43 protein-coding genes and 1 pseudogene are annotated in these 57,169 nt (G+C 70.7%); 13 read left to right on the top strand and 31 right to left on the bottom strand.

The annotated features are described in order from the left end of the window. The 5 genes from C3488_RS11370 to C3488_RS11350 all read left to right on the top strand — a co-directional run. Positions 1-443: LuxR C-terminal-related transcriptional regulator (locus C3488_RS11370; RefSeq protein WP_103839255.1), on the top strand; the 443-nt coding region annotated here is incomplete at its 5' end. Between the two features lie 304 nt (positions 444-747). Further along, entirely contained in the window at positions 748-2,034 is a 1,287-nt protein-coding gene (locus tag C3488_RS11365) for a ribonuclease D (protein WP_103839254.1), read from the top strand. 566 nt (positions 2,035-2,600) lie between these two features. Beyond that, positions 2,601-3,821, top strand: a complete 1,221-nt coding sequence (locus C3488_RS11360; RefSeq protein WP_103839253.1) for an acetyl-CoA C-acyltransferase — start codon at positions 2,601-2,603, stop codon at positions 3,819-3,821. Then, on the top strand, positions 3,818-5,947 hold the full coding sequence (locus tag C3488_RS11355) for a 3-hydroxyacyl-CoA dehydrogenase NAD-binding domain-containing protein (protein ID WP_103839252.1): 2,130 nt from the start codon (positions 3,818-3,820) through the stop codon (positions 5,945-5,947). The genes C3488_RS11360 and C3488_RS11355 overlap by 4 nt, the downstream gene beginning before the upstream one ends. Positions 5,948-6,153: 206 nt before the next feature. Beyond that, positions 6,154-6,525, top strand: coding sequence for an NTP pyrophosphohydrolase (locus C3488_RS11350; RefSeq protein WP_103839251.1), 372 nt, complete (start codon positions 6,154-6,156; stop codon positions 6,523-6,525). A 20-nt stretch (positions 6,526-6,545) separates the two neighbouring features. Here C3488_RS11350 and C3488_RS11345 read toward each other — a convergent pair whose 3' ends face one another. The 9 genes from C3488_RS11345 to ngcE form a co-directional block, all read right to left on the bottom strand. Beyond that, positions 6,546-8,069, bottom strand: a complete 1,524-nt coding sequence (locus C3488_RS11345; RefSeq protein WP_103839250.1) for an amino acid permease — start codon at positions 8,067-8,069, stop codon at positions 6,546-6,548. Positions 8,070-8,215: 146 nt separating this feature from the next. After that, a complete protein-coding gene (gene dxs / locus C3488_RS11340; protein ID WP_103839249.1) occupies positions 8,216-10,189 on the bottom strand; it encodes a 1-deoxy-D-xylulose-5-phosphate synthase in 1,974 nt (657 codons plus the stop codon). A 262-nt stretch (positions 10,190-10,451) separates the two neighbouring features. After that, complete coding sequence (locus C3488_RS11335; protein ID WP_103839248.1) at positions 10,452-11,786, bottom strand: sugar ABC transporter permease; 1,335 nt, start codon at positions 11,784-11,786, stop codon at positions 10,452-10,454. Further along, positions 11,783-12,574 (bottom strand): ATP-binding cassette domain-containing protein, encoded by a 792-nt coding sequence (locus C3488_RS11330; protein WP_103839247.1) that lies wholly within the window; start codon positions 12,572-12,574, stop codon positions 11,783-11,785. The genes C3488_RS11335 and C3488_RS11330 overlap by 4 nt, the downstream gene beginning before the upstream one ends. Before the next feature lie 211 nt (positions 12,575-12,785). Further along, a complete protein-coding gene (locus C3488_RS11325; RefSeq protein ID WP_103839246.1) occupies positions 12,786-13,880 on the bottom strand; it encodes a sugar ABC transporter substrate-binding protein in 1,095 nt (364 codons plus the stop codon). Positions 13,881-14,014: 134 nt separating this feature from the next. Continuing rightward, positions 14,015-15,214, bottom strand: coding sequence for an ROK family transcriptional regulator (locus C3488_RS11320; protein ID WP_103839245.1), 1,200 nt, complete (start codon positions 15,212-15,214; stop codon positions 14,015-14,017). 237 nt (positions 15,215-15,451) lie between these two features. Then, positions 15,452-16,375, bottom strand: coding sequence for a carbohydrate ABC transporter permease (locus C3488_RS11315; protein ID WP_103839244.1), 924 nt, complete (start codon positions 16,373-16,375; stop codon positions 15,452-15,454). Positions 16,376-16,377: 2 nt separating this feature from the next. After that, positions 16,378-17,304, bottom strand: a complete 927-nt coding sequence (locus C3488_RS11310; protein ID WP_103839243.1) for a carbohydrate ABC transporter permease — start codon at positions 17,302-17,304, stop codon at positions 16,378-16,380. Between the two features lie 103 nt (positions 17,305-17,407). Further along, a complete protein-coding gene (gene ngcE / locus C3488_RS11305) occupies positions 17,408-18,862 on the bottom strand; it encodes an N-acetylglucosamine/diacetylchitobiose ABC transporter substrate-binding protein (protein ID WP_103839242.1) in 1,455 nt (484 codons plus the stop codon). Between the two features lie 458 nt (positions 18,863-19,320). Here ngcE and C3488_RS11300 point away from each other — a divergent pair, with 458 nt between their 5' ends. Continuing rightward, a complete protein-coding gene (locus C3488_RS11300; RefSeq protein ID WP_181138970.1) occupies positions 19,321-23,124 on the top strand; it encodes a GH92 family glycosyl hydrolase in 3,804 nt (1,267 codons plus the stop codon). Between the two features lie 496 nt (positions 23,125-23,620). Then, complete coding sequence (locus C3488_RS11295; protein ID WP_103839241.1) at positions 23,621-23,986, top strand: hypothetical protein; 366 nt, start codon at positions 23,621-23,623, stop codon at positions 23,984-23,986. A gap of 93 nt (positions 23,987-24,079) precedes the next feature. On the opposite strand, the gene acnA is transcribed toward C3488_RS11295, so the two are convergent. Then, a complete protein-coding gene (gene acnA, locus C3488_RS11290) occupies positions 24,080-26,797 on the bottom strand; it encodes an aconitate hydratase AcnA (RefSeq protein WP_103839240.1) in 2,718 nt (905 codons plus the stop codon). 291 nt (positions 26,798-27,088) lie between these two features. On the opposite strand from acnA, the gene C3488_RS11285 reads away from it, so the two are divergent. Further along, on the top strand, positions 27,089-28,618 hold the full coding sequence (locus tag C3488_RS11285) for a UDP-N-acetylglucosamine 1-carboxyvinyltransferase (RefSeq protein WP_103839239.1): 1,530 nt from the start codon (positions 27,089-27,091) through the stop codon (positions 28,616-28,618). A 213-nt stretch (positions 28,619-28,831) separates the two neighbouring features. Here C3488_RS11285 and C3488_RS11275 read toward each other — a convergent pair. From C3488_RS11275 to C3488_RS11250, 6 genes and pseudogenes are all read right to left on the bottom strand, one after another. Beyond that, positions 28,832-29,319, bottom strand: a pseudogene (locus C3488_RS11275) (cation transporter); the annotation flags it as partial. A 52-nt stretch (positions 29,320-29,371) separates the two neighbouring features. Beyond that, positions 29,372-30,865, bottom strand: a complete 1,494-nt coding sequence (locus C3488_RS11270) for an HAD-IA family hydrolase (RefSeq protein ID WP_103839237.1) — start codon at positions 30,863-30,865, stop codon at positions 29,372-29,374. 14 nt (positions 30,866-30,879) lie between these two features. Then, a complete protein-coding gene (locus tag C3488_RS11265; RefSeq protein WP_103839236.1) occupies positions 30,880-31,962 on the bottom strand; it encodes an ABC transporter ATP-binding protein in 1,083 nt (360 codons plus the stop codon). A 3-nt stretch (positions 31,963-31,965) separates the two neighbouring features. After that, positions 31,966-32,784, bottom strand: a complete 819-nt coding sequence (locus C3488_RS11260; protein WP_103839235.1) for an ABC transporter permease — start codon at positions 32,782-32,784, stop codon at positions 31,966-31,968. Then, entirely contained in the window at positions 32,769-33,671 is a 903-nt protein-coding gene (locus C3488_RS11255) for an ABC transporter permease subunit (RefSeq protein WP_103839234.1), read from the bottom strand. Before C3488_RS11255 ends, C3488_RS11260 begins: the two co-directional genes overlap by 16 nt. Next, on the bottom strand, positions 33,668-34,822 hold the full coding sequence (locus C3488_RS11250) for an ABC transporter substrate-binding protein (protein WP_103839233.1): 1,155 nt from the start codon (positions 34,820-34,822) through the stop codon (positions 33,668-33,670). The genes C3488_RS11255 and C3488_RS11250 overlap by 4 nt, the downstream gene beginning before the upstream one ends. 221 nt (positions 34,823-35,043) lie before the next feature. On the opposite strand from C3488_RS11250, the gene C3488_RS11245 reads away from it, so the two are divergent. After that, complete coding sequence (locus C3488_RS11245; protein ID WP_103839232.1) at positions 35,044-35,784, top strand: GntR family transcriptional regulator; 741 nt, start codon at positions 35,044-35,046, stop codon at positions 35,782-35,784. A 55-nt stretch (positions 35,785-35,839) separates the two neighbouring features. On the opposite strand, the gene C3488_RS11240 is transcribed toward C3488_RS11245, so the two are convergent. The 3 genes from C3488_RS11240 to C3488_RS11230 form a co-directional block, all read right to left on the bottom strand. Beyond that, complete coding sequence (locus C3488_RS11240) at positions 35,840-36,268, bottom strand: DUF6299 family protein (RefSeq protein ID WP_103839231.1); 429 nt, start codon at positions 36,266-36,268, stop codon at positions 35,840-35,842. A gap of 125 nt (positions 36,269-36,393) precedes the next feature. Beyond that, positions 36,394-36,792, bottom strand: coding sequence for a RidA family protein (locus C3488_RS11235; RefSeq protein WP_103839230.1), 399 nt, complete (start codon positions 36,790-36,792; stop codon positions 36,394-36,396). After that, positions 36,789-37,916, bottom strand: a complete 1,128-nt coding sequence (locus C3488_RS11230; protein ID WP_103839229.1) for an acyl-CoA dehydrogenase family protein — start codon at positions 37,914-37,916, stop codon at positions 36,789-36,791. Before C3488_RS11230 ends, C3488_RS11235 begins: the two co-directional genes overlap by 4 nt. A gap of 99 nt (positions 37,917-38,015) precedes the next feature. On the opposite strand from C3488_RS11230, the gene C3488_RS11225 reads away from it, so the two are divergent. Together C3488_RS11225 and C3488_RS11220 are read left to right on the top strand one after the other, a co-directional pair. After that, positions 38,016-39,785 (top strand): AMP-binding protein, encoded by a 1,770-nt coding sequence (locus C3488_RS11225; protein ID WP_258053372.1) that lies wholly within the window; start codon positions 38,016-38,018, stop codon positions 39,783-39,785. 15 nt (positions 39,786-39,800) lie between these two features. Then, positions 39,801-40,634, top strand: a complete 834-nt coding sequence (locus C3488_RS11220; protein WP_103839227.1) for a PaaX family transcriptional regulator C-terminal domain-containing protein — start codon at positions 39,801-39,803, stop codon at positions 40,632-40,634. 22 nt (positions 40,635-40,656) lie between these two features. Here C3488_RS11220 and C3488_RS11215 read toward each other — a convergent pair whose 3' ends face one another. Both C3488_RS11215 and C3488_RS11210 read right to left on the bottom strand, forming a co-directional pair. Then, positions 40,657-43,002, bottom strand: coding sequence for a bifunctional salicylyl-CoA 5-hydroxylase/oxidoreductase (locus C3488_RS11215; protein ID WP_258053371.1), 2,346 nt, complete (start codon positions 43,000-43,002; stop codon positions 40,657-40,659). A 2-nt stretch (positions 43,003-43,004) separates the two neighbouring features. Further along, positions 43,005-43,832, bottom strand: a complete 828-nt coding sequence (locus tag C3488_RS11210; protein WP_103839225.1) for an enoyl-CoA hydratase family protein — start codon at positions 43,830-43,832, stop codon at positions 43,005-43,007. Positions 43,833-44,134: 302 nt separating this feature from the next. Here C3488_RS11210 and C3488_RS11205 point away from each other — a divergent pair, with 302 nt between their 5' ends. Next, on the top strand, positions 44,135-44,584 hold the full coding sequence (locus tag C3488_RS11205; protein WP_103839224.1) for an ATP-binding protein: 450 nt from the start codon (positions 44,135-44,137) through the stop codon (positions 44,582-44,584). On the opposite strand, the gene C3488_RS11200 is transcribed toward C3488_RS11205, so the two are convergent. The 6 genes from C3488_RS11200 to C3488_RS11175 all read right to left on the bottom strand — a co-directional run bounded on the left by C3488_RS11200 (position 44,544) and on the right by C3488_RS11175 (position 53,853). Beyond that, positions 44,544-45,998 (bottom strand): amino acid permease, encoded by a 1,455-nt coding sequence (locus tag C3488_RS11200; RefSeq protein ID WP_103839223.1) that lies wholly within the window; start codon positions 45,996-45,998, stop codon positions 44,544-44,546. The two genes, C3488_RS11205 and C3488_RS11200, sit on opposite strands and share 41 nt — an antisense overlap. A gap of 150 nt (positions 45,999-46,148) precedes the next feature. Further along, positions 46,149-47,156: an ornithine carbamoyltransferase gene (gene argF, locus C3488_RS11195; RefSeq protein ID WP_103839222.1), complete on the bottom strand. Its 1,008-nt coding sequence runs from the start codon at positions 47,154-47,156 to the stop codon at positions 46,149-46,151. 91 nt (positions 47,157-47,247) lie between these two features. After that, a complete protein-coding gene (locus C3488_RS11190) occupies positions 47,248-48,477 on the bottom strand; it encodes an arginine deiminase (protein WP_181138968.1) in 1,230 nt (409 codons plus the stop codon). Positions 48,478-48,729: 252 nt separating this feature from the next. Beyond that, positions 48,730-51,273 carry a polynucleotide kinase-phosphatase gene (locus C3488_RS11185; protein ID WP_103839220.1) on the bottom strand — a complete coding sequence of 848 codons (2,544 nt, stop codon included), beginning with the start codon at positions 51,271-51,273 and terminating at the stop codon, positions 48,730-48,732. Continuing rightward, positions 51,270-52,829, bottom strand: coding sequence for a 3' terminal RNA ribose 2'-O-methyltransferase Hen1 (locus C3488_RS11180; protein ID WP_103839219.1), 1,560 nt, complete (start codon positions 52,827-52,829; stop codon positions 51,270-51,272). The genes C3488_RS11185 and C3488_RS11180 overlap by 4 nt, the downstream gene beginning before the upstream one ends. A gap of 100 nt (positions 52,830-52,929) precedes the next feature. Beyond that, on the bottom strand, positions 52,930-53,853 hold the full coding sequence (locus C3488_RS11175) for an LLM class F420-dependent oxidoreductase (protein WP_103839218.1): 924 nt from the start codon (positions 53,851-53,853) through the stop codon (positions 52,930-52,932). A gap of 210 nt (positions 53,854-54,063) precedes the next feature. Here C3488_RS11175 and C3488_RS40085 point away from each other — a divergent pair, with 210 nt between their 5' ends. Next, entirely contained in the window at positions 54,064-54,246 is a 183-nt protein-coding gene (locus tag C3488_RS40085) for a hypothetical protein (protein WP_146067853.1), read from the top strand. A gap of 43 nt (positions 54,247-54,289) precedes the next feature. On the opposite strand, the gene C3488_RS11170 is transcribed toward C3488_RS40085, so the two are convergent. From C3488_RS11170 to C3488_RS11155, 4 genes are all read right to left on the bottom strand, one after another. Next, positions 54,290-54,766, bottom strand: a complete 477-nt coding sequence (locus tag C3488_RS11170) for a DUF6099 family protein (protein ID WP_103839217.1) — start codon at positions 54,764-54,766, stop codon at positions 54,290-54,292. 177 nt (positions 54,767-54,943) lie between these two features. Then, the gene (locus C3488_RS11165) at positions 54,944-55,297 is read right to left on the bottom strand and encodes a nucleotide pyrophosphohydrolase (protein ID WP_181138967.1); all 354 of its coding nucleotides are present in this window, start codon (positions 55,295-55,297) and stop codon (positions 54,944-54,946) included. Continuing rightward, positions 55,294-56,472 carry an AAA family ATPase gene (locus C3488_RS11160; RefSeq protein WP_103839216.1) on the bottom strand — a complete coding sequence of 393 codons (1,179 nt, stop codon included), beginning with the start codon at positions 56,470-56,472 and terminating at the stop codon, positions 55,294-55,296. The genes C3488_RS11165 and C3488_RS11160 overlap by 4 nt, the downstream gene beginning before the upstream one ends. Before the next feature lie 103 nt (positions 56,473-56,575). Then, positions 56,576-56,965, bottom strand: a complete 390-nt coding sequence (locus tag C3488_RS11155) for a cell division protein SepF (RefSeq protein WP_103839215.1) — start codon at positions 56,963-56,965, stop codon at positions 56,576-56,578. Between the last annotated feature and the right edge of the window lie 204 nt (positions 56,966-57,169).

The following is a 57,169-nucleotide window of genomic DNA, read 5'->3' as shown; positions in this document are numbered from 1 at the left end:
ACGGCTCCGGTCTCACGCTCCTGTCGGAGACCCGGGCGGCGGGCTGGCCCAACGGTCTGGCCCTGTCCGCCGCCGACGACATCGGAGCGGTCCGCAACGCCCTCGCGGGCGGAGTCAAGGGCTATGTCGTCACCGGCACCCGCACCAACATCGGGCTCCCCACCCGGCCGGGTGCCGCCCCCATCGGCGCCGCCGCCGCGCGCCTGCACCGCCGCCCCCCGGGTGCCCCGAGCCACCCGGGCGGCTACCGCGAGCTGTCCGGCCGCGAGGTGGAGGTGCTGCGTCTGGTCGCCGAGGGGCAGTCGAACAAGGCCATCGGCGTCTCGATGGGCCTGTCCGCCCTGACCGTGAAGAGCCACCTGGCCCGCATCGCCCGCAAGCTCGGCACCGGCGACCGTGCCGGGATGGTGGCGGTGGCCCTGCGGACCGGCATCATCCACTGACCCCCTACCTCCGACCGCCGGACTCCCTTACTCCCCGACTCCCCTCCCGCCCCTCCTCTACTCCCTGACTCCCGCCCCTCCTCCGACCGCCCCGGTCCGCGTCCGCACCGAGCCGCCGGCGAGCCGCGTCCGGGGACCTGACCGCACGCCGGGACGCCCGCCGTCCCGTGCCGCACACCGGCACCGCGCCCTCGTGCCGGACCCGAACGACCCATGTGACACATGACTGGTTTACGACCCCCCACCGCCCGTCGACGGAACGTTCCGTCGGCGGGCGTAGTCGACACACAGATACCCTTGACAGGTGACCGACGCCCAAGAGACCGCAGCAGACAGCCCACTGCGAACCACCGGAGGCGCCCCTCCGGACGACGTCGAAACGGCGCCGATCCCGTTGCTCGAGCCGCGAGACGGCATTCCGCCCGTGATCGCCGACGATGCCTCCCTCGCCGAGGTGATCGCCGCCTTCGCCGCCGGCACCGGCCCCGTCGCGGTCGATGCCGAGCGCGCGTCCGGCTACCGGTACGGCCAGCGCGCCTACCTCGTGCAGCTGCGCCGCGAGGGCGCGGGCACCGCACTGATCGACCCGGTGGCCTGCCCGGACCTGTCCGCCCTGAGCGAGGCGATCTCCGACGCCGAGTGGGTACTGCACGCCGCCACCCAGGACCTGCCCTGCCTGCGTGAGATAGGCATGGTGCCCACGCGTCTGTTCGACACCGAGCTGGCCGGGCGCCTCGCCGGGTTCCCGCGGGTCGGCCTCGGCGCCATGGTGGAGAGCGTCCTCAGCTTCATCCTGGAGAAGGGCCACTCCGCCGTCGACTGGTCGACACGGCCCCTGCCCGAGCCCTGGCTGCGCTACGCCGCCCTCGACGTCGAACTGCTCGTGGACCTGCGGGACGCCCTGGAGAAGGAGCTCGAGCGGCAGGGAAAGCTGGAGTGGGCCCGGCAGGAGTTCGACGCGATCGCCTCCGCGCCGCCGCCCGAGCCGCGCAAGGACCCCTGGCGCCGTACGTCCGGGATGCACAAGGTGCGCCGCCGCCGGCAGATGGCGGCCGTCCGGGAGCTGTGGCAGGCGCGGGACCGGATCGCGCAGCGCCGGGACGTCTCGCCGGGCAAGGTGCTCGGGGACGCCGCGATCGTCGAGGCGGCCCTCGCCCTGCCGCCGAACGTGCACGTCCTGGCCACGCTGAACGGCTTCGGGCACCGCATGGGGCGGCGCCAGCTGGAGCAGTGGCAGGCCGCGATCGACCGCGCCAAGGCGTTGCCGGAGGCGGAGCTGCCGCAGCCGGGGCAGCCGGTGACGGGTCCGCCGCCGCCGCGGGCCTGGGCCGACAAGGATCCGGCGGCGGCCGCCCGGCTGTCCGCCGCGCGCGCCGCGGTGTCGGCCCTGGCCGAGCAGCTCACCATGCCCCAGGAGAACCTGATCTCCCCGGACACCGTACGGCGCCTGTGCTGGGAGCCGCCGAAGCCGGTGGAGGAGGAGACCGTGGCCTCCGCTCTGGCCGGGTACGGGGCGAGGGCCTGGCAGGTCGAGCAGATCACCCCGGTGCTGGTGAAGGCCCTGTCCGTGAAGGGCGTCCAGTCGCCGTAGCGGCTTTGTCGTAAGCGGGTGGGGGGCGTCCCCGATGGGGGGGCGTCCCCGAGGGGGACGCCCGCGCGGCCGAGCCGCGTGCGAGATGGCGGGGTTGCAGGGCGACGCGACGCGGCCGTGTCGGCCGCGTCCAGCCGTGCCGGTCGGCCGCCGCGCGCACGGCGGCCGGGTCGGCCGCAGAGCCGACTACGGGGTGGAGCCATGCCGATTCGGCGGAGCCGCATGGCGGCACCCCCATCCGGTGCCGACGCGGCGCGGCCCGCAGCCGATGCCCACGCTTCGCAGCCGGGTGTCGACCAGGGGTCCCATGCCGTCGCGACCCCGAGCCCCCTCGTGGCGAGGCCGCCCTTTGCGGGGAGGCGGCTGCTCACGCGGATGCGGCCACTGCCTCCCGTTCCGAGCCCCTTGCCGACCCCGCGGGGAAATCCCTCCCTCCGCCGAAGGTGTGACCTTCGCCGCTTGGGCGTGCGGGACTGGGCAGCTTGGTTACCCACAAGTAGCATGGTGCTGAGCGCGTGCTCAGCGCGTCGCAGCAGTGCCATCCCGCACCCTGGAGGAGAGCCATCGTGCCTCGTACCGTCAGGGACGTCGTCTTCGTCGACGGCGTCCGCACCCCGTTCGGCAAGGCGGGCCCGAAGGGCATCTACCACGAGACCCGCGCCGACGACCTCGTCGTGAAGGCGATCCGGGAGCTGCTGCGCCGCAACCCGGGTCTCGACCCGAAGAAGATCGACGAGGTCGCCATCGCCGCGACCACGCAGATCGGTGACCAGGGCCTGACCCTCGGCCGCACCGCGGGCATCCTGGCCGGTCTCCCCCAGTCGGTCCCCGGCTACTCCATCGACCGCATGTGCGCGGGCGCGATGACGGCCGTGACGACCACGGCAGGCTCGATCGCGTTCGGCGCGTACGACGCCGTGATCGCCGGCGGTGTGGAGCACATGGGCCGCCACCCGATGGGCGAGGGCGTCGACCCGAACCCGCGGTTCGTGAGCGAGAAGCTGGTCGACGAGTCCGCGCTGTTCATGGGCATGACCGCGGAGAACCTCCACGACCGCTACCCGCACATCACCAAGCTGCGCGCCGACGAGTACGCGGTGCGCTCCCAGGAGAAGGCCGCGAAGGCGTACGCCAACGGCAAGATCCAGGCCGACCTGGTGCCGATCTCCGTACGCCGCACCAGCCCCGAGGGCGGCGAGACCGGCTGGGGCCTGGTCACCGCCGACGAGCCGATGCGCCCGGGCACCACGCTGGAGAACCTGGCGAACCTGAAGACGCCGTTCCGCGTCCACGGCCGGGTCACCGCGGGCAACGCGGCCGGTCTGAACGACGGCGCCACCGCCTCGATCATCGCGAGCGAGGACTTCGCCCGCGAGAACGGGCTGCCGGTGAAGATGCGCCTGGTCTCCTACGCCTTCGCGGGCGTCGAGCCGGAGGTCATGGGGTACGGCCCGATCCCGGCCACGGAGAAGGCTCTCGCCAAGGCGGGCCTGTCGATCTCCGACATCGGCCTGTTCGAGATCAACGAGGCCTTCGCCGTCCAGGTCCTGGCCTTCCTCGACCACTACGGCATCGCGGACGACGACGAGCGCGTCAACCAGTACGGCGGCGCCATCGCCTTCGGCCACCCGCTGGCCTCCTCCGGCGTCCGGCTGATGACGCAGCTCGCCCGCCAGTTCGAGGAGCAGCCGCAGGTCCGCTACGGCCTCACCACCATGTGCGTCGGCTTCGGCATGGGCGCGACGGTCATCTGGGAGAACCCGCACTTCGACGGAGGCGACAAGTGAGCACCACCGCTGAGCTGTTGAAGGGCGCGGCCGAGCTGTTCCCGGACGAGGTCGTCACGCAGGCGCACGTACGCCACTTCGACCTGCCGTTCGGTGTGGGCCGGTTCGCCCTGATCACCCTGGACAACGGCCACGACCACACCAAGCCGACCACCTTCGGCCCCGCCTCGCTCGCGAACCTGAACACCGCGATCGACCAGGTCGAGAAGGAGGCCGCGGACGGCGAGATCGTCGGCGTCGGCATCACCGGCAAGCCGTTCATCTTCGCGGTCGGCGCCGACCTCAAGGGTGTCGAGCTGCTGAAGCGGCACGAGGACGCGCTGGCCATCGGAAAGGGCGGCCACGAGGTCTTCAAGCGCCTGTCCAAGCTGGCCGTTCCGACGTTCGCGTACTACAACGGCGCGGCGATGGGCGGCGGCGTCGAGGTCGGCCTGCACTGCACCTACCGCACGGTGTCCGCGGCCCTGCCCGCGTTCTCCCTCCCCGAGGTCTTCCTGGGCCTCGTCCCCGGCTGGGGCGGATGCACCCTGCTGCCGAACCTGATCGGCGCCGACAAGGCCGTCTCGGTGATCATCGAGAACAGCCTCAACCAGAACAAGCAGCTCAAGGGCGTGCAGGTCTACGAGCTGGGGATCGCCGACGCGATCTTCGAGGGCGCCGACTTCCTCGAGCAGTCGCTGATCTGGACGGCGTCCGTCCTCAAGGGCGAGATCGTCGTCGACCGTCCGGTGATCGACCGCGGTGAGGCCTGGGACCAGGCCGTCGCGCGCGGCCGGTTCATCGCCGACGGCAAGGTGCACGGCGCCGCCCCTGCCGCCTACCGCGCCCTGGACATCATCGCCGCCGCGAAGAACGGTGACCTGCAGCAGGGCTACGACGCCGAGGACCAGGCTCTCGCGGACCTGATCATGGGCGGTGAACTGCGCGCCGGCATCTACGCGTTCAACCTCGTCCAGAAGCGCGGCAAGCGCCCGGCGGGCGCCCCCGACAAGAGCCTGGCGCGCCCGGTCACCAAGGTCGGTGTCGTCGGCGCCGGTCTGATGGCCTCGCAGCTCGCCCTGCTCTTCCTGCGCCGCCTGGAGGTTCCGGTCGTCCTGACGGACATCGACCAGGAGCGCATCGACAAGGGCGTGGGCTACGTGCATGCCGAGATCGACAAGCTGCTCGGCAAGGGCCGGATCAACCAGGACAAGGCCAACCGCCTCAAGGCGCTGGTCTCCGGTGTCCTGGACAAGGCCGAGGGCTTCGCGGACGCGGACTTCGTCATCGAGGCCGTGTTCGAGGAGATCGGTGTCAAGCAGCAGGTGTTCGCGGAGGTCGAGGCGGTGGCCCCGGCGCACGCGATCCTGGCGACGAACACCTCCTCCCTCTCGGTGACGGAGATGGCGTCGAAGCTGAAGCACCCCGAGCGGGTCGTCGGCTTCCACTTCTTCAACCCGGTGGCGGTCCTTCCGCTCCTGGAGATCGTCCGCGGCGAGAAGACGGACGACGCCTCGCTCGCGACCGCCTTCGCGGTGGCCAAGAAGCTGAAGAAGACCGCGGTGCTGGTCAAGGACGCCCCGGCGTTCGTCGTGAACCGCATCCTGACCCGCTTCATGGGCGAGATCCAGAACGTCATCGACGAGGGCACCCCGGTGGAGGTGGCGGAGAAGGCGGTGGAGCCGCTGGGCCTGCCGATGTCCCCGCTGGTCCTGCTGGAGCTGGTCGGCCCGGCGATCGGCCTGCACGTCTCGGAGACCCTCAACAGGGCGTTCCCGGACCGCTTCACGGTCTCCCCGAACCTCAAGGCGGTCGTCGAGGCGGGCAAGCGCGGCTTCTACGTCTACGACAGCGGCAAGCCGGAGCTGGACCCGGAGGTCGCCGCGCTGCTGAAGCAGGGCGACACCGTCCTGACGGAGGAGCAGGTCCGCGCCCGCGTCCTGGACGCCGTGGCGCAGGAGATCGGGCTGATGCTCGAGGAGGGCGTCGTCGCCGAGGCCCAGGACATCGACCTGTGCCTGATCACGGGTGCCGGCTGGCCCTTCCACCTGGGCGGCATCACGCCGTACCTGGACCGCGAGGGCGTCTCGGAGCGCGTGAACGGCAAGACGTTCCTCGAGCCGGGCGTGGCGTCGGTTCCGGCGTAACGGCCGTGGCACGGTGAAAGGGCCTCCGCCCTGTGCGGAGGCCCTTTCTCGTTGTGTGCGCGAGGCCGGTGGCGCCGGGCCCGCCGGAGCCGCCGTCCCGGCCGCGCCGCAGCCAGGAGCCGTTCAGCAGGGGGCCGTTGACACTCCCCCGGTCTCAATGAGGCGTCCCTCGCGCGGGCCGGACAGGCTCGTGGGACGCTGGGGGCATGAGTGTCCCGCTCCTGGTGATAGTCGATGGCGCGAACGTCGTCGGGTCGGTGCCCGACGGCTGGTGGCGGGACCGGCGGGGCGCCGCCGACCGGCTGCGGGACCGTCTCGTGCCGTTCGCCGCCGACGGGCTGCCCGGCTTTCCCGGGCCGCTGGAGCTGGTTCTGGTGGTGGAGGGTGCGGCGCGCGGTGTGGAGCCCGTTCCCGGCATCCGGGTGGACGCGGCCCCCGGCAGCGGGGACGACCGTATCGTCGAGCTGGTCGCCGAGGCCGGGGACCGCGCGGTTCTGGTCGTCACGGCGGACCGGGAGCTACGGCGCCGGGTGACGGATCTCGGCGCGGAGGTGACGGGACCGCGTACGGTGCGCTGACCCCTTGCGGAGCGCCGCGGTCACCGCGTGCCGCCTCCGGGCGGACCGCTCACCCCGCCCGCCGCGGACTTCTCGGCACGGCCCACACGGCTGTGCGAACGGCCGTAGAGGAAGTACACGACGAACCCGATGACCAGCCAGATCGCGAACCGCAGCCAGGTCTCGGCGGGCAGGTTCAGCATCAGCCACAGCGAGGCGCACACCGACAGGATCGGCACCAGCGGAACGAGCGGAGTGCGGAAGGCGCGTGGCAGGTCGGGGCGGGTGCGGCGGAGGATGACCACGCCGATCGCGACCACGATGAACGCGAACAGCGTGCCGATGTTGACCAGTTCGGCCAGTTCGCTGAGGCTGGTGAAGCCCGCGACGACGGCGATGACCACGCCGAGCAGGATGGTCGGCCGGTGCGGGGTCTTGAAGCGCGGGTGGACGCGGGAGAAGAAGCGGGGCAGCAGCCCGTCGCGGCTCATCGCGAAGAACACCCGGGTCTGCCCCAGCAGCAGGATCAGGCAGACGGTGGTCAGGCCGACGGCGGCACCGAAGCTGATCACACCCGCGAACCACGGGTGGCCGATGGCCTTGAACGCGTCGGCGAGCGGGGCGTCCACGGACAGCCTGCTGTAGTGCTCCATGCCGGTGACGACGATCGACACCGCCACGTACAGCGCCGTGCAGATGAACAGGGAACCGAGGATGCCGCGCGGCATGTCGCGCTGCGGGTTGCGGGTCTCCTCGGCGGTGGTCGCCACGATGTCGAAGCCGATGAAGGCGAAGAACACGACGGACGCGGCGGTGAAGATGCCCATCACGCCGAAGTTGGACGGTGCCCAGCCGACCATCAGCTGGATGAGCGGCGCCTTGAGGCTGCCGCCCGCCGGAACCGCCTGCGGCTCCGGGACGAACGGCTTGTAGTTGGCGCTGTTGACGAAGAAGGCGCCCCCGATGATCACGATCAGTACCACGGTCACCTTGATGGCCACGACGAGCTGGGTGACCCGGGCCGACAGCTTCATCCCGAGCACGAGGATCGCGGTGAGGAGGAGGACGAGCGCGGCGGCGAGGATGTCGAAGCCGAATCCGTGCGCGCCCTCCCGTCCGCCCAGATAGGCGGGCAGGTGCCAGCCCGCGTTGTCCATCAGGGAGCGGATGTACCCGGACCAGCCGACGGCGACCACCGCCGTGCCCAGCGCGAACTCCAGGACCAGATCCCAGCCGATGATCCACGCGGGCAGCTCGCCCAGTGTGGCGTAGGAGAACGTGTACGCGGATCCCGCGACCGGAACCGTGGAGGCGAACTCGGCGTAGCAGAGCGCGGCGAGTGCGCAGACGACGCCCGCCACGACGAAGGACAGGGAGACGGCGGGGCCGGCGTTCTGTTTGGCGACCTTGCCGGTGAGCACGAAGATGCCGGTGCCGATGATGACCCCGACGCCGAACACGGTCAGGTCGAGGGCGGACAGGGTCTTTCTGAGCGCGTGCTCCGGCTCCTCGGTGTCCTGGATCGACTGCTCGACGTTCTTCGTCCGGAAGAGTGTGCTGCTCATGGCGTACCTCCCGCGCTCGCCGTCCCCGACATGATCGGAAGGGGGCGTACTCCGTGTGCCCCGGCACGGGCAGATTCACGCAAACGGGCCGGTTTCGCCACCGTAAAGGATGGAGAAACCGGCCCGGGCGCGTGCGGCGGGTGGTCTCAGTCGCGGGCGGGCTCCACCGAGTCCACGGTCCGGGCGTCGCCCGTACGGTCGGTGGGGGACCCCCCGCTCGAGCGAAGCCGGGAGTGGGGGAGGCCGCCGTCCAGCTTGGAGACCAGCCCCGTGACCTGGCGGGCGATGTCCGGCGCGGTCAGGCCGATCTCCGCGAGGACCTCCTTGCGGGAGGCGTGGTCGAGGAAGCGCGGCGGGACTCCGAAGTCGCGAAGCGGCACGTCCACGCCCGCGTCGCGCAGCGCCTGCGCGATGGCCGAACCCACACCGCCGACGCGGGAGTTGTCCTCGACGGTGACGACCACCCGGTGCCGCTCGGCGAGCGGGGCCAGCGCCTCGTCGACGGGCTTGACCCAGCGGGGGTCGACGACGGTGGTGGAGATGCCCTGCTTGTCGAGGAGGTCGGCGATCTCCAGACACATGGGCGCGAGCGCGCCGACGGAGACCAGCAGGACGTCCGGCACGGGGGCCTCTGCCTTGCGCAGCACGTCCATGCCGCCGACCTTGCCGACGGCGGGGACGGCCGGGCCGACGACGCCCTTGGAGTAGCGCAGCACGGTCGGGGCGTCGTCCACGTCGACGGCCTCGCGCAGCTGGGCCCGCAACTGCTCGGCGTCGCGCGGGGCGGCGATCCTCAGGCCCGGCACCACCTGGAGCATCGACATGTCCCACATGCCGTTGTGGGAGGCGCCGTCGTCGCCCGTGATGCCCGCCCGGTCGAGCACGAACGTCACACCGCACTTGTGCAGGGCGACGTCCATGAGCACCTGGTCGAAGGCGCGGTTGAGGAAGGTCGCGTACACCGCGAAGACGGGGTGCAGACCGCCGGTGGCGAGGCCGGCCGCGGAGACCGCGCCGTGCTGCTCGGCGATGCCGACGTCGTAGATCCGGTTCGGGAAGGCGTCCGCGAACTTCTTCAGGCCCACCGGCTGGAGCATCGCGGCCGTGATGGCGACGATGTCGTCGCGCTCGCGGCCGAGCCTGACCATCTCGTCGCCGAAGACGGAGGTCCAGCTGGCGGCGCCGGCCTTGATGGGCAGGCCGGTGTCGGGGTGGATGGGGCCGATGCCGTGGAAGCGGTCGGCCTCGTCCTGCTCGGCCGGCCGGTAGCCGCGGCCCTTCTCGGTGAGGCAGTGCACGATGACCGGGCCGCCGAACCGCTTGGCGCGGGCCAGGGCGGACTCCAGGGCCTCGATGTCGTGGCCGTCGATCGGGCCGACGTACTTCAGGCCCAGGTCCTCGAACATCCCCTGCGGGGCGATGAAGTCCTTCAGGCCCTTCTTGGCCCCGTGCAGGGTCTCGTAGAGCGGCTTGCCGACGACGGGCGTGCGCTCCAGGACCTCCTTGGTGCGGGCCAGGAACTTCTCGTAGCCGTCGGTGGTGCGCAGGGTGGCCAGGTGGTTGGCGAGGCCGCCGATGGTGGGCGCGTAGGAGCGCTCGTTGTCGTTGACGACGATGACCAGCGGGCGGTCCTTGGCGTCGGCGATGTTGTTCAGCGCCTCCCAGGCCATGCCGCCGGTGAGGGCTCCGTCACCGATGACGGCCACGACGTGGCTGTCGCGCTTGAGCAGCTGGTTGGCCTTGGCCAGGCCGTCGGCCCAGCCCAGGACGGTGGAGGCGTGCGAGTTCTCGATGACGTCGTGGTCGGACTCGGCGCGCGAGGGGTAGCCGGACAGACCGCCCTTGCTGCGCAGCTTGGAGAAGTCCTGACGGCCGGTGAGCAGCTTGTGGACGTAGGCCTGGTGGCCGGTGTCCCACAGCACCTTGTCCTTGGGTGAGTCGAAGACGCGGTGCAGGGCGATGGTGAGCTCGACCACACCGAGGTTGGGACCGAGGTGGCCGCCGGTCTTGGAGACGGCGTCGACGAGGAAGGTCCGGATCTCCTCTGCCAGCTGGTCCAGCTCCTCCAGGCTGAGCCGGTCCAGATCGCGCGGTCCCCTGATGCGGGTCAGCAGCGGCACCCGTGCCTCCTTGCAGTAGAGCTGTGTCGAGCATTCGCCGGGCCTGTCGAGTCTAATGTTCCGCCTGTGAGGGATCACCGATGGCCCCACGGATCCCCCCGACGTGTCCGCCGAAACACGGTGCCGCACACAGGACTGTGCCCGGCACCGCCGTTGGCGCCGGGCACAGGGTCCTTGCGATGTCTGTCACGAAGTGCGGTACCGCAGCCCCGCGACAGGGGCGTGGAGGTGTGACACCCCCCACGGTGCTCTCGTGGAGCGTTTACGCGCGCCCCGCGGCCTTCTGGCTCTTGCGGGACACCGAGTCGATCACCACGGCGCCCAGGAGCACCGCGCCAGTGATCATGTACTGGATCGACGTGTTCATGTTGAGCAGGTCCAGACCGGTCTGGATGGACTGGATGACCAGCATGCCGAGCAGCGCGGACCACACGTTGCCCCGGCCGCCGAAGAGGCTGGTACCGCCGATGACCGCGGCCGCGATCGCCAGCATCAGCGTGTTGCCGCCACCGGCGTTCAGCGTCGCGCTCGCGGTCTGACCGGCGAAGAACATGCCGCCGAGCGCCGCGAACCCGCCGGAGATGGCGAACACGGTGATGCGGACCAGGGGCACGTTGATACCGGCCCTGCGGGCGGCCTCGATGCCGCCGCCGACCGCGAAGACCTTGCGGCCGTAGGTGGTGCGCCGCAGCACGAAGTCGACGATCACCAGTGCCGCGAGGAAGATCACCAGGGCGTTCGAGACACCCGCGGAGTTGTTCAGCACGGCCGCGGCGGTGAAGGAGGCCACGGCGAGCGCGCCGACCCGCAGCAGGATCTCGCTGGTGGGCCGGAAGGGCACCCCGGCCGCGCGGCGGCGCCGCTGGTCGTTGAACGATCCCACCAGCGTCAGGACGACACCGAGGCCGGCCAGGAGGTAGGCGCCGATGATCTGCTGGTCCATGAAGAAGGAGTTCTGGCCGAGCAGGTGCACCGGGCCCGAGTCCGCGGGGATGTTGATGGTGCCGCTGGAGCCCAGCAGCCACAGCATCAGACCGTTCCAGCCGAGGAAGCCGGCCAGGGTCACGACGAACGCGGGTACGCCGATCCGGGCGAAGAACCAGCCGTGCAGCGCGCCGATGGCGACGCCGGTCAGGACGGTCAGGAGCAGGGCCAGCCAGGCGTTCATGCCGTGGTTGGTCACGAAGACCGCGAACGCCGTGGACGCGAGGCCGCTGACCGAACCGACGGACAGGTCGATCTCGCCCAACAGCAGCACGAACACCAGGCCGATGGCGAGCATGCCGGTGGCCGAGAGGAAGTAGCTGATGTTGGAGAGGTTGTCGGCGCTGAGGAACCGGCTGTTCTGGAGCTGGAAGATCGTCCAGATGACGATCAGGCCGATGACGACCGGCAGGGAGCCCAGCTCACCGCCCTTCACCTTGCGCTTGAACTCGGTGATGTAGCCCTTGAAGCCTTCTTCACGGACCAGCAGGCGCGGGTCGACGACGGCGACCGGCGCGGCGGTCGGGTCGTCGGCCGGCGTCGTGGTGGACACGGAGTCCGACGCCTCGATCGTCGTCGAGTCGCTCTTCACGGTCTTGGACGTGTCGCTCACTTTGCCGCCTCCGCGGTGCGACGCCCCGCACGACGGGTGACGGCGTTGTCCGTCGCACCCGTGATCGCGGCGATGATCTCTTCGTGGCTGGTGTCCTTCACGGAGAAGGATCCGTTGTTCCTGCCCAGACGCAGGACGGCGACGGTGTCCGCGACCGCCTTCACGTCGGCCATGTTGTGGCTGATGAGGATGACGCCGAGGTTCCGGTCGCGCAGCCGCTCGACCAGGTCCAGGACCTGGGCGGTCTGCTCGACGCCGAGGGCGGCGGTGGGCTCGTCCAGTATGACGACCTTCGGGTCGCCGATCAGGGCGCGGGCGATGGCGACGACCTGGCGCTGACCGCCGGACAGGCTCGCGATCGGGATGCGCACGCTCGGGATGCGGATCGAGAGGGTGCTCAGCAGTTCCCGGGCGTTCTTCTCCATCGTCACCTCGTCGATGACGCCCCGGTGCAGGAGTTCCCGCCCGAGGTAGAGATTGCCGACCACGTCGAGGTTGTCGCACAGGGCGAGGTCCTGATAGACCGTCGCGACGCCGAGTCCCTGGGCGTCGTGCGGCTTGGTGATGCTGACCGGCTTGCCCTCCCACTCGATGACGCCGTCATCGATGGGGTGGACGCCCGCGATCGTCTTGACCAGGGTCGACTTTCCTGCGCCGTTGTCGCCCACCAGGGCGACCACTTCTCCGGCGTGGACCTCCAGGTCGACATCGGTGAGGGCCTGGACCGCACCGAATCGCTTGGAGACTCCGCGCAACGCCAGCACGGGCGTAGCGGACACGTGAACCATCTCCTTCGCCGCCTGACCGGCGGGGATGCCGCGCTTGGGGTAGGGCGCGGAGGGGCGTGCACAAGGCACGGTTTACAAGGTGAACATGCGCGAACCCGCTGCCTTTGGCAACGGTTGTTTCCGTCCGACGCCCGCCCGGCAGCGGGGTTGGAGAGCCGGGGCGGGCGTCGGCGGAGGCTTCGCGGGACCGCGGGGTCTTCGACCCGAGGGCTTACTCGAGGCCGGCGGCCTTGCAGGCCTTGGCGAACTCGGCGGTGCAGATGTCCTTGATGCTCCAGAGCCCGTCCTTGACCACCGTGTCCTTGATGTTGGCCTTGGTGACCGACACCGGGGTCAGCAGCGTCGAGGGCACCTTGTCGCCGGAGCCGCTGGTCAGCGTCGTGGTGGTCAGGGACTTGATGTCCTTGCCCTGCAGCAGGTCGACCGCGAGCTCGGCGGCGGTGTCGGCCTCGGGCTTGTAGGCCTTGTAGACGGTGGCCGACTGCGTGCCGGCGACGATGCGCTGGATGGCCGCGAGCTCCGCGTCCTGACCCGTCAGCGGGATGCCGCTGATGCCGGCGCCCTTGAGGGTGGTGGCGATACCGCCGGCCATGCCGTCGTTGGCGGAGTAGACGCCCGCGATGTTCTTGGCACCCAGCTGGGTGATGGCCGCCGACATCTTCTGCGCGGCGACGGTGTCCTTCCACAGGCCGGACTGCTCGTAGGCGATGTCGACCTTGCCGTCGAGGGCCTTGTGGGCGCCCTGCTTGAACTGCGCGGCGTTCGGGTCGGCGTCGTCACCGTTGATCATGACGACCTTCGACTGCTTGTTCGCCTTGGAGCCGAGCGCGTCGAGCAGCGCCTGGCCCTGGAGCTCGCCGACCTTGACGTTGTCGAAGGAGACGTACGCGGAGACCGGGCCCTGGGCGAGGCGGTCGTAGGCGACGACCTTGATGCCCTTGTTCACGGCGGTCTGGATGGAGGACTTGATGGCGGCAGAGTCCTGGGCGCTGATCGCGATGACCTTGACGCCCTTGGTGATCATGCTGCTGACCTGCTGGGCCTGCTTGGCAGCGTCGCCGGCCGCGTTCGCGTACTCGACGTTGCAGTCCGAGCACAGCTCCTTGACCTTGGCCTCGAAGAGCGGCTTGTCGAACTTCTCGTAGCGGGCGGTGACGCTGTCGGGGAGCAGCAGACCGATGGTCTTGCTGCCCGAGCCGCTACCGCTGCCGCTACCGGAGTCGCTCTTCTTGTCGCCGGCCTTGCCGCAGGCAGCCAGCGTCACGGCCATGGAGACCGCGGTGGCGCCGATCACGACTCTACGCATCGTTGCGTTCATTTGGGGGTGCCTCCCTGACAGGGCCGCAACGCTGCGGCCGAGGTGGCTGGAAGTCAACTCGTCCACACGTGCGACGTCAAGAAGTAAATACTTAACGAGATGGCAACGGCGTCATGCGTTTTCTAAATGAAGGCGGGCGCGGCCGCCGTCGTCGCGCCGTCCAACAGGGTCGAATCGCCCATCTCGCTCAGCGCGAGAGCGAGTGCCCCGAGCACCTCCGCCCGGCCTCCGAGGGCTCCCGGCAGCACCGACAGATGACGTGCCGCACTGGGGATGGCGTAGCGGCCGACGGACTCCCTGATGGGTCCGAGCACCAGCTCTCCGGCCTCGGCGAGATCGCCCCCGAGGACCACGCGGCTGGGATTCAGCAGATTGCACAGGTTGGCCACTCCGCTGCCGATGTGGCGGCCGACATCGGCGATCACCCGGCGGCAGCCCGGGTCGCCGTCCCGCGCCAGCCTCACCACGCCCTCCATGGTGAGGTCCGGGCCGTGGCTGGGCTGGAGCAGCGGGAGCACGTACCGTGCCGACGCGAAGGTCTCCAGACAGCCCCGGTTGCCGCAGCGGCAGACGGGACCGGATTCATCGAGAGTGATATGGCCGATTTCTCCCGCTGTGCCGCCAGGCCCGCGGTAGATCTTGCCGTCGATCACCAGTCCGGCGCCGACACCGCTCGCCACCTTGATGTACGCCAGGTCCTTGACCCCCCGGCCGCTGCCCCAGACCAGCTCGCCGAGGGCGCCGAGGTTGGCGTCGTTGTCCACGTGCACGGGCACGCCGAGCCGGCCCCGCAGCTCCTCGGCGGGTTTGGTGCCGGTCCAGCCCGGCAGGATGGCCGTGGAGCCGAGTGTGCCCGACTCGACGTCGATGGGGGCGGGCACGCCGACGCCCACCCCCGCGATCTTGGACCGGCTCACTCCGGTGGCGTCGATCAGCCTGCTGACCAGCTCTTCCGCCCGGTCGAAGCCCTGTGCGGCGGAGGCGTCCACATCCAGGGGCTCGGACTCCTCGGCGAGCACCTGATGGGCGAGGTTCCCGATCGCGACGCGCAAATGGGTGTGCCCGAAATCGACGCCGATGACGATGCCGGCGTCACCGCTGAGGGAGACGCTGCGGGCCCTGCGGCCACCCGCCGATGTCGGCGTGACCTCGACGGTTCCGCCGTCTTTCAGCTCCCGAACGATATTGGACACGGTCGCCGCGGACAGGCCGGTCGTCCTCGCGATCTCGGCCTGGGTCAACGACCCGGCGAGGCGCACCGCCCGGACGACGCGTTCCAGATTTGCCCGATGCAGCGACGACTGCGATCCCGGAGTCTCCATCGACTCATCCACTCCTGCCCTCAGCGCGGCGGCCTCGGCCCGCCCCTGTGACCCGGAGCCAGCAGCGGAATCCGGGTCACGTACAAGTTGTGAACTCCAAGCTCCGCTGAACGGGTTACCGCAGTCAAGTCCTTGACGGAAATCGTGAAAGATCAGAAAGCAGACGTCCGGACACACCGGCGCCTCCCCCGGTTCACGAAAAGGACGCCGATCGGTCTCGGCGGAAGAAGTCGATCGCTACTTCAGCGCACCGGCCGTCAGCCCCTGCACCACCTGTCTCTGGAAGACGATGTAGGCCGCGAGGACCGGCAGCATGGCCATCACCAGGCCGGCGAAGAGTCCGGACCAGTCGCCCTTGTACCCCTGGCTGGCCGCCAGCTGGACCAGGCCCTGGGTGAGGACGCGCTTGTCGGGGTCGGTGTTCAGGACCGTCGGGAGCATGTACTGGTTCCACTGGCCCAGGAAGTTGAAGATCCCCACGCTGATCAGGCCCGGCTTGGCCATCGGCAGCATGATCTGGAAGAACGTACGGGAGTGCGAGGCCCCGTCCACGAACGCGGCCTCGGCCACCGAGGTGGGCAGCGAGCGGAAGAACGCGGTGAGGAAGAACACCGTGAAGGGCAGCGAGTAGGCGATGTAGACGAGGATCAGCCCGTGGATCGTGTTCAGCAGCCCCATGTTGTTCACGACGTAGAACAGCGGGACCAGCGCCAGCATGATCGGAAAGCTCATGCCGCCGATGAACAGGTAGTAGATGAACCGGTTGCCCGGGAAGTCGAAGCGGGCGAGGACGTACGCCGCCATCGAGCCGAGCACCAGGGTGCCGATGAGCGAACCGCCCACCACCAGGACGGTGTTGAGGAAGTAGTCGCTCATGTTGGCGTCGGTCCAGGCCCGCGCCCAGTTCTCGAAGTGCAGCTTGTCCGGCAGCGACCAGGGCGAGTCGAAGATCGAGCGGTCGTCCTTGAAGGAGGTCGCCACCGCCCACAGCAGCGGCATGACGACCATGAACGCCCACAGGATCAGCATGCCGTGCGAGAAGACGTTGAGGACGGCGCCCTCCCGCTTCCCCCGGGGCGGCCCGCCGACCGGGGCGTCCGCCTTTCCGGCGGGGACGTGCGGCTCGGCCGGGATCGGGGCGGGGGTCTCGGTGGTCTCCATGATCAGTACTCCAGCCGCTCGCGCCGGCCCAGCCGCATCACGACCGCCGCGAACAGCAGCGTGACGACGAGCAGGGCGACACCGATCGTGGTTGCGTAGGCGGCCTGACCGTCGCGGAAGGCCTTCTGGTAGACGTACAGCACCAGGACGGTGGTCGAGTAGTCCGGCCCGCCCGGCCCGGTCGTCATGATCTGCACGACTGCGAACGACTCGGCGCCGAGCGCGAGGATGCCCATGTACACCCAGCCGGACTGCACGGTGTCCCACAACAGCGGCAGGGTGATCCTGAAGAAGGTGGTGGTGCGCTTCGCCCCGTCCAGGAGCGCAGCCTCGTACAGGTCCGCCGGGATGGAGGCCATGCCCGCGGAGAACAGGACCACGAAGAAACCGACCGTGGACCAGACGAGGACCGCCATCACACACCAAAGGGCGAGGCCCGGATCGCCCAGCCAGAGCGGCTGGACGCTCCCGAGCCCGATGCCGCGCAGCAGCGAGTTGATGGCGCCGCTGTCCGGGTTGTACGCGAAAGCGAACAGCAGGGCGACGATCGCGATGGAGAGCACCTGCGGGAAGAAGTAGACGATCTTGTAGAAGGACGAGCCGCGGACCCCGGAGATCACCGGCCCGCCCTTCCGCCGCCGCCCGCCCACATTGATCATGAAGGCCAGGAACAGCGCGAGACCGATCGTCACCGGCGGCAGCACCAGCGCGAACAGCAGGCTGTGCCACAGCGACTTCCAGAAGATGTCGTCGTGGACCAGCCGCGTGTAGTTGTCGTAGCCCACCATCTTGAACTCGGGGCTCAGGCCGGACCAGTCCGTGAACGAGTAGTAGATGGACTGGATGAACGGCCAGACGACGAAGAGCGCGTACAGGCCGAGGGGAACCGTCAGGAACCCCACGATGAACCGGTACTTGCCGTGATGCATGGCTACCGACCCCGATCCGGCCGTGCGGGCGGCCGTCTCCGCTGCCGCCGACGGACCTGCCGCTGACAGGCCCGCCTCTGGCAGACGTGCCCCTGACGGACCCTCACTGGTGCTTGTAGTGCTTGATCGACGTGTCCTTGGCGGTCTCGTCGGCGAAACCCTGGATCCGCTTGATGGCCTCGGCCGGGGTGATACGGCCCGCCATCATCTCGCCGAGACCGGAGACGCCGATCTTCTCCTTCTGCAACTGCACGTACCAGTCCTGCAGCCGCGGGTTCAGGACGTTGCTGCCTGCCTTCTCCAGCGCGGCCACACCCGACTTCAGGCCCGGGGTGAGGCTGATGCCCGTGGTACCGCCGTTGAACGCGGTCAGCGACTTGACCTTGGTGGTGAAGTTCTTCGAGGACGCCTCGCTGAGCATGATGCGCAGTTGCTCCATGCCGCCCTCGGGGTTCTGCGCCTTGGCGGGGACGATGAAGGGCTCACCGCCGGAGGCCCAGATGGTGCCGAAGGGCAGCTTGTCGGAGGAGTCGATACCGGAGGGGGCGGAGACGGCGAGGTCGAAGTCGGCGGGGATGACGTTGGCCGACTCGTTCTCCACCCAGGAGCCGTTCGGGATGAACAGCGCCTTGCCCTGGGCCCAGGCGGTCTGCGACTGGATGTGGTCGAGGCCCGGCGTGCCCTTGAGGATGTAGCCCTTCTTGTAGAGCTCGTAGTACGCCTCGAAGCATGCCTTGACGGCCGGGTGCTTCCAGGCGTTCGGCTCCAGGTTGTCGATGGCGTCGAGGACCTCGCGGCCGCCGACCTTGCCGATCATCGGGTACAGGGAGAAGGGGATGTAGTACGGGTACTTGCCGGCGTAGGTCCAGCCCGCGATGCCCTTCTTCTTGGCCTTCTCGCAGACCTTGAGCATCTCGTCCCAGGTCTCGGGGTACTTCTCGTCGAGCGAGTCGAGGAGCTTCTGCGAGTACCAGACGCCGTAGACCGTGTAGGCGTAGTACATGATCCACACGGGTTTGCCGTCGAACTGGCCCATCTCGACGATGCCGGGGCGCAGGGTGTCGCGGACCTTCTTCGACGGGTCGTCGTAGGAGGGGGCGTCCAGCAGCGGGGTCAGGTCGGCGAGCTGGTTGCGGCTGACGAGGACGCCCATGTCCATCTGCTCGGCGCCGGAGTTGTCGATGAGGTCCGGCGGATTGCCCTGGTTGAAGCGTGGCTGCAGGGTGGACTGGATCTTCTGGGTGGCGGAGAACTTCACCTTCGCCTTCGGGAAGTCCTTCTGGTAGATCTTGACCGCGTCCTGGGCGTACTCCTTGCCGAAGCCGCCGTCGAAGAGCACGAACTCCATCTGTGCCGTGTCGTTGACGCCGAGCGGGTTCTGCTTGGTCTTCTTGCCCGCCTTGGCCTTCTCCTGGCCGCCGCCCCCGCTGCTGGCGCAGGCGGACAGAAAGCTCATCGTGGGGACGGAGACCAGGCCCAGCGCGACGGAACGCTTGATCAGACTGCGGCGCCCGACGCCTTCGGGTGTGGTGGTGTGCTCGCCGGAAGTGGATCCCATGCTCAAGTCCTCGCCTTCTCCAGGACTCAGGCGGTGCACCGGCTCCTCCCCGGCACCGCGGTGATGGTGAAGCTGGGGTCGTGCATGAGCGATTCGGGGGGACGGTGCGGCGGTGGTTCGTTCTCGGGACGGTCCGCCGCCTCCCGCTTCCCCTCGGGCGTGCCTGTCCACAGCCGTCGTACGGCAAGGTGACGGCTGCCCGGACGCCGACAGGTATAGTCCACTCTCCGTCGCCCGAGCAATATCGCAAGCAAGGTTGGCCCGGCGCGTTTCCGAGTTGAGACCTCGTGGAAATACGGGCGCTCGCACGGCTCTCGAACGCGATACCCATTGCATTGAGCCCGAATGCCACAACCAACGCCCTTGACACTACTGACCACTTGACCACCTACTGGTCCTTGCGCAGACGAAGTGACAACGTTGTCCATTCTCAACAGGCGCAGGGAGGGTGCTCGCGCATGCAGCACAGATCTCGGCACAGATGGGCTCCTACGGCGGTCGTGGCAACGGCCGCCTTCGCGTTGCTGGTGGCGGCCCAGGGCGCGGCGGTGGCCCTGCCCGGTGAAGCGGCGGCCGCCAACCGCGAGTTCGCCTCCTCCTTCGAGCCGGGTGATCCGGCGCCGACGTGGCTGAGCACCGTGGACAGGACGGCGGACGGCACCAAGCGGGCGTCCGGTGTGGACGGAGGCTACACCGCGGGCATTCCGGGCAATGTGACCGATGAGGTGACCGATGTCCGGGCCGGCGCCGAGAACACGGACGCCGGTGAGGTCGCGGACAACCTGATCGACGGCGAGCCGGGCACCAAGTGGCTGACGTTCGCGCCGACGGGCTGGGTGGAGTTCGACCTGGACGAGCCGGCGAAGGTGGTGACGTACGCGCTGACCTCGGCCAACGACCACGCCGAGCGGGACCCGGCCGACTGGACGCTTCAGGGGTCCACCGACGGCAAGGACTGGAGGACACTGGACACCCGCACCGGAGAATCCTTCGACCAGCGCTTCCAGACCAAGTCGTACGATCTCGCCGAGCCGGCCGAGTACGCGCACTTCCGGCTGGACATCACCGGGAACCACAGCGGCGGCATACTGCAACTCGCCGATGTGCAGTTCTCCACCGGCAGCAGCACCGATCCCACGCCGAAGGACATGCGCACGCTCGTGGACCGCGGTCCGCTCGGCTCCCCCACCGCCAAGGCCGGCGTGGGCTTCACGGGCAGGAGGGCGCTGCGCTACGCGGGGACGCACACCGCCGGCGGGCGGGCGTACTCGTACAACAAGGTCTTCGACGTGAACGTACGCGTCGAGCGGGACACGCAGTTGTCGTACCGCCTCTTCCCGGCGATGGCGGACGGCGACCGGGACTACGACGCCACGAACGTCTCGGTCGACCTGGCCTTCACCGACGGCACCCATCTCAGTGACCTCGGCGCGCTCGACCAGCACGGCTTCCCGCTGAGCCCCACGGGACAGGGCACGGCCAAGGTGCTGTACGTCAACCAGTGGAACAACGTGGTCTCCCGGATCGGGTCGGTGGCGGCCGGCAAGACCGTGGACCGGATCCTGGTGGCGTACGACTCGCCGAAGGGGCCGGCTCGGTTCCGGGGTTGGCTGGACGACCTGGCGCTGAAGCCCGCACCGCCGGACAAGCCCGAATCTCACCTGTCCGACTACGCGGTGACCACTCGCGGCACCAACTCCAGCGGCTCCTTCTCCCGGGGCAACGACTTCCCGGCGACCGCGTTGCCGCACGGCTTCAACTTCTGGACGCCGGGGACCAACGCCGGCTCGCTGAGCTGGTTGTACGACTACGCCCGGGCCAACAACTCCGACAACCTGCCCACGATCCAGGCGTTCAGCGCGAGTCATGAGCCGAGCCCGTGGATGGGTGACCGGCAGACGTTCCAGGTGATGCCGTCGGCCGCGTCCGGTGCTCCGGACACCGGGCGTGCCGCGCGGGCGCTGCCGTTCCGGCACGAGAACGAGATCGCGCGCCCCTACTACTACGGCGTGACCTTCGAGGGCGGCCTGAAGGCGGAGATGACGCCGACGGACCACGCGGCGGTGCTGCGGTTCACCTATCCCGGCGACGACGCGAGCGTGATCTTCGACAATGTGACCGAGCAGGCCGGGCTCACCCTCGACAAGGCGGGCGGCGTGGTGACCGGCTTCTCGGACGTGAAGTCCGGGCTGTCGACGGGCGCGACGCGCCTGTTCGTGTACGGCGTGTTCGACGCGCCGGTGACGGACGGGGCGGCCTCGGGCGTGAAAGGCTATCTGCGCTTCACGCCGGGCGCCGACCACACGGTCACGCTCCGCCTCGCGACCTCCCTCATCAGCATCGACCAGGCGAAGGACAATCTGCGCCAGGAGATCCCGGACGGCACGTCGTTCGACGATGTCAGGGCGCGCGCCCAGGGGACGTGGGACAAGCTGCTCGGCACCGTCGAGGTCGAGGGCGCGACCACCGACCAGCTCACGACGCTGTACTCGTCGATGTACCGGCTGTACCTCTACCCCAACTCGGGCTTCGAGAAGGTGGGGTCGGCCTACCGGTACGCGTCCCCGTTCTCCCCGATGACGGGCCCGGATACGGCCACGCACACCGGGGCGAAGATCGTCGACGGCAAGGTGTACGTCAACAACGGCTTCTGGGACACCTACCGGACGACCTGGCCCGCGTACTCCTTCCTGACCCCCACTCAGGCGGGGGAGCTGGTCGACGGCTTCGTGCAGCAGTACAAGGACGGCGGCTGGACCTCCCGCTGGTCGTCCCCCGGTTACGCCGACCTGATGACGGGCACCTCGTCGGACGTGGCGTTCGCGGACGCCTATGTGAAGGGGGTGAAGTTCGACGCCGAGGCCGCCTACGACGCGGCGGTGAAGAACGCGACGGTCCTGCCGCCGTCGTCCGGCGTGGGCCGCAAGGGCATGGCCACCTCACCGTTCCTCGGCTACACCAGCACCGCCACCCGCGAGGGCCTGTCGTGGGCGATGGACGGTTACATCAACGACTACGGCATCGCCCGGATGGGCCAGGCGCTGTACAAGAAGACCGGCGAACAGCGCTACAAGGACGAGTCGGCCTACTTCCTCAACCGCGCCCGGGACTACGTCGGCCTCTTCGACTCCAGGGTGGGCTTCTTCCAGGGCCGCGACGCGCAGGGCAACTGGCGGCTGGATGCGTCGAAGTACGACCCGCGCGTCTGGGGCAACGACTACACGGAGACCAACGGCTGGGGCTTCGCGTTCACGGTCCCGCAGGACAGCCGGGGCCTTGCGAACCTGTACGGCGGCAGGGCGAAGCTGGCCGACAAGCTGGACGAGTACTTCACGACGCCGGAGACGGCCTCACCTCAGTTCGTGGGCTCCTACGGCAGCGTCATCCACGAGATGACGGAGGCCCGTGACGTGAGGATGGGCATGTACGGGCACTCCAACCAGCCCGCGCACCACGTGATCTACATGTACGACGCGGCGGGCCAGCCCTGGAAGGCGCAGGCGAAGGTCCGCGAGGTGCTCTCCCGCCTGTACACCGGCAGCGAGATCGGGCAGGGCTACCACGGCGACGAGGACAACGGCGAGCAGTCCGGCTGGTACGTCTTCTCGGCTCTGGGCTTCTACCCGCTGGTGATGGGCAGCGGCGAGTACGCCATCGGGTCCCCGCTGTTCACCAAGGCCACCGTGCACCTGGAGAACGGCAGGGACCTGGTCGTCAAGGCCCCGAGGAACAGCGCGCGGAACGTCTACGTACAGGGCCTGAGAGTCGACGGCAAGGAGTGGACGTCGACGGCGCTGCCGCATTCCCTGCTCTCCCGGGGCGGTGTGCTGGAGTTCGACATGGGTCCGCGGCCCTCGGACTGGGGCACCGGGAGGAACGCGGCACCGGTGTCCATCACCCGGGACGACAAGGTGCCCTCGCCGCGGGCGGACGCGCTCAGGGGTGACGGTCCGCTCTTCGACGACACCTCGGCGACGGAGGCCGCCGTGACGAGCGTGGACCTGCCGGTCACGGGCGGCACCAAGGCGGTGCAGTACACGTTGACGTCCCCGGCGGACCACACCAAGGCCCCCACGGGCTGGACCCTGGAGGCCTCCGAGGACGGCACGCAGTGGACGACCCTCGACCAGCGGTGGAGCGAGTCCTTCACCTGGGACCGGCAGACGAGGGTGTTCTCCGTCCCGCATCCGGGCACGTACGCGCACTACCGCCTGACCTTCACGACGGAGTCGACCCTGGCGGAGGTGGAGCTGCTGGCCTGACGCACACCGGCACGGAGGAGGGGCGGACCACCCGGGGCCGCCCCTCGTGCTGAACAGCGGTGATCGGCCAGAGGCGTGGGTGAACACGTGCACGCCTACCGGAACGTCGCTTCTTGAACGCCGCTCGGGGAAGCCGTCGTTCGGCCGGCGCGCCGGTATGTCCCCCTGGAGGGTGAACCCGCCTGGGAGACCCTTGACATCGTTGTCGCCCCCCGGGGTACAGTCATGTACAGACCATTCCGACAACGTTGTCGAACCGGTCGGACAAGCCGTCAGACCCCGGTCCGGCCTACTCCCCCCGGGCCGGGCCGGCTCGCGGACCGGGTGGCACGCACAGCGGCCACCCGGTCCGCCCTGAGGCCCGGACAACCCCGCCGACCCCCAACCGTCACTCGTGGGGGCGGTGTTCACCGCTCCGGGGCGCGCGCGGGGCAACCCCAGTGCTCTCGTGGTCATCTACCTGTACGAACGCGATGACCGGGGAGAAGGACGGGTTGTGCACGGTTCCGGTGCGGACGGTGGCCGCGAGAAGGCCACCGCCGGCTCCTGGTGGGCGGCCGCGGTGGCGAACCTTCTGATCGGCATGCTGGCGATCGTCCCCGGCGTGTGCGTCCGGTGGCTGCTGAACAGGTACGCGCTGTTCCACTGCATCACCGGGTTCGGATGCGGCGGCACCTCACCGGACCAGACCGTCGGTATGACGCTGGGCGCGGTGCTGGGCGGGGGGTTCGTCCTCGGGATGGTGCTGGTGGTGGACGTGCTCGTGCCGTGGCAGGAGGGCCGACCGCTGCACCTGTGGCTCGGCATGACGACTCTGGTGCCGGCGCCGTTCGCGGTGGCGCAGGCGGCGGGATGGATCTAGGGGGCGGTGTCCCCGTTCGGGCGGCGGTGGGGAGACGGCGGAGGGCCGCACCCCCGGGCGGGGATGCGGCCCTCGACTGCCGTGCCGGATCGGCTACTTGCGGATCAGGCTGCGCAGCACGTACTGCATGATGCCGCCGTTGCGGTAGTAGTCGGCCTCACCGGGGGTGTCGATGCGGACGACCGCGTCGAACTCGACACCGGTGTCGGTGGTGACCTTGACCGTGCGCGGCGTGGTGCCCTCGTTGAGCTCGGTGACGCCGGTGATGGAGAAGGTCTCCTCACCCGTCAGGCCGAGGCTCGCGGCGGACTGGCCCTCCGGGAACTGGAGCGGCAGCACGCCCATGCCGATGAGGTTCGAGCGGTGGATGCGCTCGTACGACTCGGCGATGACGGCCTTGACCCCGAGGAGCGCGGTGCCCTTGGCCGCCCAGTCGCGGGACGAGCCGGAGCCGTACTCCTTGCCGGCCAGGACGACCAGCGGGATGCCGGCGGCCTGGTAGTTCTGCGAGGCGTCGTAGATGAAGGAGACCGGGCCGCCCTCCTGCGTGAAGTCGCGGGTGTAGCCGCCCTCGGTGCCCGGCGCGATCTGGTTGCGCAGGCGGATGTTGGCGAACGTACCGCGGATCATCACCTCGTGGTTGCCGCGGCGGGAACCGTAGGAGTTGAAGTCGCGGCGCTCGACGCCGTGCTCGGTGAGGTACTTGCCGGCCGGGGTGTCGGCCTTGATCGCACCGGCCGGGGAGATGTGGTCGGTGGTGACCGAGTCGCCGAGCTTGGCCAGGACGCGGGCGCCGGTGATGTCCTCGACCGGGGCCGGCTCCATGCCCATGCCCTCGAAGTACGGGGGCTTGCGGACGTAGGTGGACTCCGGGTCCCACTCGAAGGTGTTGCCGGTCGGGACCGGGAGGGACTGCCACTGGGCGTCGCCCGCGAAGACGTCGCTGTAGGACTTGGAGAACATGTCCTCGCCGATGGCGTTGGCGACGACGTCGTTGACCTCGGCCTCGGAGGGCCAGATGTCCTTCAGGTAGACCGGGTTGCCGTCCTGGTCGGTGCCCAGCGCGTCCTTGGTGATGTCCACCTTCATGGAGCCCGCGATGGCGTACGCGACGACCAGCGGCGGGGACGCCAGGTAGTTCATCTTGACGTCGGGGTTGATACGGCCCTCGAAGTTCCGGTTGCCGGAGAGGACCGAGGTGACCGCGAGGTCGTGGTCGTTGACGGCCTTGGAGACCTCCTCCGGCAGCGGGCCGGAGTTGCCGATGCAGGTGGTGCAGCCGTAACCGACCAGGTTGAAGCCGACCTTGTCCAGGTACGGGGTCAGGCCCGCCTTGTCGAAGTAGTCGGTGACGACCTTGGAACCCGGGGCGAGGGTGGTCTTGACCCACGGCTTGCGGGTCAGGCCCTTCTCGACCGCCTTCTTGGCCACCAGGGCGGCGGCGACCATGACGTAGGGGTTCGAGGTGTTGGTGCAGGAGGTGATGGCGGCGACGGTGACGGCGCCGTGGTCCAGCTCGTAGGTGGTGCCGTCGGGGGCGGTCACCGGGACCGGGTTCGACGGGGCGCCGTTGGGGGCGACGGCCGGGGCGTCGGAGGCCGGGAAGGACTCCTGGCCCGCCTCGTCCACGATGTCGACGTAGTTGCGGACGTCCTGCTTGAACTGCTCGGCGGCGTTCGCGAGGACGATGCGGTCCTGCGGGCGCTTCGGGCCGGCGATCGAGGGAACGACCGTGGACAGGTCCAGCTCGAGCTTCTCGGAGAAGTCCGGCTCGGCCTTCGGGTCCAGCCAGAGGCCCTGCTCCTTGGCATAGGCCTCGACGAGCGCGACCTGCTGCTCGGAGCGGCCGGTCAGGCGCAGGTAGTTCAGGGTCTCGTCGTCCACGGGGAAGATCGCGGCGGTGGAGCCGAACTCCGGGGACATGTTGCCGATGGTGGCGCGGTTGGCGAGCGAGGTGGCGGCCACGCCCTCGCCGTAGAACTCGACGAACTTGCCGACCACACCGTGCTTGCGGAGCATCTCGGTGATGGTGAGCACGAGGTCGGTGGCGGTGGTGCCGGGCTGCAGCTCACCGGTGAGCTTGAAGCCGACGACACGCGGGATGAGCATGGAGACCGGCTGGCCGAGCATCGCGGCCTCGGCCTCGATGCCGCCGACGCCCCAGCCGAGGACGCCGAGGCCGTTGACCATCGTGGTGTGGGAGTCGGTGCCGACCAGGGTGTCCGGGTAGGCCTTGCCGTCACGGACCATCACCACGCGGGCGAGGTGCTCGATGTTGACCTGGTGGACGATGCCGGTGCCCGGGGGGACGACCTTGAACTCGTCGAAGGCGGTCTGGCCCCAGCGCAGGAACTGGTAGCGCTCCTTGTTGCGGCCGTACTCCAGCTCGACGTTGACCTTGAAGGCGTCGTTCGTGCCGAACTTGTCGGCGATGACGGAGTGGTCGATGACCAGCTCGGCCGGCGCCAGCGGGTTGATCTTCGCCGGGTCGCCGCCCAGCTCCTTGACGGCCTCACGCATGGTGGCGAGGTCCACGACACAGGGCACGCCGGTGAAGTCCTGCATGATCACGCGGGCCGGCGTGAACTGGATCTCCTGCGACGGCTGGGCCTGGGAGTCCCAGTCGCCGAGGGCGCGGATGTGGTCGGCGGTGATGTTCGCGCCGTCCTCGGTGCGGAGCAGGTTCTCCAGCAGGACCTTGAGGCTGTAGGGCAGGCGGGCCGAGCCCTCCACCTTGTCCAGCCGGAAGATCTCGTACGACTCGTCGCCCACCTGCAGCGTGCTGCGGGCGTCGAAGCTGTTCGCCGACACGACAGTCTCCTTCATTGATGTGCGCGTACCACCACGATCCTGCCGCCACGGCATCTCGGCCGATCCGCTAAGGTAAGGCTAAGTTAGGTAACCCTTACCGGAGCGGCTACTGCGGTACGCCTTCGGCAGATATCTCGATGTCGAGATAACTCTAGTACATGGGGCCGGGTAGGTCATGCGCGGCCGGAGGTCGACGCGACACACCAGCTGTCACCAGGCATCACTCTTTTCCCTTCACCCAAATGGACCCCACAAGATGCCCCATCTCATATCTGAGATAACCTCAGTCTCATGTCAGACGACTACCTCGTACGCATCGGCAAGCTCATCCGTGTCGCTCGCCAGCATCGTGGCATGACCCAGGCGCAGCTCGCCGAGGCACTCGGTACCAGTCAGAGCGCCGTGAACCGCATCGAGCGGGGCAACCAGAACCTCAGCCTTGAGATGATCGCCCGCATCGGGGAGGCCCTGGACAGCGAAATCGTGTCCCTGGGCTACGCGGGCCCCATGCATCTGCGCGTGGTCGGCGGCCGCCGGCTCTCCGGCGCGATCGACGTCAAGACGAGCAAGAACGCCTGCGTGGCGCTGCTGTGCGCCTCACTGCTCAACAAGGGGCGCACGGTGCTGCGGCGTGTCGCCCGCATCGAGGAGGTGTACCGCCTGCTGGAGGTGCTCACCTCGATCGGTGTGCGAACCCGTTGGATCAACGAGGGCGTCGACCTGGAGATCGTCCCGGCCGCGGACCTCGACCTGGACGCCATCGACGCCGAGGCCGCCCGCCGTACGCGGTCCATCATCATGTTCCTGGGTCCGCTGCTGCACCGCCTCGACCGCTTCAAGCTGCCGTACGCGGGCGGCTGCGACCTCGGGACGCGCACCATCGAGCCGCACATGATCGCTCTGCGCCGCTTCGGGCTCGAGGTCACCGCCACGGAGGGGCTGTACCACGCGACGGTGGACCGGTCCGTCTCCCCCGGCCGGGCGATCGTGCTGACCGAGCGGGGCGACACCGTGACCGAGAACGCGCTGCTGGCCGCCGCGCGGCACAACGGCGTCACGGTCATCCGCAACGCCTCCTCCAACTACATGGTCCAGGACCTGTGCTTCTTCCTCGAGGCGCTCGGCGTCGAGGTCGAGGGCATCGGCACCACCACGCTCACCGTCCACGGCGTGCCGAACATCGACGTCGACGTGGACTACTCCCCCTCCGAGGACCCGGTCGAGGCGATGAGCCTGCTGGCCGCCGCGGTGGTCACCGAGTCGGAACTGACGGTGCGCCGGGTGCCGATCGAGTTCCTGGAGATCGAGCTCGCGGTCCTGGAGGAGATGGGGCTCGACCACGACCGCACGCCCGAGTACTCCGCCGACAACGGCCGTACGCGGCTGGTGGACCTGACCGTGCGGCCCTCCAAGCTGGAGGCGCCGATCGACAAGATCCACCCGATGCCCTTCCCCGGCCTGAACATCGACAACGTGCCGTTCTTCGCGGCCATCGCGGCCTCCGCGCAGGGCAAGACGCTGATCCACGACTGGGTCTACGACAACCGGGCCATCTACCTGACCGACCTCAACCGACTGGGCGGGCGCCTGCAGTTGCTCGACCCGCACCGGGTGCTGGTCGAGGGCCCCACCCGCTGGCGCGCCGCCGAGATGATGTGCCCGCCCGCACTGCGCCCCGCCGTGGTCGTCCTGCTGGCGATGATGGCGGCCGAGGGCACGTCCGTGCTGCGCAACGTGTACGTCATCAATCGCGGCTACGAGGACCTGGCCGAGCGGCTGAACTCGGTGGGGGCGCAGATCGAGATCTTCCGGGACATCTGAACGGCGAGTGCCGCCGCACCCCGCTTGACCTGCCCGAATGCGGGTCAGGAGGGGGCGGCGGCACGGGGCGGGAAGTGCGCGCACTCCTCCAGGTTCGCGAACGTCCGGCACACGGTGGAGTCGTCCGGGGTGCGCCCGGACTGCGGCGGGCGGCGGGCGAACGCCCGTGAACACCGGCGCCGCTCCCCTTCCGGCGTGATCTCCGTAAGGGCGGCAAACGCATCCGTGTGCGCGGCCGCGGGCATCCGCCTCCCGTCCGGCCGCGCCCGGCGCGACGGTCGCGGGTGCCGCGCAGCACACCTGCGCACGCCACGCGTCGCGCCCCTCTTTCGCCGCGACCGCGGCGATGGCCGGGGACGCGACCGGATCGGCCCGCGACCAGCCGAGCAGGGCATGGGCGACCAGGCCGACCAGCAGCACCGCCGACAAACAGGTGTACAGCAGGGTCTGCTGGGAGTCGGCCACGGCGGATGCGGAGCCCAGTTCCCGTCCGGCGCGGCGCCGGGCCGCCGACGGGAACGGCATGACCATGAGCGAGCGTGCAGCCGGCCCGATACCGGGCACGGAGCGCGTGCCCTCACCCGTGCCGGTCAGGGCCGTACGGCGTCGACCGTGACGTAGGCGGCGAGCGCGAAGAACGACAACGCGATGATCCGCAACGCCCTCTTCTCCCCGGCCTCGCACACCGCGTACTCGCGGGCGGGTCCGGAGCCCCGACTCTCCCACCCTCGACCTGCGACTGCGCTGGACGGCCTACGCCGGTGTCCCGCACCCCGGGCGAACCTGAGCACGGCCCAGCGCGAACGTGGTCACCACCGCCGCGTGGTCCGACGGCCAGTCGTTGCCGGTGACGTCGGGCCAGGGTTGTGGGGTTCCGGTGACGACCGTGCGGGAGCCGATCACCGTCAGGCCGCGGTGGAGGATGTAGTCGATGCGGTCCTGGGGTTCGGGGCGTCGGCTGCCGTCCTCGTGCACGGGGTGGATCGGTGACCACGTGTGACCCGGATCGGCGGCCGGGTCCGGGTGGGCCTCGCGGTAGGAGTCGCGCAGGCCCGCCTCCTCGGCCGCCTTGGTGACCGGCCATTGCACGTCCGGCCAGTCGAGATGCGAGGGGCTGTTGAAGTCGCCGACGAGGACGACCGGCAGGGAGTCGTCGCCGGCCTCGGCGATCCGGCGCAGGGTGTCCCGCATCTGAGCCAGCCGCACTTCCTCGTGGGCGATCAGCCCGGCTCCGGACAGGCCGTCGAAGACGGCCTCGTAGGGTCCGTAGGGCGTGCAGTCGAGGTGGGCCGTCCAGACGTCGGTCTCCCGGTCCCCGACCGCGATCCGGACCCCGGTCGCCCCGTAGAAGCCGACACCCGGATCGCCGAAGCGGGCGGTGATGGGATGGCGGCTGATGATGCCGAGATTCTCGCCGGCGGCGTGGTGGTGCCAGCCGAGGGCTTCGGCCAGTTCCCGGGCCGCGGTACCGCCGGTCTCCTGCAGTCCGACCACATCCGCGCCCGTCTCCAGGATGGTCTTGAGCTGCTTGGCCCGGTGGTCGTCGACCTTGGTGCCGCCATGCCACAGGTTCCAGGTCATGACGCGCAGTTCGTAGGGAAGCAGAGCGGCGAGATGCTGCGTGGTGAGGCCGGACAGGCTCGAGCGTACGGTCCGGCCGGGTGCCGTGTCGATAGGGGCGAGTGAGGGCACCGCGAGAACCGCGCACCCGGCCGCCTCCGCCGATCGCACGCCGGTCTCGGTGTCCTCGACGGCGACGCAGGCCACCGGGTCGGCGCCGAGGGCGCGGCAGGCGGCGAGGTAGGGCTCGGGGGCGGGCTTGGTGTGCTCGGTGTCGTCGGCGGTGACGGAGACGGCGAAGCGGTCGGCGCCGAGGGCCTCCAGGACGGTGTCGGTGACGGCCCGGGGCGAGGCGGTGACCAGGGCGGCGGGGATGCCGTCGCGGGCGAGGGCGTCGAGGAGGTCGAGCGCGCCGGGACGGGGCTCGATGCCGGTGCGGACCCGGTCGGCGAACTCGCGGTGCAGTTCGGCGGCGAGGTCCGCGGCCGGCCTCCCCGTGGCCTCGCCCAGCCATGCGGCGGTGTACTCGACGGGGCGGCCGAGCACTTCCAACCGGTCCGCTTCGGTCAGGGGTCTCCCGGCGACGTGCTCCACCGCCTCCCACCAGAGGCGCTCGGTGTCGACGAGCGTGCCGTCCATGTCGAACAGGACGGCCTGGAGCGGGAGTCGGGGCTGGTGGGAGGTCACGTGTCTCTCTTCCACTATCGAGTCGTACGTGCAGCCACGAGCACCGGGCGCGCGGGCAGTGACACGCCGACGGCGGTTCCGGCGCCGATTCCGGCGGCCTCGTGCGCGGGCACGTCGGCCTTCACCTCGGTGCCGTCCGTGAGCCTGACGGTGAGGCGGACGACGGCGCCCAGGAACGCGGTGGCGATGACCCGTGCGTCACCCGTCTCGTCCGCCGTCACGCGCACCGCCTCGGGCCGCACCAGCACGTCCACGTCCGAGGCGTCCGGCGCGTCGCCGTCGACCGGGAGCCGCTGCCCGAGCACTTCCACGCCGTCGCCCCTGAGGACGCCGGGGATCCGGCTCATCGTGCCGACGAACTCGGCGACGAAAGCGGTCGCGGGCCGCCCGTACAATTCGGCCGGCTCGGCGCACTGTTCGAGCCGCCCGGCCCGCATCACGGCGACCCGGTCGGCGACCGACAGCGCCTCTTCCTGGTCGTGCGTCACGAACAGGGTGGTGATGCCGAGCTCCTGCTGGAGGCGGCGGATCTCCTCGCGCAGTGTCAGCCGCACCTTGGCGTCGAGCGCGGACAGCGGCTCGTCGAGGAGCAGGACGCGCGGCCGGAGGGCGAGCGCGCGGGCCAGGGCGATGCGCTGCTGCTGTCCGCCGGAGAGCTGGTGCGGGAACCGCTCGCCCTTGTCGGCGAGTCCGACCAGTTCCAGCAACTCTGCTGCGCGAGCGCGTCGTTCGGCGGTGCGCACCTTACGCATCCGCAGTCCGAAGGCGACGTTGTCGACGGCGTTCAGGTGCGGGAAGAGGCTGTAGGACTGGAAGACCATGCCGGCGTCGCGGCGGTGGGCCGGAACGCGGGTGATGTCCTCGCCGTCCACCAGCACGGCACCGGCGTCGGGGTGTTCGAATCCGGCGAGCATGCGCAGCGCGGTGGTCTTGCCGCAGCCGGACGGGCCGAGCAGGGCGAGGAACTCCCCCGGCCGCACGGTCAGGTCGAGCCCGTCCAGGGCGACGGTCGAGCCGAACTCCCGGCGCAGTCCCCGGAATTCGACGGTGGCGGCCTTTCCGCCGATGGCGGCTTTCTCAAGCGTGGTGGCGGTCATGGTTCATCCCCGGGAGGCAGTGGTACGGGAGCGTCCGCCGACACCGGCGAGCGCGAGGAGCAGGACCCATGTGACGAGCAGGCTGAGCACGGACACGGCGACGGAGAGCTGGGCGTTGGAGCCGCTGACGTTCACGATCCACACGGCGAACGGCTGGAAGCCGAGCAGCTGGGCCACAGTGAACTCGCCCAGTACCAATGCCAGTGTCAGGAAGGAGGCGTTGAGCAGCGCCCCGCGCAGATTCGGCAGCACCGCGCGGACCAGCGCCTGAGGCCGGCTCGCTCCGCAGCTGCGGGCTGCCTCGACGAGCGTGCGTACGTCGATGGCGCGCAGCCCCGCGTCCAGCGCGCGGTAGACGAACGGCAGCGCCATCACGACGTAGGCCAGGACGAGCACGACGGGGAAGCTCGGGTTCTGGATCGCCACGAACGTCTGGAACAGCGGAGTGCGGGAGAGGTGATCGGGTCCCCACTTCAGGACCGTGACGATCCCGGCGACGAACGCGATCGGGGGCACGACCAGGGGGAGCGAGCACACCACCTCCACGACCGGCCGCAACCGGGCCGCGCCGAGCCGCAGCGCGACCGTCGCGGGCACCATCAGCAGCAGTACGACGGCGATGGTGGCAGCGGCCAGCTCCAGGGAGAGCAGCAGGCTGGAGCCGAAGCCGGCGGTGGAGAAGATCTGCGTGTAGGCGTCGAAGGTGACGCCCTGCCCGGGCACGTCGACCGTGAAGACCACGGACGCCGCGAGCGGTACCAGGAAGTACAGCGCGGTGAGGCCGAGCACGGTCCACCGCCAGAGGTTCACGCTTCGAGCCATCGCGCGCTCCGTCGTTGCAGGGGCAGGTAGAGAGCCATCACCAAGCCCGCGACGAGGACCATGTCGAGGCTGAGGGCGAGCGCCACGTTCTCCTGGCCGACCAGCACGTTGCCGGAGAGGGCGTCGGATATCTGCAGGGTGACCAGCGGGATGGAGCTGCCCACCATGGCGGCGGCGGTTGCGTACGCGGCGAAGGCACTGCCGAAGAGCAGGACGAACCCGCCGAGCAGGGTGGGGGCGAGGACCGGCAGGGCGACGTGGAGCCAGTACTGCGCGGTGGTGGCGCCGTTGTTCTGCGCGGCCTCACGCCACTGCGTGCGCAGTCCCTCCAGGGCCGGGGTCACGGTGAGGACCATCAGGGGGATCAGGAAGTACAGGTAGACGATCACCAGGCCCCAGAAGCTGTAGAGGTCCCAGCCCTTCTTCTCCAGGCCGAGGTGCTGGGTCAGCACGCCGGCGTTGCCGAGCGTGGCGACGAACGCGAACGCCAGCGGGACGCCGCCGAAGTTGGCGAGCACGCCCGAGGCGGTGAGCACGCCTTCGCGCAGGCCGCGGAACCGGGAGGTCACCACCACCTGGGCGAGCGGCACTCCGAGCAGGGCGCCGAGGGCCGCGGAGACGGCGGACAGCCTGACGCTGCCGAGCAGGGCGGTCAGGTACGCGCCGTGCAGCGATGCGGTCAGGTTCTCGGCGCCGTACGAAGTGGCGCCTGTGCCCTGGTCCTTGATGCTGAAGGCGCCGTTGAGCATGGCAACGGCCGGCAGTCCGAAGGCGATCGCGGTGAAGGCCAGCAGCGGCACCAGCGCGAGCCAGGCGGGGGCGCGGCGCCGCCGCTTCACCGAAGCGACGGGCGGCGCCACGTCCGTCTCGATCACGGTGGCCGTCATCCGGAGACGGCCTTCCCCCAGCCCTGCGCGATGACCGTCTTGGCCTTGTCCTGCTGGGCCTCGGTCGGGAAGGAGGGCGTTCCTGAGACCTTCGGAAGCTTGGCCGCGGCCGTCTTGTCGAGCGTGCCGGCCTTCTCCATCCCGGCCATCAGGGCCGGGCGGGCGTAGCCCTCGAGCCACAGGTTCTGGCCCTCGGCGCTGTAGAGGTACTCCTCCCACAGGCGGGCGGCCGCCGGGTGCGGGGCGTCCTTGTTGATGGCCTGGGAGTAGTACTGGGCGAACTGGCCGTCGCTCGGCACGGCCACCTTCCAGTCCAGTCCCTTGGACTTGAACTCGTCGGCGTACCCGGCGTTGAGGTAGTCCCAGTCGATGCTGATCGGGGTCTCGCCCTTCTCGACGGTGGCCGGGGTCGACTCCACGGGCGTGTAGTTGCCGCTCTTCTTGAGCCTCGCGAAGAAGTCGAGGCCGGGCTGGATGTCGTCGAAGGAACCGCCGCTCGCGAGCGCGGCGGCCCATACGCCGGCGAAGGCGGAACCCGACTTGGTGGGGTTGCCGTTGAGCGCGACCTGGCCCTTGTACTGCGGCTTGAGCAGATCCTTGAAGGTGGTCGGGCAGGTCTTGACCCGCTTGGCGTCACAACCGATGGAGATGTAGCCGCCGTAGTCGTTGTACCAGCGGGCCTCCGGGTCCTTCTGTCCGGCGGGGACATCGGCGAACGAGGTCACCTTGTACGGCGCCAGCAGCCCCTGCTGGGCGGCGCTCAGCGCGAAGGAACTGCCCAGGTCCAGCACATCGGGAGCGCGGCCCTGGCCCTTGCGCGAGGTCACGGCGTTGATCTCGTCCTGGCTGGTGCCGTCCGGGTTCTCGACCTGGACCTTGATGCCGTACTTCTTCTGGAAGCCGTCGATGAGAGCGCCGTAGTTGGCCCAGTCTCGGGGCAGCGCGATGGCGTGCAGCGTGCCCTCCTTCTTCGCCGCGGCGACCAGCTTGTCCATGCCGCCGAAGCCCGCGGCGGAGGTGGCGGTCGCGGCGCTCTTGCCGCCGGCAGTGGTCGACACGTTGTCGGGGGCGGCGCCACAGGCACTCAGGGCGAGCGCGGCGACGGCGAGGGAACCGCTGAGCACGGCTGTTCTCGGCAGGGACACGGACACGGCTGCTCCAGGGGACGCACGAGGGCTGCGGAAAGACGCACAATGCGCATGACTTGTCTGAACAAGTTGAGCCTCAGTAGGCCCGCCTCAGGTGTCTTTTCCGTTAACTCCGCCGAAAAGATGTCCCTTTGTTTCCTGTGCAATCCTGCACGGAACAAAGGCCCGACGGATCTCGATTAGGCTGGTCACGCTGTGCACAGCAGTCGACTCAGAGGGGAAGCATGGCGGCGCGACACGAGGAGATCGCCGACGATCTGCGGCGGGCCATCGACCGCGAGGAGTACACGATCGGCAGCCGACTGCCCTCGGAGGCGGAGCTCGCCGCGCACTACGACGTCTCGCGCGGCACCGTCCGCCAGGCCATCGCCGCCCTCACCGCCGAGGGGCTCATCGGCTCCCGCCAGGGGGCCCGCCGCGTCGTGCTGGCCAGCCGCCGCAGCCAGAGTTTCGCCGAACTGCGCAGCTTCGCCCAGTGGGCGCGCGCCATGGGGCGCGAGGCGACGGGACACGTGGTCGCGCAGGAGTACCGCCGAGCGACCGAGGAGGACGCGGTACATCTGCAACTACGCGCAGGGACGCCCGTTCTGCATGTCCTCCGGGTGCGCGGCCTCGACGGCGAACCGGTACTGCTGGAGCGGACGGTCTACGCGGACTGGATCGCCCCGGCCGTCGAGGTCATCGAGCCCGACTGCCCGTCGGTCACCCAGCGCCTGTACGACGACACGGGCCTGGTCCTCGCCTACGGCGAGCACGTCATCGACGCGGTGACCGCCGGTGCCCAGGACGCCCGGCTGCTCGGCATCCGCCGCACGAGCCCCCTGTTGCGCATTCGCCGGGTCACCACCACACGCGAAGGGCGTCCCGTGGAATGGTCGGACGACCGCTACCGCTCGGACGCCGTGACCTTCAGCGTGCACAACTCCGTGGACAGCAACGCGCTGGCCCGCAAAACGGCCAAGTAAGAGCTGACGGACTCTCCGGTCCACCGTCTCGAACCGGCCGACGCACCGGCGGAGGTCAGCCCTTCGCCGTCAGGTTGACGTCCTGCTGCAGGACCGCGCGGAAGCGGGGCAGCGGGAGCCCGGAGCCGTTCAGTTCCGTCAGCGTGGCCTCGACCTGCGCCGGGCCCGGAGTGTACGCCCCCCGGCGGGTCTCGGAGTTGGTCCAGCGGTGCACGATGCCGTCGCACACGGCCAGGGTGCCGCCGACGCCGTGCTGGACGCGGTGGTCGCCCTGGGAGATCGAGGAGGACACGAAGACCGGGCCCCCGGTGCCGCCGGCGCAGCGGTAGGTGCCGGAGAGGGTGAGCGTGCCGTCGGGCGCCAGGTACCCGGTCGGGTCGACGGTCACCTCGTCGGACGAGCGGGACAGGGCACCCGCGGCGGGGGCGGAGGACAGGAGCAGAGCGGCACCGACGACCGGCACGGCGACCTGGCGCAGAGACATGGAAGCACCTCCTGGATTCGGGTGTTCCACAGGTACCGGGAGGCCGCGGTGCGGTCCGTGATCCTCACCCCTTCGGTGGCGAGTCCTCGGCGGCCGGGGCCGCACACGTCGTGCCCATGGCGTGGCTACGGGAGCACCGCGAAGCCGTCCAGTTCCACGAGCGCCTGCTCGTCCCACAGACGTGTGATCCCCACGACGGCCATCGCCGGGTAGTCACGGCCCGCCAGCCGCCGCCAGATGCGGCCCAGTTCCGGCGCGTGCGCGCGGTAGTCGGCCACATCGGTGGCGTAGACGGTGACGCGGGCGAGGTCGGCGGGGGCGCCGCCGGCGGCGCGCAGCGCGGTGAGCAGGTTGGCGAGGGCACGCTCGAACTGCTCGGGGAGCGTCTCGCCGACCACCTTGCCGTCGCCGTCGAGGGCGGTCTGGCCCGCCAGGAAGACCACGCGGGTGCCGGTGGCGACGACAGCGTGTGAGAAGCCCCTGGCCGGGGAGAGGCCGGGCGGGTTGACGCGCTCACTGGTCACGGGGCCTCCACGGTGGCGTACAACTCCTTGGCGATGATGCCGCGTTGCACCTCGCTCGCCCCCTCGTAGATCCGGGGTGCGCGCACCTCGCGGTAGAGGTGTTCGAGGAGGTGGCCGCGGCGCAGTGCGCGGGCGCCGTGCAGTTGGACGGCGGCGTCGACGACGTACTGCGCGGTCTCGGTGGCGAGCAGCTTCGCCATGGCGGCCCGCTTCGGGACGTCCGGGGCTCCTTCGTCGTACGCCGTCGCCGCCGCGTGGACCATGAGCCGGGCCGCCTCGGTGCGCAGGGCCATCTCGGCGACCTGGTGGGAGACCGCCTGGAGGTCCTTGAGCCGACCGCCGAAGGCGTCCCTTGCGGCGGTGTGGGCGATGGTCGCGTCGAGGGCGGCCTGCGCCATGCCGACCGCGAACGCGCCCACGCTGGGGCGGAAGAGGTTGAGGGTGCCCATCGCGACCCTGAAGCCGCGGTCGGCCTGGCCGAGCAGGTCGTCCCCGGTCACGGGCACCGCGTCGAAGGCCAGCGTGCCGATCGGGTGCGGGGAGAGCATGTCGAGGGGGGTGCCGGTCAGGCCGGGGCGGTCCGCGGGGACGAGGAACGCGGTCACACCGCGGGCGCCCGCGCCGGGGGTGGTGCGGGCGAAGACGGTGTAGAAGTCGGCTTCCGGGGCGTTGGAGATCCAGCACTTCTCGCCCGTGAGCCGCCACCCGGAGGGGCCGTCGGGCTCGGCCGCGAGGGAGAGCGCCGCCGCGTCCGACCCCGCGTCCGGCTCGGTCAGCGCGAAGGCGGCGACCGTGGTGCCGGCCCGGACGCCGGGCAGCCAGCGGGCGCGCTGGGCCGGTGTCCCGTAGGCGTGCACGGGGTGGGCGCCCAGCCCTTGCAGGGCGAGGGCCGTCTCCGCCTCGGTACAGGCGTACGCCAGGGACTCCCGCATCAGACACAGGTCCAGCGCCCCGGAGGTGAACAGCCGGTCGAGCAGACCGAGTCGGCCGAGTTCGGTGACGAGGGCGCGGTTGACGCGGCCGGGCTCCCCCTTCTCGGCGAGCGGACACAGCCGTTGCTCGGCCAGGGTGCGCAGTTCCGCACGCCAGGCCAGCTGGGCGGGGTCGAGCGAGAATGCGGTCATGGCCGGTCCCCTCTCCCTGACGGCCCCTCGGGGCCGGGTGGGCTGCTCACCCGAACGTATCGCGGACCGTTGACTGTCGTCACCAACACGATACGCTCGATGCGCGAGCCCACCACGACAAGGGGGCGAGACGTCATGGACCCGAGGGACGCCACCAGCGCCACGGACACCGAGAGCGCCGGCGAGACCGCGAGCGCCACCTTCACCGCCGGCGCCACCGACATCGCGAGCCGTGCGCCGGCCGTAGCTCCGCCTCCCGCCCCCACCGGCCACCGCGACACCTTCGCCCGTGACCATCTCCCGCCTCCCGAGCAGTGGCCCGAGCTCCGCTTCGACCTGCCCGAGCTGCGCTACCCCGAACGGCTGAACGCGGCGGTCGAGCTGCTCGACCGCACCGCCCCCGACCGCCCCGCGTTCCGCACGACGGACGGCGACGTGTGGACGTACGGACAGCTCCGCGCCCGTGTCGACCGCGTCGCGCACGCGCTCACCTCCCGTCTCGGTGTCGTCCCCGGCAACCGTGTCCTGCTGCGCGGCCCCACCACGCCCTGGCTCGCCGCCTGCTGGCTCGCGGTCCTGAAGGCGGGCGCGATCGCCGTCACCGTGCTCGCCCAGCAGCGCCCGCACGAGCTGCGCACCATGTGCGCCATCGCCCGGGTCGGCCACGCCCTGTGCGACGTCCGCGTGGTGGACGACCTGGTGAAGGCCGACGTTCCCGGGCTGCGCATCACCCCGTACGGAGGCGACGCCCCCGACGACCTGCTGCGTCTGCCGGTACCCGGTGAGCCGTACGCGCCGGTGGACACGGCGGCCGACGACGTCGCTCTGATCGCCTTCACCTCAGGCACGACGGGCCGCCCGAAGGGGTGCATGCACTTCCACCGCGACGTGCTCGCCATCGCGGACACCTTCTCGAGGCACATCCTGCGCCCGTGCCAGGACGACGTATTCGCGGGCAGTCCCCCGCTCGGCTTCACCTTCGGGCTCGGCGGACTCGTCGTCTTCCCGCTGCGGGCCGGCGCCAGCTCCTTACTGCTCGAACAGGCGGGTCCCAGGCAGCTGTTGCCCGCGATCGCCGAGCACCGGGTCTCGGTGCTGTTCACCGCGCCGACCGCCTACCGGGCGATGCTCGACGAGCTGGACGCCTACGACACGACCTCGCTGCGGCGCTGCGTGTCGGCCGGCGAGAACCTTCCCGAGGCCACCTGGCGGGCCTGGCACGAGCGCACCGGTCTGCGCATCGTCAACGGCATCGGCGCCACCGAGCTGCTGCACATCTTCATCTCGGCCGCGGACGACCGGATCCGGCCGGGAACAACGGGGCTTCCGGTGCCGGGGTGGCACGCGCGCGTGCAGGACGCCGACGGCGTGCCCGTACCGGACGGCGAGCCCGGACTGCTCGCGGTGCGTGGACCGGTCGGCTGCCGCTATCTCGCCGATCCACGGCAGCGGGAGTACGTCCGAGGCGGCTGGAACATCACCGGCGACACCTACGTCCGCGAGCCCGACGGCTACTTCCGCTATGTGGCCCGCGCCGACGACATGATCATCTCCGCCGGGTACAACATCGCCGGGCCCGAGGTCGAGGACGCCCTGCTGCGCCATCCGGACGTGGTCGAGACGGCGGTCGTCGGACGGCCCGACGAGGCGCGCGGGCAGATCGTGGTGGCGTACGCGGTCCTCAGGGAGGGCGCTCGACGCGACCCGGAGGCGCTGCGCGCCTTCCTGACGTCGGAGCTGGCGCCGTACAAGTGCCCGCGCGAGTTCGTCTTCCTGGACGCGCTGCCGCGCACGGCGACGGGCAAGCTCCAGCGGTTCCGGCTGCGCGCGGACGCCGACCCGGTGCCCGTGCGAGGTGATCATGAGTGACGCCGACGATCTAAAGTGATCAACGTGTCCGATCAGCACGCTCAGCACGCCCCGCGGTCCCTCATCGTCACGTTCTACGGCGCCTACGGCCGCTTCACCCCCGGCCCGGTCCCCGTGGCCGAGCTGATCCGGCTGCTCGCCGCGGTCGGCGTGGACGCGCCCTCCGTACGGTCGTCGGTGTCGCGGCTGAAACGGCGCGGGCTGCTCGTGCCGGAGCGCACGGCGACGGGCGCGGCCGGGTACGCGCTGTCGCCGGACGCACGGCAGCTGCTGGAGGACGGCGACCGCCGGGTGTACGCGACGGCGCCCACGAAGGACGAGGGCTGGGTCCTTGCCGTGTTCTCCGTGCCGGAGTCCGAGCGGCAGAAGCGGCACCTGCTGCGCTCCCGGCTGGCGGGGCTCGGTTTCGGCACCGCGGCGCCCGGGGTGTGGATCGCCCCCGCGCGCCTGTACGAGGAGAGCCGGCACACCCTGGAGCGGCTGCGCCTGGACGCGTACGTGGACTTCTTCCGCGGGGACCACCTCGGCTTCGCGCCCACCGCGGAGGCGGTGGGGCGCTGGTGGGACCTGGCCGCGATCGCCAAGCAGCACGAGGCGTTCCTCGACCGCCACGCGCGCGTGCTGCGCGACTGGGAGTCACGCGAGGACACGCCGCCCGAGGAGGCGTACCGCGACTATCTGCTCGCGCTGGACTCCTGGCGCCATCTGCCCTACGCCGACCCCGGGCTGCCGGCCGGCCTGCTGCCCGAGAACTGGCCGGGCGCCCGCTCGGCGGCGGTCTTCCGGGCGCTGCACGAGCGGCTGCGGGACGCGGGGGCGGTGTTCGCGGGCGTGGCGCATCTGCCATAGGCGACCTGGGCGCCTCGGGGCTTCAGCCCCCCAGTGTCAGGCGGGGTTTGGGGGCGTCGGTGCGGCCGGTGTTGGGGCGCCTGCTGCCCGCCCGGTAGGGCGCGGGCCATACCGCGCCCTGCCCGCCGTAGCCCTGTTCGGCCGCCGCGTGCAGGGTCCAGTGCGGGTCGTACAGGTGCGGCCGGGCGAGGGCGCACAGGTCGGTGCGCCCGGCCAGGATCAGCGAGTTGACGTCGTCCCAGGACGAGATGGCGCCCACCGCGATCACCGGTATGCCCGTCTCGTGGCGGATCCGGTCGGCGTACGGCGTCTGGTACGAGCGCCCGAACGCCGGCTTCTCCTCGGCCACCACCTGCCCGGTCGACACGTCGATCGCGTCGGCGCCGTGCGCGGCGAACGCGCGGGCGATCTCGACGGCCTCCTCGGCCGTGGTGCCGCCCTCGGCCCAGTCGGTCGCGGAGATCCGTACCGTCATGGGCCGCTCCCCGGGCCACACCGCCCGCACGGCGTCGAAGACCTCGAGCGGGAAGCGGAGCCGCCCCGCGAGCGAGCCGCCGTAGGCGTCGGTGCGGTGGTTGGTGAGCGGTGAGAGGAAGCCGGAGAGCAGGTAGCCGTGGGCGCAGTGGAGTTCGAGGAGGTCGAAGCCGGCGCGGGCGGCGCGGACGGCTGCGGAGGTGAACTGCTCGCGGATGTCGGTGAGTTGGGCGCGGGAAAGTTCGCGGGGCGTCTGGCCGCCCGGTTTGTACGGGATCGGCGAGGCGGCCACGAGCGGCCAGTTGCCCTCCTGAAGCGGCTCGTCCATGCCCTCCCACATCAGCTTGGTGGAGCCCTTGCGGCCGCTGTGCCCGAGCTGCACCCCGATCGCGGTGCCCGGCGCCTGGCTGTGCACGAAGTCGGTGACGCGCCGCCACGCCTCGGCCTGCCGCCCCGTGTAGAGGCCGGCGCAGCCCGGGGTGATGCGTCCCTCGGGGCTCACGCACACCATCTCGGTCATCACCAGCCCGGCGCCGCCGAGCGCCCGTGCACCCAGGTGGACGAGGTGGAAGTCGCCGGGGACGCCGTCCACGGCCGAGTACATGTCCATCGGCGAGACCACGACCCGGTTGCGCAGGGTCAGGCCGCGAAGCCGGAAGGGGGTGAACATCGGGGGTGTGCCGGGCGGGCAGCCGAACTCGCGCTCGACCGCCTCGGTGAAGCGGGGGTCGCGCAGCCGCAGGTTGTCGTGGGTGACGCGGCGGCTGCGGGTGAGCAGGTTGAAGGCGAACTGGCGGGGCGGCTGGTCGAGGTACAGCCTCAGGTTCTCGAACCACTCCAGACTGGCGCGGGCGGCGCGCTGGGTGGAGGCGACCACCGGGCGCCGCTCCTCCTCGTAGGCGGCCAGGGCCTCGGGCAGCGAGGCGTGCTCCTCCAGGCAGGCGACCAGGGCGAGCGCGTCCTCCACCGCGAGTTTCGTACCGGAGCCGATGGAGAAGTGCGCGGTGTGCGCGGCGTCGCCGAGCAGGACCACGTTGCCGTGGGACCAGTGCTCGGTGACGACCGTGCGGAAGGTGGTCCAGGTGGAGTTGTTGGAGTGCAGGGGCCGGCCGCGCAGGGCGTCCGCGAAGGTCTTGGCGCAGCGCTCGATGGTCTCGGCGGTGTCCAAGTCGGCGAACCCGGCCGCGTGCCAGACCTCCTCGCGCATCTCCACGATGACCGTCGAAGCACCGGATTGACTCTGCGGCCCGGAGGGCCTCGTCGAGGGATGGTGGTCGGGCGACGGGCGGGCATACGGGTAGCCGTGGAGCTGCATCACGCCGTGCTCGGTCTCGGCGATCTCGAAGCGGAAGGCGTCGAAGGGGAAGTCGGCGGCGAGCCAGATGTACCGGCAGCGGTGCTCCTCCACCGAGGGCCGGAACACCTCGGCGTACGCCTCGCGGGTACCGCTGTGCACCCCGTCGGCGGCGATGACGAGGTCGTACGCCTCCGAGAGCCGGGCCGGGTGCGGGGCCTCGGTGCGAAAGCGCAGGTCGACGCCGAGTGAGCGGCAGCGCTCGTGCAGGATGCTCAGGAGCCGCCGCCTGCCGAGCGCGGCGAAACCGTGACCACCGGAGGTGTGGCGCACGCCCCGGTGCACGATGTCGATGTCGTCCCACCGCACGAACTCGTCCTTCAGGGCGGCGTACACGACGGGGTCGGCGTGCTCGATGCCGCCGAGGGTCTCGTCGGACAGGACGACGCCGAACCCGAACGTGTCGTCGGGAGCGTGCCGCTCCCAGACGGTCACCTCGCGGGCCGCATCGAGCCGCTTGAGCAGGGCGGCGGCGTAGAGGCCACCGGGGCCGCCGCCGATGACGGCGACGCGCAGCGGCCGCCCTCCGGTGCCGGTCATGGTCACCTCCCCCGCCATTTCGGTGCCCGCTTCTCCGAGAAAGCCGCGTGGAACTCCGCGTAGTCCTCGCTGTTCATCAGCAGGGCCTGGGTCGCCGCGTCCAGTTCGACCGATGCCGCGAGCGGCATGTCCAGTTCGGCCGTGAGGAGGGCCTTGGTCTGGGCGTACGCCAGCGCCGGGCCGTCGGCCAGGCGGCGGGCCAGCGCCTCGGCCGCCGCGTCCGCGCCGCCCTCCTCCGTCAGCTCGCTGATCAGGCCGATCCGCTCGGCCTCGGCCGCCCGCACCGGCTCGCCCAGCATGAGCAGCCGGGTCGCGTGGCCGAGCCCGACCACCCGGGGCAGCAGATACGCGGCCCCCATGTCACCGCCGGAGAGCCCGACCCTGGTGAAGAGGAACTGGAAGCGCGCGGTGGGGTCCGCCACGCGGAAGTCCGCGGCCAGGGCCAGGACGGCACCCGCGCCCGCGGCCACCCCGTGCACCGCCGCGACCACCGGGAACGGGCACTCCCGCATGGCCCGTACGACCTGACCGGTCATCCGGTTGAAGTCCAGCAACCCGGCGGTGTCCATGGACAGCGTGGCACCGATGATCTCGTCCACGTCTCCGCCCGAGCAGAAGCCGCGCCCCTCTCCGCCCAGGACCAGGGCGCGCACGGACCTCTCCCGGGACAGTTCGGCGAGCAGGTCGCGCAGGTCGGCGTAGGCGCCGAAGGTGAGCGCGTTGATCTTTCCGGGGCGGGCCAGGGTGACCGTGACGACCCCGTTGTCGTGGACGCACCGCACATGGCGCCAGTCGGAGGTGCGGGCGGCGGAGCCGGTGAAGGGACTCATGACGTGCGGCCTCCTCGGACGGGGGCGGCGGTCCTCGCTGCTGCTCTGTCATGAAGTTATCACCGATCCGTGACTGTCGTCATGAGGGCGCGATATGACTGCAACGGCGACCGGCGGACGCCCCGGGCTGTCACACCTTCTCGACAGGCCGGTAACGGCGGGCACTGCCATGCGCGACGGGCCGCCGGTCCGGGTAGGCAGCCCGGTACCGGGGCCGACGACGCCCCCGGCGAAACCCGCCGACCGCCCTGAAAGGGGCGCGCCGTACGATGCCCCTTGTTGAAAGCAGGACCGCCTGCGCCATGAACGGACCCGCCTTGTTCGAATCCCCCGCACTCGCCTCCTGGCGCATCGCCCTGCCGCACACCACCGCCGCCGTGCCCGTCGCCCGCGCTCTGGTCCGTACGGCGCTGGCGGAGCTGGAGCACGCGGCCGACAGCGACACCGCGGAGCTGCTGACCGCGGAGCTGGTCGCGAACGCCGTGGAGCACGCCGCGGGGCACGGGCCGATCGAGCTGGTCGTGGAGCTGCTGCCGACCGGCTGCACGGTGGAGGTGCACGACCCGGACCCGGCGCCGCCCGGCAACCTCACCCACTCGCTCCCGGTGGCCCCGGACCCCTGGCAGGAGCACGGCCGGGGGCTGCTGCTGATCCGCGCGCTCAGCTCGTCCTGCGGACACCGCCCCACCGAGTCCGGCAAGGCGGTGTGGTTCAGACTGCCTGTGGTTCCCGCTCAGCGGCGTCCGCTGTGACGGCCCCGGCCGTGAGCCGGGAGTGCCGGCGCCCGTAGAGCGCGTACCCAAGGGAGCCGACCGCGAGGAACACCGCGAACTGCGCCCAGGTCGCCCAGCCCGTCTCGTACATCAGGTACAGGCAGAAGCCGACGCCGAGCAGCGGCATCACCGGGTAGAGCGGCACGCGGAAGCTGCGGGCGAGGCCCGGTTCACGGCGGCGCAGCGCGATCACGGCCACATTGACCACCGCCATCGTGGCGAGCGTGCCGATGGTGCACAGGTTGACCACGGAGTCGAGCGAGGCGAAGGCCGCCGGGATCGCGAAGACGATCGCGACGATCAGGGTGCCGCCGACCGGCGTCGAGGTCCTCGGCGAGACCCGTTCGAAGATCCGCGGGATGAGTCCGTCGCGCGCCATGGACATGAGGATGCGGGTCTGACCGTACATCACGGCGAGCACCACCGAGGCGATGGCGACGACCGCGCCGAAGGCGATGACACCGCCGCCGACCGTCGAGCCGGTGACCTGGTTGACGACGTACGACAACGCGGCGGGCCGGCCCCCGACCGCGGGCCCGCCGATGGCGCCGATCGCGGCGAGTGCGACCGCGCAGTACAGCAGGGTGACCAGTCCGATGCAGACCAGGATCGCGACGGGGATGTCGCGCCGCGGGTTGCGGGCCTCCTCACCGGCGGTGGTGATCGCGTCGAAGCCGATGTACGAGAAGAAGGCGGCCGTGGTGCCCGCGCCGATGCCGCCGAGGCCGGCCGGCGCGAACGGCGTCAGGTTGCCGTGCTTGAAGGCGGTGAACCCGATGGCGCAGAAGGCGACCAGGATCGCCAGCTTCAGGACGGCCATGGCGGCGGTGGCCCAGGCGCTCTCGCGCACGCCGCGTACGAGGAGGACGCAGGCCAGCGCTATGACGATCACGGCCGGCAGATTGACGATCCCCCCGTCGCCCGGCCCGGCGGAGAGCGCGGCGGGCAGCTGCGCTCCGGTGAGACTCTGCAGCAGCTCGTTGACGTACTGGCTCCAGCCGACCGCGACGGCCGACACGGACACGCCGTACTCCAGGAGCAGGCACCAGCCGACGAGGAAGGCCGTCCCCTCGCCGAGCCCGGCGTAGGCGAAGGAGTACGACGACCCGGACACCGGGATGGCGCCGCCCAGCTCGGCGAAGGCGAAGGCGGTGAACACGCAGGTCAGGGCGGCGAGCACAAAGGAGACGACGACGCCGGGCCCGGCCTGGGCGACCGAGTCGGACAGTCCGACGAAGATGCCGGTGCCGACGATCGCGCCGACGCCGAAGCACACGAGCTGGAACAGGCCCATGTGGCGCTTGAGGCCGTGCCCGGCCAGATCGGTGCCGGCCTCGGCGACGAGCAGTCGGGGGGACTTGATGCGGAACGGGTTGGCAGGACTGCCGGGCATACGGGTGGTGCTCATTTCAGGGGTGCGGGTGCGGCCGGGTGGGCCGCTCGACGGGCACGGAAGGGATGGTTCCGGCTCGGTCGGGGATCGTACGGGAAGGTGCGGGGCTCGCGCTGTGGCCGTCGTCGCAGCCGGTGGGCGAAGGACCGGTCAGGCCAGCGTCGCGACGAGGATCGCCTTGATGGTGTGCATCCGGTTCTCGGCCTCGTCGAAGACGACGGAGTGCCCGGACTCGAAGACCTCGTCGGTGACCTCCAGCTCGGTCAGCCCGTGCCGCTCGTGGATCTCGCGGCCGACGGCGGTGCCGAGGTCGTGGAAGGCCGGCAGGCAGTGCAGGAACCTCACCTCGTCGTTGCCGGTGGCGCGCAGCACGTCCATGGTCACCGCGTACGGGCCGAGCAGCGCGATGCGCTCGTCCCAGACCTCCTTGGGCTCACCCATCGACACCCACACGTCGGTGGCGACGAAGTCGGCTCCGCGCACGCCCTCCTTGACGTCCTCGGTGAGTGTGATCCGGGCGCCGGAATCCTCGGCGAGCCGCTGCGCAGCCTCGACGACGGTCTGCTCCGGCCACAGCACCCGGGGCCCGACGACGCGGACGTCCATCCCGAGCAGGGCGCCGGTGACCAGGTAGGAGTTGCCCATGTTGTTGCGGGCGTCGCCCAGGTAGGCGAAGGCGATCTCCGTCAGCGGCTTGTCGCAGTGCTCGGTCATGGTGAGCACGTCGGCGAGCATCTGGGTGGGGTGCCACTCGTCGGTGAGGCCGTTGTAGACAGGGACCCCGGCATGCGCGGCCAGCTCCTCGACGACGTCCTGACCGTGCCCGCGGTACTCGATGGCGTCGAACATCCGGCCGAGCACGCGGGCGGTGTCCTTGACGGACTCCTTGTGCCCGATCTGGGAGCCCGCGGGGTCCAGGTAGGTGGTGTGGGCACCCTGGTCGGCGGCGGCCACCTCGAACGCGCAGCGCGTACGCGTCGAGGTCTTCTCGAAGACGAGCGCGATGTTCTTCCCCGTGAGGTACCGCGTCTCGGTCCCGGCCTTCTTGGCCGCCTTCAGCTCGGCGGCCAGCTCGATCAGACCACGGAACTCCTCGGCGCTGAAGTCCAGCTCCTTGAGGAAGTGGCGTCCGGCGAGGGCGGTCGGGACTGTCGCCATGGGGCGCTCCAGAGGTACGAGGGGACGGGGCGAACACGGGAACGAATGGAAGTCTATACGATGCCCCACATTTCTATACGGCGCGACTCTTTCACGCGCCCACGCTGTCCCTCTCCACCGGACAGCTCATGCACCGGGGACCGCCACGTCCCCTCCCCAGCTCACTCCCCGGAATCTCGATCACTTCGATGCCCCGCTTGCGGAGATGCGTGTTGGTGGTGGAGTTCCGCTCGTAGGCGATGACGACCCCGGGCTCCACCGCCAGGACGTTGCACCCGTCGTCCCACTGCTCCCGCTCGGCCGCGTGCACGTCCTGCGTGGCGGTCAGCACCCGGATCTCGCTCAGCCCCAGCGCGGCGGCGATCGCCCGGTGCATGTGCTCCGGCGGATGATCGGTGACCTTCAGCTCCTTGTCCCCGGCGCCGGGCTCGATCGTGTAGGAGCGGAGCATGCCGAGCCCCGCGTACTGGGTGAACGTGTCGCCGTCGACCATGGTCATCACCGTGTCGAGGTGCATGAAGGCGCGGCTCTTCGGCATGTCGAGCGCGACGATGGTCCGGGCCGATCCGGCGGCGAAGAGCTTGGTCGCCAGCATCTCGACGGCCTGCGGCGTGGTCCGTTCGCTCATCCCGATGAGCACCGCGCCGTTGCCGATGACCAGCACGTCACCGCCCTCGATGGTGGACGGGTAGTCGGACTGCCCCTCGGACCAGAGGTGGAAGTCCTCGTCACGGAACAGCGGGTGGTGCCGGTAGATCGCCTCGAAGTGGACGGTCTCACGCTGACGCGCGGGCCAGCGCATGGCGTTGATGGAGACCCCGTCGTAGATCCAGGCGGAGGTGTCGCGCGTGAACAGGTGACTGGGGAGGGGCCACAGGAGGAAGTCGTCGAGTTCCATCACATGGAACCGCACGGAGGTCGGCTCCGGATGGGCGTCGAGGAACTCCCGCTTGGTCATGCCGCCGACGAGGGCCTCGGCGAGCTCCGCGGAGGGCAGGGCGTCGAACGTGGCGCGGAGGTGGTCGGTGGCGAGCGGACCGTACTCCTTCTCGTCGAAGACACGGTCCAGGACGAGGGACCGGGCCGCCGGGATGTCGAGGGTCTCGGTGAGCAGGTCACCGAAGAGATGCACGGTGACTCCGCGGTCGCGCAGCACGTCGGCGAACCCGTCGTGCTCCGCGCGCGCCCGGCGCACCCACAGCACGTCGTCGAAGAGGAGCGCGTCCTTGTTGCTCGGGGTGAGCCTTTTGAGCTCGAGATCGGGCCGGTGCAGAATGACGCGCCGCAGCCGCCCGGCCTCGGAATCGACGTGGAATCCCATGCCTCCATCCTGACCATTCGGGCACGCGTTCACCCCTTGTTCGCGCCGAATCGGACGGATACCGATTCCGGTCGGCCGTTCGGGGCCGCCGTCGGCCGCGCGGCGCCCGCCGAGCATCGTGGCCGCCGGCCGGCGCCGACTGCCTGCGCACGAGTGCGGCGACCACGCTGCAGGTGCCGTCGACCGGAACACGCGCTTCGCGCGACGGGGGCCGGGCGGCGCCTCGGCCCCCGTCGCGGCGGCGCGGTCGAGTCACAGGCGGGGGTCGACCGGCTCCGACTCCAGGGCCAGCACCGCGAACACCGCCTCGTGCACCCGCCACAGCGGTTCGCCCTCCGCCAGGCGGTCCAGGGCCTCGAGGCCCAGGGCGTACTCGCGGATCGCCAGGGAGCGCTTGTGGTTCAGGAACCTCTGGCGGAACCGGGCGAGGTTGTCCGGGCGCGTGTACTCCGGGCCGTAGATGATCCTGAGGTACTCGCGGCCACGGCACTTGACGCCCGGCTGCACCAGGCGGCCGGCCGTGCTGCGGACCAGCGCCTGAACGGGCTTGACCACCATGCCCTCACCGCCCCGGCCCGTCAGCTCCAGCCACCAGTCGACCCCGGCCCGCACCGACTCCGCATCGCCGGTGTCGACGTACAGACGGCGGGTCGTCTGCAGCAGGCCGGTTCCGTCGTGCTCGACCATGCGGTCGATCAGCGCCAGCTGCTGGTCGTGCGGCACGGCCGCGAGGCTGCGGCCCCGCACCGCGAGCAGCTGGAACGGAGCCAGGCGGACGCCCTCAAGGCCGTCCGTCGTCCAGCAGTAGCGGCGGTAGGCGGCCGTGAACGCCGCGGCGTCGTCGGCACGTTCGCGCTGGCGTGCCAGCAGGCCGGCGACGTCGACACCCCGGGCCGCCGCGCCCTCCAGCGCGGCCAGCGCGCCCGGGAAGGCGGCACCGGAGGCGGCGCCCACCGCCGCGTACTGACCGCGCAGCAGCCCCGACGCCTTCAACGACCACGGCATCAGCTCCGCGTCGAGCAGCAGCCAGTCCGTCTCGAGCTCCTCCCACAGGCCCGCGCCGCCGATCGCCGTGCGCAGCCGGTCGAGGATCTGCTCCGTCACCGACTCGTCGTCGAAGAACGGGCGGCCCGTGCGTGTGAAGAGCGAACCCGTCGGGCCTGCGACGCCGAAGCGCTTGGCCGCCGCCTCCGCGTCCCGGCACACCAGAGCCACCGCCCGCGACCCCATGTGCTTCTCCTCGCACACGACCCGCTCGACGCCGTCCTCCCGGTACTGGGCGAACGCCTCTGCGGGGTGCTCCAGGTAGCCCTCCTCGTGCGACGTGGCCGTCGGGGCCATGGTCGGCGGCAGGTACGGCAGCAGACGCGGGTCCACCGCGAAGCGGCTCATGACCTCCAGGGCCGCCGCCGCGTTCTCCTCGCGGACCGAGACGCGACCCGCGTGCCGGGTCTCCACCACCCTGCGGCCGTGCACGTCCGCCAGGTCCAGCGGACGGCCCTCGTGGCCGCCGGGCGCCTCGGTGGCCAGCGGCCGGGCCGGCTCGTACCAGACCCGCTCCGCCGGTACGTCGACCAGCTCCCGCTCAGGCCAGCGCAGCGCGGTCAGCCTGCCGCCGAAGACCGCGCCGGTGTCCAGGCACATCGTGTTGTTCAACCAGGTGGCCTGCGGGACGGGCGTGTGGCCGTACACCACCGCCGCCCGGCCCCGGTAGTCCTCCGCCCACGGGTAGCGCACCGGCAGCCCGAACTCGTCCGTCTCGCCCGTGGTGTCGCCGTACAGCGCGTGCGAGCGGACCCGGCCTGAGGTGCGGCCGTGGTACTTCTCGGGCAGGCCGGCGTGGCAGACGACCAGCCTGCCGCCGTCGAGGACGTAGTGGCTGACCAGTCCGTCGATGAACTCCCGTACCTGCTGCTTGAACTCCTCGCTCTGGCCCTCCATCTGCGCGATGGTCTCGGCGAGTCCGTGGGTGTGCTGGACGCTCCGGCCCTTGAGGTACCGGCCGTACTTGTTCTCGTGGTTGCCCGGCACGCACAGCGCGTCGCCCGACTTCACCATCGACATCACGCGGCGCAGCACGCCCGGGCTGTCCGGGCCGCGGTCCACCAGGTCGCCGACGAAGACCGCCGTACGGCCCTCGGGGTGCACCCCGTCGACGTAACCCAGCTTTCCGAGCAGCGCCTCCAGCTCCGAGGAGCAGCCGTGGACGTCGCCGATGATGTCGAAGGGGCCGGTGAGGTGTGTCAGGTCGTTGAAGCGCTTCTCGGTGACGACGGTCGCGTTCTCGACCTCCTCCACGCCCCGCAGGACGTGCACCTTGCGAAAACCCTCGCGCTCCAGATGCCTGAGCGATCGGCGCAGTTCGCGGATGTGGCGCTGGATGACCCGGCGGGGCATGTCCGCCCGGTCGGTGCGGGCCGCGTTGCGCTCGGCGCACACCTCCTCCGGTACGTCCAGCACGATCGCGATGGGCAGGACGTCGTACTGCCTCGCCAGATCGATCAGCTGACGGCGGGCGTCCTGCTGCACGCTCGTCGCGTCCACTACGGTGCGACGGCCGGCCGCGAGGCGCTTGCCGGCGATGTAGTGCAGGACGTCGAAGGCGTCCCGGGTGGCGCTCTGGTCGTTCTCGTCGTCGGACACCAGGCCGCGGCAGAAGTCCGAGGAGATGACCTCGGTCGGCTTGAAGTGCCTGCGGGCGAAGGTCGACTTGCCCGATCCGGAGGCGCCGATCAGCACCACGAGGGAGAGGTCGGTGACGGGCAGGGCGCGCCCCTCGGTCTCGGTCACGGTCATGCCGCCTTCCCCTCCTTCGCGGTGGTCGTGGTGTTGGTGGCGGTGGTGGTCCCGGTGGCCGTGGTGAACACGGCCATCTGCGTGGGCGGCCCCACCTCGGGGTCGTCGGGGCCCACGGGCCGGAACTCGACGGTGTATCCGTGCCGCTCGGCGACCCGGTCCGCCCAGGCGCGGAACTCCTTCCGCGTCCACTCGAAGCGGTGGTCGCCGTGCCGCATGTGGCCGGCCGGCAGGCTCTCCCAGCGCACGTTGTACTCGACGTTCGGCGTGGTCACGAGCACCGTGCGCGGGCGGGCCGCGCCGAACACCGCGTACTCCAGGGCGGACAGCCGGGGCAGGTCGACGTGCTCGATCACCTCGCTCAGCACGGCGGCGTCGTAGCCCTTGAGCCGGCGGTCGGTGTACGCGAGCGAGCTCTGGAAGAGCTTGACGCGGGACGCCTGCCGCTCCCCCATGCGGTCCAGTTTCAGCCGGCGGGAGGCGATGGTGAGCGCCCGCATCGACACGTCGACACCGACGATCTCGGTGAACCGCGCGTCCTTCAGCAGTGCCTGCACCAACTGGCCCTGTCCGCAGCCGAGGTCCAGGACCCGGGCGGCGGCGGACTCCTTCAGCGCCGCGACGATGGCCTCCCTGCGCTGCACGGCGAGCGGGACCGGCTTCTCCTCCGTCCCGGTCTCCTCCTCGACCGCGCCGCCGGCCTCCTCGACCGCGTCGTCGGCCCCTTCGACCGCTTCGTCGGCCTCCCGGACCGCGTTGTCGATCTCCTCCACCTCGCTGTCGTCCGCCTCCGCGAGCCGTACCAGCTCCAGCCGCTCCATCGCCTGCCGGGTCAGCGACCAGCGGCGCGCCAGGTAGCGGCTGGTGATCAGCTTCTGCTCCGGGTGGTCGGGCAGCCAGCCCTCACCGGCCCGCAGCAGCTTGTCGACCTCCTCGGAGGAGACCCAGTAGTGCTTGGCGTCGTCGAGGACGGGCAGCAGCACGTACAGGTGTCGCAGGGCCTGCGCCAGGGTCAGGGTGTCGGACTCCAGAACGAGACGCACATAGCGGGAGTCGCCCCACTCCGGGAACTCGGCGTCCAGCGCGACCGGTTCGGCGGTGACCGCCCAGCCGAGCGGCTCGAAGAGACGCCGTACGAGGTCGGGTCCACCGCGGGCCGGCAGCGCGGGTATCTCGATGCGCAACGGCAGCGGCTGCTCGGCGCGCCCCGGCAGGGCCTTGCACACGCCCCTCATCGCGGTGGAGAACACGTTGCTCAGCGCCACGGCGAGCAGGGAGGACGCCGCGTACGGGCGGTCGTTGACGTACTGCGCGAGCGCCGCGTCGGGTGCACCGCCGCGGCCCTTGCCCTTGCCCCTGCGCACCAGCGCCACCGCATCGACCTCCAGCAGCAGCGCGGCCGTGCAGCGCTCGGCGTCCGCCTCGGGGTAGAGGACGTGCGCCGTGCCGTAGGAGGTGGAGAACGCCTGCGCGGTGTCGGGGTGCTTGTGCAGCAGGAAGCCGAGGTCGGTCGCGGGGCGTTCGGGCGTGCCGGTAGTGCCGATGGTCAGGAACATGCCCTGAGTCTCCCGGTCCCGGGGCACCGGGTACCACCGGATTTCGAACCGTGCGGCCCCGCCCGCGGGGCGGGGCGCACACCTCTTGGGGGCGTCCGGATTACTTCAGCTGAGACTGGACCCGGGAGGAGATCAGCTCCAGGTGGTCCAGGTCGTCCAGGTCGAGGATCTGGAGATAGACGCGCCGGGCGCCGATCTCCGCGTACCGGCCGATCTTGTCGACGACCTCGGCCGGGGTGCCGGCCAGGCCGTTGGCCTTCAGCTCGTCGACCTCGCGGCCGATCGCGGCGGCACGGCGCGCCACCTCCTGGTCGTCCTTGCCGACGCAGACCACGAGTGCCGTTGAGTACGTCAGGGCGTCCGGGTGTCGTCCGGCCTCCTCCGCGGCGGCCCGGACCCGGCCGAACTGGCGCTCGCTGTCCTCGATCGACCCGAACGGGATGTTGAACTCGTCGGCGTACCGGGCGGCGAGCCGCGGGGTGCGGGTGGCGCCGTGGCCCCCGATGAGCACCGGGATCCTGTCCTGGGCGGGCTTGGGCAGGGCGGGCGAGTCGGTCAGGTCGTAGTACTTCCCGTGGAAGTCGAAGGTCTCGCCGGTCTTGGTCGCCCACAGCCCGGTGACGATCTCCAGCTGCTCCTCGAGGCGGGCGAACTTCTCCTTCGGGAAGGGGATGCCGTACGCCCGGTGCTCCTCCTCGAACCAGCCCGCGCCCAGGCCCAGCTCGACGCGTCCGCCTGACATCTGGTCGACCTGGGCGACCTGGATGGCGAGGACGCCGGGAAGCCGGAAGGTGGCGGCGGTCATCAGCGTGCCGAGGCGGATGCGCTTGGTCTCACGGGCGAGGCCCGCCAGGGTGATCCAGGCGTCGGTGGGGCCGGGGAGGCCGTCCACGGTGCCCATCTTCAGATAGTGGTCGGAGCGGAAGAAGGCATCGAAGCCGAGGTCCTCGGTGGCCTTGGCGACGGCGAGGAGCGTGTCGTAGGTGGCGCCCTGCTGGGGCTCGGTGAAGATGCGAAGATCCATACCTCCATCCTGCACGGTCGCTCACCGGTCGACCGAACCGTCCCGCCGCCGCCCTCCGGCCCCGGGCGGGTGAAAATCGGTCCATCCGACGGACCGATGTGCGGATGATCGGTGACCGTGTCCTGTGGTGATCGTTGCTGGTGCGGAGCCGGACCGCCCGGCACCCGTCGCCGGCGGCCGCGTCCGGGGGCGTCAGGCCGAGGAGGTCGCTTGTCCCAGCACATGTCGCAGGAAGCCGTGTCCCCCGGCGGGGTGCCGCACGAAGCCGCCTCCGGGCAGCCCGAGGGGCTGCTGGAGCGGATGGAGAGGCTGATGGCGGCGCTCACCGCCGACCTGACGGAACTGGGGGCGGAGCTGCGCGGACCGAAGACCGGCGACGGCGACCGAGGCTGAGCCGCCGCACTCCTGCCCGGGCCCGGTCGAACGGTGCCGTCACTCAGCCCGGCGCCCGGTCCCGCTCGCGTATGTCCCCGTCTCTCGCCGCCAGTCTGCGCAGCATCTCCTTGACCCGGTCCCTCGACTCGTCCGCCGCGTCTATCGCCTCCATGCACTGCCAGTACGTGCTCTCGTCGTCCGCCGCGCTCGCCACCGCGACGAGGGCCATGCCCAGTTCCATGAGGAGGGAGCCGAGGTCAAGGAGTGCTGTGCGGGCGTCGCCCAGCTCGGTGAGCCGGGCCGCGCGCAGATCGGCCACGTCGACGGGCGGCGTGTCCAGCACGCCGCAGCCCCTGCCCGCCAGCTCTGTCAGCCCCAGTGCCTCGCCGCGCAGTTCGGGTGGGCCCGAGACCGCCAGGCGGCTGCCGATCGCCTGTGCCAGGGCGTAGGCCTGCCACGCCTCCGCCATGATCCTCGGCCCGTCCTCGCTCCCCGCCAGGGCGCGCCTGCTCGCCGTGATGAGCCGCACCGCATCCATGCCCTGCCCCCGCTCTGTCCGACGCACGCTTCCGCACGTCTGCCCGCACTCCGGTGTCCACTACCCAGAGTGAGAGCAGTCGGGCCGAAAAGCCAGAGCTGGTACGAAATCTGTGGACAACCAGGGGGATGTGGACAACTCTATGACTCCGGAGAGTGACGATCCGGGCCTTTGTGATCACTCCCTTCCGGGCGCCGGAAACCTCTCCTCGTTGCGGTCGATCTTCGCGTCCAGCGCCGCCAGCGCGTCGATGCCCAGTACCTCGCAGAGCTGGAGCAGGTACGCCAGGACGTCCGCGACCTCGTCCGTGACCCGGTGGGCCGTGTCCGGGTCCTCCATGACGCGCGCGGACTCCTCCGGCGTCAACCACTGGAAGATCTCGACGAGTTCGGACGCCTCCACGCTGAGTGCCGCCACCAGGTTCTTGGGGGTGTGGTACGGCTGCCAGGCGCGGGCGGTCGCGAAGTCGGCGAGCCGGCGCTGCAGCCGCGCCACGGTCAGGTCCTTGGGCTGCCCGGGTTCCTCTGTCACGCGCTCAGGTCTACCACCGTCGCGCCGTCCGCCCCCGCCGCCAGGGACGGCTCGCTCACCGCGCCCACCAGCCGGATGTGGCCCCGCTCGCACATCCGTGCCGCCAGCCGGAGCAGTTCGCGTGCCTGGAGCCGGTCCATGCGGCGGTCGAAGCCGTCCGCCAGGACCGTGAGGGTCTGCAGCGCCGCCGGCACCTCTCCCACCGGGTCGACCTCCAGGACACCCGGGCCGGTGAGCAGGACGAGGGCCAGGGCCACGTACCGCAGTTCGCCGTCGCCCAGCAGCTTCAGCGGGGTGCGCCGGCCGTCGCCCCGGTCGAGCAGCGCGCGGACCGTGCCGTCACCGAGCGACTCCGCCAGCAGGTCGACGACTTCCCCCGCGCACCCGGCGGCGACCGCCGCCGTCAGCAGGGCGTGCCGCCTGCCGCACTCCGCGCGCGTGCGCCACAGGACGTCCGCGAGGTTGGAGCAGTCCGGCAGCAGCCGGCCCGCGCCCAGCGGGACGGGGACGCGCATCCGGCGGGGGCTCGGGTCACAGGCGAAGACCGAGCGCAGGGCGACCACCATCTGCTCGGCGGCGTCGAGCACCCGGCGCTGGCCGTCGGTCTTCCCCGCGACGCGCAGCGGCAGCAGGGCGGTACCGAGACGGTCGTCGGGGAGGGGCCCCCGGGTGACCGGGGTGGCACCGGCGGTGTGCCAGGCCGCCTGCACCACCGGGCGGCTCGGGTCGCGCAGTGCGGTCTCCAGCAGGACGAGACCGCCGGACGTCAACCGCTCGCCGACGATGCGCAGTTCGGGCTCGGCCTGCACGGCGACGTCGAGCCGGACGGGTCCTTGCGGGCCGTCGGCCGTGCAGCCGATCCGGAAGCCGCGCCGCCACTGGGCGTCGGGCCGCGCCCGCTCGGGGACACAGGCCACCGGGTCCGGGAACACCTCGGCCAGCTCCGCACCGCCGCCGAGCCGCGCGAGCGCCGCGTACGCCTGCAACGCGCGTGATTTGCCCGAACCGCTCGGCCCGGTGAACAGCGTCAGCGGGCCCAGTGGAAAGGTGGCCCGTCGATGCCCGGCGAAGGCGGACAGCCGCAGTTCGGTGACGCACGGCCGGTCCGGACGCGGGCCGGCGGCGGCGTCCTGCTCAGGGGCGGCGGGCACGGGTGGCGCAGGTGACAGGGTCATATCCGGGACCGTAGGTCGCCCGCCGACCGGCGAACCGTTCCGGCCCCGCGGACTTCCTACGATCGAGCGACCGGGCGGGCCCGTCGGGGACCCACACCCCGATTCAGGCCCCCGGAACCCCCGCCTCCTCCATGAGCCCCCGCACCTCCGTGCCCCGCGGCGTCAGCAGGAACACGTTGCGGTCCACCCGGTGCATCCCGCTGGACAGGCCGAAGACGACGCCCGTGCTGAAGTCCAGGACCCGCTTGGCGACGTCCGTCTCCGCGCCGGTGAGGTCGAGCAGGACCGGGACGCCCGCCATCAGCGTCTCGGCGACGTCGCGGGCGTCCGCGAACACATTGACCCTCAGGACGACGAAGCGGCGGCGCGCCTCGGTCTGCGCCTCGGGCAGCGCGCGGTGGTCGACCGCTGACGGCCAGGCGTCCCGGCCCCGCAGCGGAACGACCTGAGCGAGCCCTTCCCACTGTTCGTCGGTGACATCGTGGCTGTTCACCGGCCCTCCCCGTGTCGGCTCGCACTCATCGTCTGCACCGGGCAATTGTTGCGCATGGTCACCCGTTCGGCCCAACAGCGACACGGACCGCGACACTCCCTTCGGTCACTTCGGCCGGACGGCGCCCCTCCAGTACCACGCCGGCGTCGCCTCACACCGGCCCCGTGCCCGGTGTGCAGCGCGCGTAACGGCCCAAGATCGCGG

Origin of the sequence: Streptomyces sp. Ru72 (assembly GCF_002920635.1) — a bacterium.
Taxonomy (GTDB): Bacteria; Actinomycetota; Actinomycetes; order Streptomycetales; family Streptomycetaceae; genus Streptomyces.
Note: the sequence above shows the minus strand (reverse complement) of the source record. Positions and strands in the feature narration are given on the sequence as shown.

What these genes read in the sequence shown, in the direction of transcription:
- C3488_RS11350 (WP_103839251.1), top strand. Translation starts at nt 6,154, where the DNA reads ATGAGTGTCCCGCTCCTGGTGATAGTCGATGGCGCGAACGTCGTCGGG.
- C3488_RS11345 (WP_103839250.1), bottom strand. Translation starts at nt 8,069, where the DNA reads ATGAGCAGCACACTCTTCCGGACGAAGAACGTCGAGCAGTCGATCCAG.
- C3488_RS11330 (WP_103839247.1), bottom strand. Translation starts at nt 12,574, where the DNA reads ATGGTTCACGTGTCCGCTACGCCCGTGCTGGCGTTGCGCGGAGTCTCC.
- C3488_RS11325 (WP_103839246.1), bottom strand. Translation starts at nt 13,880, where the DNA reads ATGCGTAGAGTCGTGATCGGCGCCACCGCGGTCTCCATGGCCGTGACG.
- C3488_RS11320 (WP_103839245.1), bottom strand. Translation starts at nt 15,214, where the DNA reads ATGGAGACTCCGGGATCGCAGTCGTCGCTGCATCGGGCAAATCTGGAA.
- C3488_RS11315 (WP_103839244.1), bottom strand. Translation starts at nt 16,375, where the DNA reads ATGGAGACCACCGAGACCCCCGCCCCGATCCCGGCCGAGCCGCACGTC.
- C3488_RS11310 (WP_103839243.1), bottom strand. Translation starts at nt 17,304, where the DNA reads ATGCATCACGGCAAGTACCGGTTCATCGTGGGGTTCCTGACGGTTCCC.
- ngcE (WP_103839242.1), bottom strand. Translation starts at nt 18,862, where the DNA reads ATGGGATCCACTTCCGGCGAGCACACCACCACACCCGAAGGCGTCGGG.
- C3488_RS11300 (WP_181138970.1), top strand. Translation starts at nt 19,321, where the DNA reads ATGCAGCACAGATCTCGGCACAGATGGGCTCCTACGGCGGTCGTGGCA.
- C3488_RS11285 (WP_103839239.1), top strand. Translation starts at nt 27,089, where the DNA reads ATGTCAGACGACTACCTCGTACGCATCGGCAAGCTCATCCGTGTCGCT.
- C3488_RS11265 (WP_103839236.1), bottom strand. Translation starts at nt 31,962, where the DNA reads ATGACCGCCACCACGCTTGAGAAAGCCGCCATCGGCGGAAAGGCCGCC.
- C3488_RS11260 (WP_103839235.1), bottom strand. Translation starts at nt 32,784, where the DNA reads ATGGCTCGAAGCGTGAACCTCTGGCGGTGGACCGTGCTCGGCCTCACC.
- C3488_RS11255 (WP_103839234.1), bottom strand. Translation starts at nt 33,671, where the DNA reads ATGACGGCCACCGTGATCGAGACGGACGTGGCGCCGCCCGTCGCTTCG.
- C3488_RS11245 (WP_103839232.1), top strand. Translation starts at nt 35,044, where the DNA reads ATGGCGGCGCGACACGAGGAGATCGCCGACGATCTGCGGCGGGCCATC.
- C3488_RS11240 (WP_103839231.1), bottom strand. Translation starts at nt 36,268, where the DNA reads ATGTCTCTGCGCCAGGTCGCCGTGCCGGTCGTCGGTGCCGCTCTGCTC.
- C3488_RS11230 (WP_103839229.1), bottom strand. Translation starts at nt 37,916, where the DNA reads ATGACCGCATTCTCGCTCGACCCCGCCCAGCTGGCCTGGCGTGCGGAA.
- C3488_RS11225 (WP_258053372.1), top strand. Translation starts at nt 38,016, where the DNA reads ATGCGCGAGCCCACCACGACAAGGGGGCGAGACGTCATGGACCCGAGG.
- C3488_RS11215 (WP_258053371.1), bottom strand. Translation starts at nt 43,002, where the DNA reads ATGACCGGCACCGGAGGGCGGCCGCTGCGCGTCGCCGTCATCGGCGGC.
- C3488_RS11210 (WP_103839225.1), bottom strand. Translation starts at nt 43,832, where the DNA reads ATGAGTCCCTTCACCGGCTCCGCCGCCCGCACCTCCGACTGGCGCCAT.
- C3488_RS11205 (WP_103839224.1), top strand. Translation starts at nt 44,135, where the DNA reads ATGAACGGACCCGCCTTGTTCGAATCCCCCGCACTCGCCTCCTGGCGC.
- C3488_RS11200 (WP_103839223.1), bottom strand. Translation starts at nt 45,998, where the DNA reads ATGCCCGGCAGTCCTGCCAACCCGTTCCGCATCAAGTCCCCCCGACTG.
- argF (WP_103839222.1), bottom strand. Translation starts at nt 47,156, where the DNA reads ATGGCGACAGTCCCGACCGCCCTCGCCGGACGCCACTTCCTCAAGGAG.
- C3488_RS11190 (WP_181138968.1), bottom strand. Translation starts at nt 48,477, where the DNA reads ATGGGATTCCACGTCGATTCCGAGGCCGGGCGGCTGCGGCGCGTCATT.
- C3488_RS11185 (WP_103839220.1), bottom strand. Translation starts at nt 51,273, where the DNA reads ATGACCGTGACCGAGACCGAGGGGCGCGCCCTGCCCGTCACCGACCTC.
- C3488_RS11180 (WP_103839219.1), bottom strand. Translation starts at nt 52,829, where the DNA reads ATGTTCCTGACCATCGGCACTACCGGCACGCCCGAACGCCCCGCGACC.
- C3488_RS11175 (WP_103839218.1), bottom strand. Translation starts at nt 53,853, where the DNA reads ATGGATCTTCGCATCTTCACCGAGCCCCAGCAGGGCGCCACCTACGAC.
- C3488_RS11170 (WP_103839217.1), bottom strand. Translation starts at nt 54,766, where the DNA reads ATGGATGCGGTGCGGCTCATCACGGCGAGCAGGCGCGCCCTGGCGGGG.
- C3488_RS11160 (WP_103839216.1), bottom strand. Translation starts at nt 56,472, where the DNA reads ATGACCCTGTCACCTGCGCCACCCGTGCCCGCCGCCCCTGAGCAGGAC.